The organism is Herbiconiux sp. 320_LB (genome assembly GCF_059691755.1).
Window position 1 is genome coordinate 737,433 of sequence record NZ_JCAWAD010000001.1, and the last position, 55,761, is coordinate 793,193.

General features: G+C 67.6%; 55 protein-coding genes (2 of these 55 running past the window's edge). 27 read left to right on the plus strand and 28 right to left on the minus strand.

Translation table 11 applies throughout. The annotated features are described in order from the left end of the window. The 3 genes from AC59HU_RS03350 to AC59HU_RS03360 form a co-directional block, all read left to right on the plus strand. On the plus strand, positions 1 to 591 hold the 3' portion of the coding sequence (locus AC59HU_RS03350) for a DeoR/GlpR family DNA-binding transcription regulator (protein ID WP_497221913.1). Its footprint begins 222 nt before the window's first position; the window shows 591 of its 813 coding nt (coding positions 223–813); its start codon lies beyond the left edge, outside the window; it ends in the stop codon at positions 589 to 591. A gap of 193 nt (positions 592 to 784) precedes the next feature. After that, positions 785 to 1,855 carry an LLM class flavin-dependent oxidoreductase gene (locus AC59HU_RS03355; protein ID WP_497221914.1) on the plus strand — a complete coding sequence of 357 codons (1,071 nt, stop codon included), beginning with the start codon at positions 785 to 787 and terminating at the stop codon, positions 1,853 to 1,855. Further along, positions 1,848 to 2,558 (plus strand): NADPH-dependent F420 reductase, encoded by a 711-nt coding sequence (locus AC59HU_RS03360; protein ID WP_497221915.1) that lies wholly within the window; start codon positions 1,848 to 1,850, stop codon positions 2,556 to 2,558. The genes AC59HU_RS03355 and AC59HU_RS03360 overlap by 8 nt, the downstream gene beginning before the upstream one ends. 35 nt (positions 2,559 to 2,593) lie before the next feature. Here the strand turns inward: AC59HU_RS03360 and AC59HU_RS03365 are convergent, their stop codons facing one another. Further along, a complete protein-coding gene (locus AC59HU_RS03365) occupies positions 2,594 to 3,682 on the minus strand; it encodes a Fic family protein (protein ID WP_497221916.1) in 1,089 nt (362 codons plus the stop codon). A 346-nt stretch (positions 3,683 to 4,028) separates the two neighbouring features. Between AC59HU_RS03365 and sigJ the strand changes: the two genes are divergently transcribed. The 3 genes from sigJ to AC59HU_RS03380 all read left to right on the plus strand — a co-directional run bounded on the left by sigJ (position 4,029) and on the right by AC59HU_RS03380 (position 6,411). After that, entirely contained in the window at positions 4,029 to 5,054 is a 1,026-nt protein-coding gene (sigJ, locus tag AC59HU_RS03370) for an RNA polymerase sigma factor SigJ (protein WP_497221917.1), read from the plus strand. A 163-nt stretch (positions 5,055 to 5,217) separates the two neighbouring features. Further along, the gene (locus tag AC59HU_RS03375) at positions 5,218 to 5,994 is read left to right on the plus strand and encodes an SDR family oxidoreductase (protein WP_497221918.1); all 777 of its coding nucleotides are present in this window, start codon (positions 5,218 to 5,220) and stop codon (positions 5,992 to 5,994) included. A 66-nt stretch (positions 5,995 to 6,060) separates the two neighbouring features. Beyond that, entirely contained in the window at positions 6,061 to 6,411 is a 351-nt protein-coding gene (locus tag AC59HU_RS03380) for an SdpI family protein (RefSeq protein WP_497221919.1), read from the plus strand. 171 nt (positions 6,412 to 6,582) lie between these two features. Here AC59HU_RS03380 and AC59HU_RS03385 read toward each other — a convergent pair whose 3' ends face one another. From AC59HU_RS03385 to AC59HU_RS03395, 3 genes are all read right to left on the minus strand, one after another. Further along, complete coding sequence (locus tag AC59HU_RS03385; protein WP_497221920.1) at positions 6,583 to 7,176, minus strand: TetR/AcrR family transcriptional regulator; 594 nt, start codon at positions 7,174 to 7,176, stop codon at positions 6,583 to 6,585. A 5-nt stretch (positions 7,177 to 7,181) separates the two neighbouring features. Further along, positions 7,182 to 7,733 carry a hypothetical protein gene (locus AC59HU_RS03390; protein WP_497221921.1) on the minus strand — a complete coding sequence of 184 codons (552 nt, stop codon included), beginning with the start codon at positions 7,731 to 7,733 and terminating at the stop codon, positions 7,182 to 7,184. Between the two features lie 68 nt (positions 7,734 to 7,801). Further along, a complete protein-coding gene (locus AC59HU_RS03395; RefSeq protein ID WP_497221922.1) occupies positions 7,802 to 8,671 on the minus strand; it encodes an oxidoreductase in 870 nt (289 codons plus the stop codon). A gap of 107 nt (positions 8,672 to 8,778) precedes the next feature. Between AC59HU_RS03395 and AC59HU_RS03400 the strand changes: the two genes are divergently transcribed. Together AC59HU_RS03400 and AC59HU_RS03405 are read left to right on the plus strand one after the other, a co-directional pair. Continuing rightward, positions 8,779 to 9,207, plus strand: a complete 429-nt coding sequence (locus tag AC59HU_RS03400) for a winged helix-turn-helix transcriptional regulator (protein ID WP_497221923.1) — start codon at positions 8,779 to 8,781, stop codon at positions 9,205 to 9,207. 179 nt (positions 9,208 to 9,386) lie between these two features. Then, the gene (locus AC59HU_RS03405) at positions 9,387 to 9,965 is read left to right on the plus strand and encodes a GNAT family N-acetyltransferase (protein ID WP_497221924.1); all 579 of its coding nucleotides are present in this window, start codon (positions 9,387 to 9,389) and stop codon (positions 9,963 to 9,965) included. Between the two features lie 42 nt (positions 9,966 to 10,007). Here the strand turns inward: AC59HU_RS03405 and AC59HU_RS03410 are convergent, their stop codons facing one another. Then, entirely contained in the window at positions 10,008 to 11,513 is a 1,506-nt protein-coding gene (locus AC59HU_RS03410) for a LuxR C-terminal-related transcriptional regulator (RefSeq protein ID WP_497221925.1), read from the minus strand. Between the two features lie 48 nt (positions 11,514 to 11,561). Here AC59HU_RS03410 and AC59HU_RS03415 point away from each other — a divergent pair, with 48 nt between their 5' ends. After that, complete coding sequence (locus tag AC59HU_RS03415; protein ID WP_497221926.1) at positions 11,562 to 12,056, plus strand: hypothetical protein; 495 nt, start codon at positions 11,562 to 11,564, stop codon at positions 12,054 to 12,056. A gap of 122 nt (positions 12,057 to 12,178) precedes the next feature. After that, positions 12,179 to 13,963, plus strand: coding sequence for a DUF4832 domain-containing protein (locus AC59HU_RS03420; RefSeq protein WP_497221927.1), 1,785 nt, complete (start codon positions 12,179 to 12,181; stop codon positions 13,961 to 13,963). A 198-nt stretch (positions 13,964 to 14,161) separates the two neighbouring features. On the opposite strand, the gene AC59HU_RS03425 is transcribed toward AC59HU_RS03420, so the two are convergent. After that, a complete protein-coding gene (locus AC59HU_RS03425; RefSeq protein WP_497221928.1) occupies positions 14,162 to 14,494 on the minus strand; it encodes a hypothetical protein in 333 nt (110 codons plus the stop codon). 154 nt (positions 14,495 to 14,648) lie between these two features. Between AC59HU_RS03425 and AC59HU_RS03430 the strand changes: the two genes are divergently transcribed. Beyond that, a complete protein-coding gene (locus tag AC59HU_RS03430) occupies positions 14,649 to 14,858 on the plus strand; it encodes a hypothetical protein (RefSeq protein WP_497221929.1) in 210 nt (69 codons plus the stop codon). 69 nt (positions 14,859 to 14,927) lie between these two features. Here AC59HU_RS03430 and AC59HU_RS03435 read toward each other — a convergent pair whose 3' ends face one another. Beyond that, positions 14,928 to 15,245 (minus strand): XRE family transcriptional regulator, encoded by a 318-nt coding sequence (locus AC59HU_RS03435; protein WP_497221930.1) that lies wholly within the window; start codon positions 15,243 to 15,245, stop codon positions 14,928 to 14,930. 260 nt (positions 15,246 to 15,505) lie between these two features. On the opposite strand from AC59HU_RS03435, the gene proA reads away from it, so the two are divergent. Then, the gene (proA, locus tag AC59HU_RS03440; RefSeq protein ID WP_497221931.1) at positions 15,506 to 22,144 is read left to right on the plus strand and encodes an anti-phage protein ProA; all 6,639 of its coding nucleotides are present in this window, start codon (positions 15,506 to 15,508) and stop codon (positions 22,142 to 22,144) included. Positions 22,145 to 22,302: 158 nt separating this feature from the next. On the opposite strand, the gene AC59HU_RS03445 is transcribed toward proA, so the two are convergent. The 3 genes from AC59HU_RS03445 to AC59HU_RS03455 all read right to left on the minus strand — a co-directional run bounded on the left by AC59HU_RS03445 (position 22,303) and on the right by AC59HU_RS03455 (position 25,104). Continuing rightward, positions 22,303 to 23,364 (minus strand): Ltp family lipoprotein, encoded by a 1,062-nt coding sequence (locus tag AC59HU_RS03445; RefSeq protein ID WP_497221932.1) that lies wholly within the window; start codon positions 23,362 to 23,364, stop codon positions 22,303 to 22,305. A gap of 147 nt (positions 23,365 to 23,511) precedes the next feature. Next, on the minus strand, positions 23,512 to 23,985 hold the full coding sequence (locus tag AC59HU_RS03450; protein ID WP_497221933.1) for a hypothetical protein: 474 nt from the start codon (positions 23,983 to 23,985) through the stop codon (positions 23,512 to 23,514). Between the two features lie 12 nt (positions 23,986 to 23,997). Continuing rightward, positions 23,998 to 25,104, minus strand: a complete 1,107-nt coding sequence (locus tag AC59HU_RS03455; RefSeq protein WP_497221934.1) for a type I restriction endonuclease — start codon at positions 25,102 to 25,104, stop codon at positions 23,998 to 24,000. 292 nt (positions 25,105 to 25,396) lie between these two features. On the opposite strand from AC59HU_RS03455, the gene AC59HU_RS03460 reads away from it, so the two are divergent. Next, positions 25,397 to 26,299, plus strand: a complete 903-nt coding sequence (locus AC59HU_RS03460) for an SRA domain-containing endonuclease (protein WP_497221935.1) — start codon at positions 25,397 to 25,399, stop codon at positions 26,297 to 26,299. An 11-nt stretch (positions 26,300 to 26,310) separates the two neighbouring features. Here the strand turns inward: AC59HU_RS03460 and AC59HU_RS03465 are convergent, their stop codons facing one another. Beyond that, complete coding sequence (locus tag AC59HU_RS03465) at positions 26,311 to 26,700, minus strand: (deoxy)nucleoside triphosphate pyrophosphohydrolase (protein ID WP_497221936.1); 390 nt, start codon at positions 26,698 to 26,700, stop codon at positions 26,311 to 26,313. A 499-nt stretch (positions 26,701 to 27,199) separates the two neighbouring features. Between AC59HU_RS03465 and AC59HU_RS03470 the strand changes: the two genes are divergently transcribed. After that, positions 27,200 to 27,349 (plus strand): hypothetical protein, encoded by a 150-nt coding sequence (locus AC59HU_RS03470; protein WP_497221937.1) that lies wholly within the window; start codon positions 27,200 to 27,202, stop codon positions 27,347 to 27,349. Here the strand turns inward: AC59HU_RS03470 and AC59HU_RS03475 are convergent, their stop codons facing one another. Continuing rightward, positions 27,350 to 29,155 carry a DNA/RNA helicase domain-containing protein gene (locus AC59HU_RS03475; RefSeq protein WP_497221938.1) on the minus strand — a complete coding sequence of 602 codons (1,806 nt, stop codon included), beginning with the start codon at positions 29,153 to 29,155 and terminating at the stop codon, positions 27,350 to 27,352. It abuts the gene before it with no gap. Then, positions 29,142 to 29,462, minus strand: a complete 321-nt coding sequence (locus tag AC59HU_RS03480) for a nucleotide pyrophosphohydrolase (protein WP_497221939.1) — start codon at positions 29,460 to 29,462, stop codon at positions 29,142 to 29,144. Before AC59HU_RS03480 ends, AC59HU_RS03475 begins: the two co-directional genes overlap by 14 nt. Before the next feature lie 192 nt (positions 29,463 to 29,654). On the opposite strand from AC59HU_RS03480, the gene AC59HU_RS03485 reads away from it, so the two are divergent. The 3 genes from AC59HU_RS03485 to AC59HU_RS03495 all read left to right on the plus strand — a co-directional run bounded on the left by AC59HU_RS03485 (position 29,655) and on the right by AC59HU_RS03495 (position 31,698). Further along, positions 29,655 to 30,662 carry a G5 domain-containing protein gene (locus tag AC59HU_RS03485; RefSeq protein ID WP_497221940.1) on the plus strand — a complete coding sequence of 336 codons (1,008 nt, stop codon included), beginning with the start codon at positions 29,655 to 29,657 and terminating at the stop codon, positions 30,660 to 30,662. A gap of 154 nt (positions 30,663 to 30,816) precedes the next feature. Continuing rightward, positions 30,817 to 31,389: a hypothetical protein gene (locus AC59HU_RS03490; protein ID WP_497221941.1), complete on the plus strand. Its 573-nt coding sequence runs from the start codon at positions 30,817 to 30,819 to the stop codon at positions 31,387 to 31,389. Between the two features lie 21 nt (positions 31,390 to 31,410). After that, on the plus strand, positions 31,411 to 31,698 hold the full coding sequence (locus AC59HU_RS03495) for an immunity protein CdiI family protein (protein WP_497221942.1): 288 nt from the start codon (positions 31,411 to 31,413) through the stop codon (positions 31,696 to 31,698). Between the two features lie 101 nt (positions 31,699 to 31,799). Here AC59HU_RS03495 and AC59HU_RS03500 read toward each other — a convergent pair whose 3' ends face one another. From AC59HU_RS03500 to AC59HU_RS03515, 4 genes are all read right to left on the minus strand, one after another. Beyond that, the gene (locus tag AC59HU_RS03500) at positions 31,800 to 32,252 is read right to left on the minus strand and encodes a hypothetical protein (RefSeq protein ID WP_497221943.1); all 453 of its coding nucleotides are present in this window, start codon (positions 32,250 to 32,252) and stop codon (positions 31,800 to 31,802) included. 106 nt (positions 32,253 to 32,358) lie between these two features. Continuing rightward, the gene (locus AC59HU_RS03505) at positions 32,359 to 32,673 is read right to left on the minus strand and encodes an excalibur calcium-binding domain-containing protein (protein ID WP_497221944.1); all 315 of its coding nucleotides are present in this window, start codon (positions 32,671 to 32,673) and stop codon (positions 32,359 to 32,361) included. Next, complete coding sequence (locus AC59HU_RS03510; protein ID WP_497221945.1) at positions 32,571 to 34,982, minus strand: hypothetical protein; 2,412 nt, start codon at positions 34,980 to 34,982, stop codon at positions 32,571 to 32,573. Before AC59HU_RS03510 ends, AC59HU_RS03505 begins: the two co-directional genes overlap by 103 nt. Positions 34,983 to 35,487: 505 nt before the next feature. Next, positions 35,488 to 36,219, minus strand: a complete 732-nt coding sequence (locus AC59HU_RS03515; protein ID WP_497221946.1) for an SDR family oxidoreductase — start codon at positions 36,217 to 36,219, stop codon at positions 35,488 to 35,490. A 159-nt stretch (positions 36,220 to 36,378) separates the two neighbouring features. Here AC59HU_RS03515 and AC59HU_RS03520 point away from each other — a divergent pair, with 159 nt between their 5' ends. Beyond that, positions 36,379 to 36,798, plus strand: a complete 420-nt coding sequence (locus AC59HU_RS03520) for a MerR family transcriptional regulator (protein WP_497221947.1) — start codon at positions 36,379 to 36,381, stop codon at positions 36,796 to 36,798. Between the two features lie 55 nt (positions 36,799 to 36,853). Here AC59HU_RS03520 and AC59HU_RS03525 read toward each other — a convergent pair whose 3' ends face one another. The 3 genes from AC59HU_RS03525 to AC59HU_RS03535 form a co-directional block, all read right to left on the minus strand. Next, positions 36,854 to 37,306 carry a hypothetical protein gene (locus tag AC59HU_RS03525; RefSeq protein WP_497221948.1) on the minus strand — a complete coding sequence of 151 codons (453 nt, stop codon included), beginning with the start codon at positions 37,304 to 37,306 and terminating at the stop codon, positions 36,854 to 36,856. 129 nt (positions 37,307 to 37,435) lie between these two features. After that, positions 37,436 to 37,891: a hypothetical protein gene (locus AC59HU_RS03530; RefSeq protein ID WP_497221949.1), complete on the minus strand. Its 456-nt coding sequence runs from the start codon at positions 37,889 to 37,891 to the stop codon at positions 37,436 to 37,438. Positions 37,892 to 38,005: 114 nt separating this feature from the next. Beyond that, entirely contained in the window at positions 38,006 to 38,536 is a 531-nt protein-coding gene (locus AC59HU_RS03535; RefSeq protein WP_497221950.1) for a hypothetical protein, read from the minus strand. A gap of 365 nt (positions 38,537 to 38,901) precedes the next feature. Here AC59HU_RS03535 and AC59HU_RS03540 point away from each other — a divergent pair, with 365 nt between their 5' ends. The 5 genes from AC59HU_RS03540 (at position 38,902) to AC59HU_RS03560 (ending at position 43,022) form a co-directional block, all read left to right on the plus strand. Beyond that, complete coding sequence (locus tag AC59HU_RS03540; RefSeq protein WP_497221951.1) at positions 38,902 to 39,879, plus strand: ABC transporter ATP-binding protein; 978 nt, start codon at positions 38,902 to 38,904, stop codon at positions 39,877 to 39,879. After that, complete coding sequence (locus tag AC59HU_RS03545) at positions 39,876 to 41,276, plus strand: ABC transporter permease (RefSeq protein ID WP_497221952.1); 1,401 nt, start codon at positions 39,876 to 39,878, stop codon at positions 41,274 to 41,276. Before AC59HU_RS03540 ends, AC59HU_RS03545 begins: the two co-directional genes overlap by 4 nt. Positions 41,277 to 41,344: 68 nt before the next feature. Next, positions 41,345 to 41,911 carry a hypothetical protein gene (locus tag AC59HU_RS03550; protein ID WP_497221953.1) on the plus strand — a complete coding sequence of 189 codons (567 nt, stop codon included), beginning with the start codon at positions 41,345 to 41,347 and terminating at the stop codon, positions 41,909 to 41,911. Between the two features lie 44 nt (positions 41,912 to 41,955). After that, positions 41,956 to 42,450: a hypothetical protein gene (locus AC59HU_RS03555; RefSeq protein WP_497221954.1), complete on the plus strand. Its 495-nt coding sequence runs from the start codon at positions 41,956 to 41,958 to the stop codon at positions 42,448 to 42,450. 26 nt (positions 42,451 to 42,476) lie between these two features. Next, positions 42,477 to 43,022: a hypothetical protein gene (locus AC59HU_RS03560; RefSeq protein ID WP_497221955.1), complete on the plus strand. Its 546-nt coding sequence runs from the start codon at positions 42,477 to 42,479 to the stop codon at positions 43,020 to 43,022. 255 nt (positions 43,023 to 43,277) lie between these two features. On the opposite strand, the gene AC59HU_RS03565 is transcribed toward AC59HU_RS03560, so the two are convergent. Next, positions 43,278 to 44,324, minus strand: coding sequence for a methionine synthase (locus AC59HU_RS03565; RefSeq protein WP_497221956.1), 1,047 nt, complete (start codon positions 44,322 to 44,324; stop codon positions 43,278 to 43,280). Further along, positions 44,321 to 45,352 carry a putative oxygenase MesX gene (locus AC59HU_RS03570; protein ID WP_497221957.1) on the minus strand — a complete coding sequence of 344 codons (1,032 nt, stop codon included), beginning with the start codon at positions 45,350 to 45,352 and terminating at the stop codon, positions 44,321 to 44,323. Before AC59HU_RS03570 ends, AC59HU_RS03565 begins: the two co-directional genes overlap by 4 nt. Before the next feature lie 266 nt (positions 45,353 to 45,618). Between AC59HU_RS03570 and AC59HU_RS03575 the strand changes: the two genes are divergently transcribed. Genes AC59HU_RS03575 through AC59HU_RS03585 form a run of 3 tightly spaced genes read left to right on the plus strand, consistent with a single transcriptional unit; the run spans position 45,619 to position 49,195 of the window. Next, positions 45,619 to 46,569: a DUF808 domain-containing protein gene (locus tag AC59HU_RS03575; RefSeq protein ID WP_497221958.1), complete on the plus strand. Its 951-nt coding sequence runs from the start codon at positions 45,619 to 45,621 to the stop codon at positions 46,567 to 46,569. A gap of 17 nt (positions 46,570 to 46,586) precedes the next feature. After that, complete coding sequence (locus AC59HU_RS03580; protein ID WP_497221959.1) at positions 46,587 to 47,438, plus strand: DUF429 domain-containing protein; 852 nt, start codon at positions 46,587 to 46,589, stop codon at positions 47,436 to 47,438. 47 nt (positions 47,439 to 47,485) lie between these two features. Beyond that, positions 47,486 to 49,195: an MFS transporter gene (locus AC59HU_RS03585; protein ID WP_497221960.1), complete on the plus strand. Its 1,710-nt coding sequence runs from the start codon at positions 47,486 to 47,488 to the stop codon at positions 49,193 to 49,195. A gap of 64 nt (positions 49,196 to 49,259) precedes the next feature. Here AC59HU_RS03585 and AC59HU_RS03590 read toward each other — a convergent pair whose 3' ends face one another. Beyond that, on the minus strand, positions 49,260 to 49,844 hold the full coding sequence (locus tag AC59HU_RS03590; protein ID WP_497221961.1) for a TetR/AcrR family transcriptional regulator: 585 nt from the start codon (positions 49,842 to 49,844) through the stop codon (positions 49,260 to 49,262). 95 nt (positions 49,845 to 49,939) lie between these two features. Between AC59HU_RS03590 and AC59HU_RS03595 the strand changes: the two genes are divergently transcribed. Next, positions 49,940 to 50,821, plus strand: coding sequence for an SDR family oxidoreductase (locus AC59HU_RS03595; RefSeq protein ID WP_497221962.1), 882 nt, complete (start codon positions 49,940 to 49,942; stop codon positions 50,819 to 50,821). 220 nt (positions 50,822 to 51,041) lie between these two features. Here the strand turns inward: AC59HU_RS03595 and AC59HU_RS03600 are convergent, their stop codons facing one another. The 5 genes from AC59HU_RS03600 to AC59HU_RS03620 form a co-directional block, all read right to left on the minus strand. Further along, positions 51,042 to 51,845 (minus strand): IclR family transcriptional regulator, encoded by an 804-nt coding sequence (locus tag AC59HU_RS03600; RefSeq protein ID WP_497221963.1) that lies wholly within the window; start codon positions 51,843 to 51,845, stop codon positions 51,042 to 51,044. 78 nt (positions 51,846 to 51,923) lie between these two features. Next, on the minus strand, positions 51,924 to 52,859 hold the full coding sequence (locus AC59HU_RS03605; RefSeq protein ID WP_497221964.1) for an ABC transporter permease: 936 nt from the start codon (positions 52,857 to 52,859) through the stop codon (positions 51,924 to 51,926). Continuing rightward, on the minus strand, positions 52,856 to 53,986 hold the full coding sequence (locus AC59HU_RS03610) for a putative B6 ABC transporter permease subunit 2 (RefSeq protein ID WP_497221965.1): 1,131 nt from the start codon (positions 53,984 to 53,986) through the stop codon (positions 52,856 to 52,858). The genes AC59HU_RS03605 and AC59HU_RS03610 overlap by 4 nt, the downstream gene beginning before the upstream one ends. Continuing rightward, positions 53,986 to 55,581 carry a putative B6 ABC transporter ATP-binding protein gene (locus AC59HU_RS03615; protein ID WP_497221966.1) on the minus strand — a complete coding sequence of 532 codons (1,596 nt, stop codon included), beginning with the start codon at positions 55,579 to 55,581 and terminating at the stop codon, positions 53,986 to 53,988. The genes AC59HU_RS03610 and AC59HU_RS03615 overlap by 1 nt, the downstream gene beginning before the upstream one ends. Positions 55,582 to 55,676: 95 nt before the next feature. Continuing rightward, positions 55,677 to 55,761, minus strand: the final stretch of a protein-coding gene (locus tag AC59HU_RS03620) for a putative B6 ABC transporter substrate-binding protein (RefSeq protein WP_497221967.1). The gene runs 1,019 nt beyond the window's last position; the window shows 85 of its 1,104 coding nt (coding positions 1,020–1,104); its start codon lies off the right edge, out of view — the gene reads right to left on this strand; it ends in the stop codon at positions 55,677 to 55,679.

Genomic DNA, 55,761 nt, shown 5'->3' on the forward strand with positions numbered 1-55,761 from the left:
TCGCGGCTGGAGAAGTCGACCCTCGACCTCCTCGAGAAGGATGCGATGGCCCGCGAGGCCGCGCGACTCGTGCACGACGGCATGACCGTCTTCCTCGACGCCGGCACGACGATCCAGGCGATGCGCCCCTACCTCGACGGCGTCTCCGACCTCACGGTCGTCTCGAACGACCTGGCCGTGGTCAGCTCGTTCCTCGACCACCCCACGGTCGACATCATCGCGCTCGGCGGCCGGGTCGAGAAGGCGAACCAGTCGACGGTGGGGCGCCTGGCCGCGCTGACCCTGCGCGAGCTGTCGGTCGACATCGCGTTCCTGTCCTCGAGCTCGTGGGATCTGCAGCGCGGCATCACGACCCCGGCCGAGTCGAAGATCGAGCTGAAGAAGGCGGCCCTCGCGGTGGCCACGGAGTCGGTGCTCGTCGCCGGGTCGTCGAAATACGGCACCTTCGGCCGGTACCGGATCTTCGGGCTCGACGAGGTCGACGTGGTCGTGACGGATGCGGCGCTCAGCGATGCGGCGGCGGCCGGGATCCGCGAGTTCGGTGCGGCCCTGGTGCTGGCCGAGCCCGACGAGCGGCTCGCCGCGGGTTAGACGGCGCGGGCTGCACGGCACGGCGGCCGAGGCGCGGGCTAGACGCTGCGGCGACCGGGGCGCGGGTCACGACGCCCGGGAATGTTGCGTACGCATGGATCGTTGATACCCACAGCGCTCGAGCGAGGCACCGGCATCCGCCGCGACACCCCCGGCACGAACGCACCGTGAGCAGCATCCCCAGGAGCCCACCGTGACCGCACGCCCGATCGAATTCGGACTCAACTCCTTCGGCGACGTCCCCACCGATGCCGGCCGCACCCTCTCCGACCCCGAGACGGTCCGCCTGGTCGTCGAGGAGGCCAAGCACGCCGAGCGGGTCGGCCTCGACGTCTTCAGCCTGGGCGAGCACTACCGCGAAGGCTACGTCGACTCGGCCACCCCGGTGCTGCTCGCCGGCATCGCGACCGCGACCGAGCGCATCCGTCTGGGCAGTGCCGTCACCGTGCTCAGCACCAACGACCCGGTGCGGCTCTACAACGAGTTCTCGACGCTCGACGCCCTGTCGAACGGGCGGGCGCAGCTGGTGCTGGGGCGGGCATCCCAGACCCAGTCGTTCCCACTGTTCGGCTACGACCTCGCCGACTACGAGACGTTGTTCGAGGAGAAGCTCGAGCTGTTCATGAAGCTGCAGCGAGAGATGCCGACGACCTGGCAGGGCACCGTGCGGTCGCCGCTGGTGAACCAGACCCTGCATCCGACCATGCGGCCCGGCGGCATCCCCACCTGGATCGGCGTCGGCGGCAGCCCCGACTCCGTCATCCGCGCCGCCCGCTACGGACTGCCCCTCATGCTCGCGATCATCGGCGGCGAGCCGCGGCGCTTCGCCGGCCACGTCGAGCTGTTCCGCCGGGCGCTCGAGCAGTTCGGCCAGCCGATGCAGCCGGTCGGCCAGCACGCGCTCGGCCTGATCGCCGACACGGATGAGGAGGCCGCCGAGCTGTGGTGGCGCTCGTGGGAGCCGATGGTCGCCCAGATGGGCCGCGAGCGCGGCTTCTACCCGCCGACCCGCGAGCGCTACGAGCTCGAGCTGGCCACGGGGGCGCTGTTCGTGGGCTCGCCGGAAACGGTCGCGCAGAAGATCGTGCGTATGCGCCACGAGCTGCAGATCGACCGTTTCGATCTGAAGTACGACATCGGCGGCCTGCCCGTCGACGCCCGCGCCCGCACGATCGAGCTGTTCGGCACGGTGGTGGCGCCGCGGGTGCGCGAGCTGCTGGCGACCGAGAACTCCGAAGACCAGATGGATGAGGACCATGACTGACCAGACCAACTCTCTTCCCGTAATCGGCATCCTGGGTGCCGGCAAGGTGGGCACGGTGCTGAGCCGCCTGTTCCTCGCCGCCGGCTACCGCGTCCTGATCGCCGGATCCGGCAGCCCCACCAAGATCGCCCTCATCATCGACGTGCTCGCCCCCGGGGCCGTGGCGACGACCGCCGAGGAGGTCGCCCGCGACGCCGACGTGGTCATCCTCGCGCTCCCGCTCGGCAAGTACCGCTCGATCCTGGCCGACCTGCTCGAGGGCAAGCTCGTCGTGGATGCGATGAACTACTGGTGGGAGATCGACGGCATCCGCGACGACCTGAACGACCCGCGCCTGTCGACCAGCGAGCTCATCCAGCAGTTCCTCCCCGCCTCCCGCGTGGTCAAGGCCTACAACCACATGGGCTATCACGACCTCGACGAGGGCCCGGCCGCCGCGGGTGCCCCCGACCGCAAGGCCATCGGCATCGCCGGCGACGACGACGCCGATCTGGATGCGGTGGCCCGCCTGGTGGATGCGTCCGGCTTCGACCCGGTGCGCGTCGGCACCCTCCGCGACAGCATCAACCTCCAGCCCGGCAGCCCCCTCTTCGGAGCCAACCTCCCGGCCCCCGGAGTCGCCGCAGCGGCGCAGGACTTCTGGTCCACCCCTCGCGGCCTAGAGGTCACCGCCGCCCGAGCCGCCGCCCCCGTCACCTCCTGACCCCAGCGTCGGTCCGTGGGCACGCCGGTGGCCGACTAGTCCCGGAGGATCGCGGGAAGCATTCCGAGCGCGTCCAACCGCCTCACGAGGTGAACGGTGAGGTCGTTCGGCCCGAACGACGGGCGGTAGTACCGTGATCCCTCGCGAGTGGGCACGAGCAGACGTCGGTCGATCAGCCGTCTCAGGCTGAGGCTCCTGCTGCTCGGTGAACCGGGAAGGATATCCGCGACATCGGCCGCTTTGATCTCGCCGAGGAGAACGGCACGGGCCACTACGGAGGCCTCCGCGGGCGTGAGGTCGCCGACCGACTTCATGTGGTCGAGCGCCGGACCGATCAACTCGTCGGTCACGAAGTCGAAGTGCTGGAGTCGTTCGAGTCGCTGGAGGTCGAGCCGCATCCCGCCCACGAAGAACGTGCACCAATCGACGACTCCGGCGTCGCTCAGATCGTCGGCAGCCGCCAGGGTGTCGTAATAGCCGAGCCGATCCGACCCGAAGACCGCGGTCGGGTTGACTGTGCGCAGCCCGACCGCGCTCACAAAACCATGCCGCCGCAACATGAAGTAGCTGATCAGCCGAGAGACCCGCCCGTTTCCGTTCTGGAAGGGATGCAACCAGAGGAATCTGTGATGCGCGATCGCAGCATGGATCAACTGCTGGTGGGCGGGAACGTCACGGTTCGCGAACTCCAGGAAGTCGTCCATCTCGGGCATCAGGAGGACATGGCTCGGCGGAGTGTGATCCGCGTGAGTGATGCCGACGTTCACCCTGCGATATTCGCCCGGCGTGGGGTCGCCCTCGCGCTCGAGTCCACGAACAGTCGACCCGTGAAGGCTGCGGATCAGGACATGGGTGAGCGGCGTGGCTTCGTCGAGACCGTCGAGGAACTCCATGGCCTCCCGGATGTTGCTGATCTCGCGGAACCGGTCAGGCGTGCTCTCGCCATCCGGCCGCGCGGCTTGAAGACCTCGGACGGCATCGGTGATCGTCGTGCGATTTCCTTCGATGCGCGCGGATGCGATGCTCGTCAGCAGCTGGAACAGGGCGTGGAGCTCGACGAGGATCGACTCGGGAGTCGTTCCTCGACCCATCTGACCGCGGAGGCGCTCGAGTTCGAACGACACGCGAACCAGTTCGGAGTCGAACTGGATGTCGGGGATGGTGATTCTTGTCACGACTGCTCCGATTATTTGCGACGGACGACATGACTATTTTAGCGAGTACGCCTTCGATCGCCGTCATCACGGCGAAGTAATCACTGATGCCTGAGCATTTATTTGTGAACTACAGATCTCCGAATTGCGGTCGCAACAGGAGGCATTGACGGTTTTTCGAGCCCAGGCAGTCGCTCCGAGGGACTGCGCGAACCGTCTGCGCAGTCCTTCCGCGCGAGATATCGTGGCTGGGGCCGGCTGTTTCGCCGACGACATTGGTGTTTCGGCGCACGCCCCGGGTGAGGAAGGACGAGTCGTGAGCGAGCAGGGGGTCGCGCCGGGGCGGCGGGACGACGTGGCGCTCGGCGAGCGCGGGCGACTGCTGGGGATCACGTTCCGCCTGCTCGGCACCACCGCCGACGCCGAAGACGCCGTGCAGGAGACGTACGCCCGCTGGTTTCAGTTGAGCGGCGCCGAGCGCGGCGGCATCCGCTCGCCCCAGGCCTGGCTCACCCGCGTCGCCAGCAACATCTGCCTCGACCTGCTCGGCTCGGCCCGCCACCGCCGCGAGCAGTACGTGGGCGAGTGGCTGCCCGAACCGCTGGGCGCCGGCGCCGGGCCGTACGCCGACGGCGCACTGCACTACGGCCTCGCCGCCTCCGCCTCCGCTGCCGCCATCGCCTCCGCCTCCGCCGCGCACGCGGGCACCGACCCGCTCGACCACGTCACCCGCGACGAAGACGTGACCATGGCCCTGCTCGTCGTGCTCGAGTCGCTCTCCCCCGCCGAACGCGTGGCGTTCGTGCTGCACGACGTCTTCGCCGTGCCCTTCGACGAGATCGCCGAGATCGTCGGCCGCACACCCCAGGCCGCCCGCAAGCTCGCCTCGACCGCCCGCACCCACATCATCGAGCGCCGCCGCCGCGAGGCCCCGGTCGAGCGGCACACCGCCGTCGTCAAGGAGTTCTGGGCCGCCTGCGGCACCGGCGACGTCACGCAGCTCCTCCGCCTGCTCGACCCCGACGTGGTCATGCGCGTCGACGGCGGCGGCAAGGTGCGGGCGGCGCTCCGCCCCATCCTCGGGGCCGACCGCGTCGCCCGCTTCATCCTGGGCATCCTCTCGAAGCCGGGCGACGAGCGCGCCGCCTTCGAGACCGTCGGCGGCCGCACCGCGATCGTGCTGCGCGACGGCGGGGGGATGCGCGAGGGCGGCGGGATGCGCGAGGGCGGCGACTCGGATGCGCCGGTCGTCGGCGTGGCCATGTTCGACGTGCGAGACGACCAGGTCGTCGACGTCTGGTTCGTGCGCACCCCCGACAAGCTCGGCACCTTCAACCGCTGACCGCTCACCGCAGGCCGGTCCCGGGACCGCGACCGCGACCGGGACCACGCCCGGTGCCCATCACCCGCCCCTCCCGACCACCCCGAGTCACATTCCGCTCCCCTCTTTCGTCTGACTGAGTGAGGCCGTGAACAAGGCACGCCCCACACTCGAAAGGCAGCACATGAAGATCGCCGTAGCCGGAGGCACCGGAACCGCCGGCCACCACGTCGTCACCACCGCCCGCGCCCGAGGCCACGAGGTCGTCGTCCTGACCCGCTCGACCGGCGTCGACCTCACGACCGGCACCGGCACCGGCACCGGCAGCGGCACCGGCCTCGCACAAGCGCTCGCCGGGGTCGACGTGGTGGTGGATGCGGCCTCCACCGCCACCCAATCCGCCAAGGCCTCGCGCGCCTTCTTCGGCACGGTCACCGACACCCTGCTGGCGGCCGAGAAGGATGCGGGGGTCGCCCACCACATCGCCCTCTCGATCGTCGGCAGCGACCGGGCCCCCTTCGGCTACTACGCCGGCAAGGCCCTGCAGGAGCAGCGGGTCGAGGCGGGCCCGATCCCCTGGACCGTCCTCCGCGCCACCCAGTTCCACGAGTTCGCCCGCCAGATCTTCGGCCAGTTCAGACTCGGCCCGATAGCCCTCGTGCCGAAGATGTTCTCGCAGCCGGTCGCGGCGCGCGAGGTCGGCGAGCGCCTGGTCGACCTGGCCGAGAGCGGCCCCTCCGGCCACGCGCCCGACCTGGCCGGGCCCGAGCTGCTGCGGATGCGCGACATGGTCCGCGCGTACGCCGCCGCCACCGGAACCCCCGCCCGCCTCATCGAACTCCCCCTCCCCGGTGGCTTCGGAAAGGCCCTCCGCGACGGCACGATCACCGCGGCCCCGCCCGCCGACCGTGGCGTGCAGACGTTCGCGCAGTGGCTCGAGGAGGTGCGCCGGTCGCTTTAACAACCGGGAGGTCGAAGGAGTCGCGCCGCTCGGAGCAACTAGTTAGTACGGGTGAAGAATAGAGCTATGGACACGCAAGATCCCCTGGCAGGCCTCGCGATCACCGGCTGGATAGCCGCAGCCCTGCTCCTCCTCATCGTCATGATCTGCGTCGCCGCGAAACGGGGGTCGCTCTCGCTGAACCACACGATCGGGCTCCGAGTTCCCGCGCTCATGCGCGACGAGAGTTCGTGGCGCGTCGGTCACGCGGCGGCCCTCGTTCCGGCACTCATCTCGTTAGTCGTGGCGATCATCTTCGACCTGATCGGGATAGCGTCCACACTCGCCTACTGGGGCGCCATCGCGACGCTGATCGCCGGACTCGTCTGGATCGTCATCAGCGCTTCGAGAGCCGCCAGGTCCACGGACGGCACGTAGCCGCGTGCGGCACCGACTCCCCGACCGCACCCGACCGGGACACAGCGGCCGGCGAGGAGCGGCACGCGAGCCGGCCGCCGACCGGTGACGCCGACACGAGCCGCATCCCCGCGAACTCGCCTCATCGCGGTCACGCGAACCCGCGATTCTCGCCGCCACGCGATCCGGCAGTCAGGCCTCCGGATGCGCCAGCTCGTCCAGGTGCCGACCGAGTGTCCCGAGCATGACGGCCGCGGCGCCCGGGTCCCCGCTCCACAACCCGTGCATCGCGATCCCGTCGAGCAGGGCGTGGAGCCGCCGCACCTCGTAGTCGCGGTCGCGCCCGGCGTCGAGCTGCCCAGCTTCGGCGAGCACCGCGACCGCCCTCTGACACGCCCGGTCGACGCCGGCGCTGAGCGCGACCGCGGCCGGCCGCAGGTCCGCATCCGTCAGCGCCAGCAACCCCAACTGCACCTGCGCGACGAGTTCGGTGCGGCGCACGTCGTCCAGCGGCAGCAGCTCGGCCAGCATCGCGTCCACGAAGGCCCGCCCCGTGAGATCGAGCGCCGCGATCCGGGCGATCGCCCGCGCCTGGATCAGCTCGAGGCAGTACACCCGCAGGGCATGCTGGGTCGGGAACACCCGCCGCAGCGACGCCGGCGCCAGCCCCGCCTCCGCCGCGACCCCGCGCACCGAGAGCCCGGCGATCCCCTCGCGCTCGACGACCCGCAGCGCCGCCGCGGCGATCTCGGCGGTGCGCTCCTCGGCGTCGATCCTGCGTGGCACGCCGGTTACTGTACCGCCGCCGAGCGGTCGACGCCCGGCTTCTTGGGCCAGATCGTGTAGCCGACCGCCCACAGCAGCTCGGCGCAGAAGACGATCCCGAGGATCCCGAACATCCCCGAGAGCGCCGAGGTGCGCTCGGAGTCGCCGACGAGCAGGATGATCCCCCCGAGAATCGCGGCGGCGATCCCGACGGCGACGCCGGTCAGCAGCACGTCGCGCCAGCACTTCGCGGTGTACCGCGCCCCTTCGAGCCGCTCGGGAGCAGGGCCGCCGTCGAACCGGTGTCGGAACCGCACGTCGGCCCATCCGACCATCCGCTTGCCGTAGGCGACCGACACCCCGATGTAGATGGCGGCGAGCCCGTGCTGCCAGGATGCGGTGCCTCCCCCCAGCAAATCGACCAGCACGAAGGCGAGCAGCACCGCGTCGAGCACGGGCGCGAGCACCAGTAGCGGCGCCCCCAGCCGCGGGCGCCGCAGCACGTACCGCGCGGCAAGCCCGCCCAGGATGGCGACCCAGAACGCGATCTCGCAGGCGATGATGACGGTGAGAATCATGCGGGCTCCTTCAATACTGACGAGCCTTACGGCCTTTGAGTACGAGTGTACTCAAAAAACCCACCCGCTCATCGACCGATTGCATCCAACTCGGCGACATCCGCCGGCGACAGCGCGACCCCCGCCCCGGCGATGTTCTCCCGAAGGTGGTTCACCGACGACGTGCCGGGAATCAGGAGGACGTTCGGCGACCGCTGGAGCAGCCACGCCAGCGCGACGGCCATCGACCGCACCCCGAGCCGCTCCGCGACGGCCGACAGGGCCGACGACTGCAGCGGCGTGAACCCGCCCAGCGGGAAGAACGGGATGTACGCCACCCCCTCGCTGGCCAGCCGGTCGAGCAGCTCGTCGTCCTGCCGCGCGGCGAGGTTGTACCCGTTCTGCACCGAGACGATCGGCGCGATGGCCTGCGCCTCCGCGACCTGCTCGGCGGTCGCGTTGCTCACGCCCAGGTGCCGGATGACCCCCTGCCCTTGCAGCTCGACCAGCGTCTCGAAGGCGAGCCCGATCCGCTCGGGAACCGGCCCGTTCGCATCCCCCAGCCTCAGGTGCACGAGATCGAGCGCGTCGACGCCGAGCGTCTCGAGGTTGTCGTCGATCTGCCGCCGCAGCTCGTCCGGCGTGCGAGCGCTCGGCCAACCGCCGTCGGCATCCCGGCGCCCGCCGACCTTGGTGGCGACGAGGAGGTCGCGGCCGTACGGGTGCAGCGCCTCGCGGATCAGCTCGTTCACCACCCGCGGCCCGTAGGTCTCGGCGGTGTCGATGTGCGTGATGCCGCGGTCGACGGCCTCGCGCAGCACGGCGAGCGCCTCGTCGCGATCCTTCGGCGGACCAATCACCCACGGGCCGGCGAGCTGCATGGCGCCGTAGCCGAAGCGGGAGACGGTGGTGTCGCCGAGGGTCCAGGTGCCGCCGGGGAGGTCGGATGCGGAGTTCATGTGCGCCTTTCTGAGCAGGTGGAGCAGGAGTCGCTCTCCACCCTGCAGTAGGCGCTACCCATAAGGTAGTAGTTACCGAGAAGTGCGTTGATACCCGAGGGAGCCCGATGGCCACCATGACCGCGGCCGAGAAGAAGGCCGAAGCGAAGTCCCAGTACAACGCCTTCCTGGCCGCATGCCCCAGCCAGAAGCTGCTCGCGCAGGTGTCGGGCAAGTGGGTGACCCTGGTCATGTCGGCCCTCGGCAGCGGCCCCGAGTGCACCGGCGACCCCCGCCCCCTGCGCTACTCCGAGCTGGCCCGGGTGCTCGCCGGGGTCAGTCCCAAAATGCTCAGCCAGACGCTCAAGTCGCTCGAGCGCGACGGCCTCGTCGAGCGCACCGCCACGGCGACCGTCCCCGTCACCGTCTCCTACGAGCTCACCACCCTCGGCCTCTCGCTCCATACCACCGTGCGTCAGCTCAAGCTCTGGTCGGAGTCGCACCGCGACGAGGTCGCCGCCCACCAGTCCGAGTTCGACGCCCGGCCGACGCGCTAGCGCGCGGCCTGGTCGCCCCGTCGCGAGAAGAGCGGATGCGCGGGGTCGCGCCCGCGTTCGGCCGCCGGCCCCGTCACCTTTCGCCCTTCGCCCTTCGCTCAGCGCAGCGGATGAACGGGGTTGCGCCCGAAAACCGAACTCCCCTTCACCGCTCCCGACCCGCTGGCTATCCTGACCGCATGACCTTCACGGGCACGGTGCGCCGCGCGACCCCGGCCGATGCCGGGCTCCTGGCCGTCCTGCTGCACGACTTCAACACCGAGTTCGACGCCGCGACGCCGGGCCCGACCGTGCTGGCCGCCCGCCTGACGCGACTGCTGGGTCACGCCGCGCCATCCGACTCGTCGGCTCCGCCCACCTCACCGGCCTCGCCGAGCTCATCCGCCCTGCCGGGCCCATCCACCCAGCCAGCCCCGCCCGCCCCGATCGCCGCCGGTGCCACGACCGCCCTCCTCGCCGAGCAGCCCAGAGGCGGCGTGATCGGCCTGGCCCTCGTCACCTGGCACACATCCGTCTGGCACGACGGCCCGGTCGCCCTGCTCGACGAGCTCTACGTCGTCCCCGAGCACCGCGGATCCGGAGCCGGCTCGGCCCTGATCACCGCCCTCCTGTCCGACGCCGCGCAGAGCAACGCCGGCGCCATCGAGCTCGGAGTCGACGAGCCCGACGTCGACGCCCTCCGCTTCTACCGCCGCCACGGCTTCACCGAGACCTCCTCCGAGGGCGACCGCTCGTTCTATATCTCGCGCGAGCTCTAGTACGCGACCGGGCCGCGACCGCGAGATGCACGTGCGCGAACCCTAGGGGGCGGTCGCGGCCGGGGGCTCGATCGCGCGACTGATCTCGCGACGGGTGCGGAGGTCGAGGCGGATCAGGATGTTCGCCACGTGGAAGTCGATCGTCTTGCGCGAGAGATGCAGCAGCTCGCCGATCTCGGTGCTGGTGTAGCCGCGCGCGACGAGCTGCGCGACGGCGCGTTGCTGCGCGGTCAGGGCCGCCATCGGGTCGTGCAGTCGAGTGCGGGCGAGCTCGTCGCTCGTGGAACGGATGATGCTCGTGCACAGCGCCGCAAAGGCGTTCGCACCCAGGGCGAGCAGTTCGGTGCGCGCATCCTCGTAGTGGGTGAGTCCCTCGACGGGGTCGTCCAGCAGTGAGACGTGGGTGCCGGCGAGGATGCGCACCCAGGTGCGCCCGAGAGGGTCGTAGTCGTCGTCGAGTAGGGCTAGGGCGCGCTGGGTGTGGTCGGATGCATCCTGCAGCTCGCCGTCGAGCCGCGCGATGATCGCGGCGTGGGCCCACCAGTAGGCCTGGTCGCGCGCCCCGGCGACGGCGCCCCAGGCGGTGTGGCGCGCGCGGTAGTCGCTCATCCGCTCGAGGTGCCAGAGCGCCAGACAGCTGAGGGCGTGCCACTCGTGTGTGTCGAAGACCGAGCGGTGCCCCTGGTGCTCGAGGTCGTCGAGCGCGTGCTGCAGGTCGGGCCAATTGTTGCGGCCGATCGCCGAGATGATCCTCGTGTGGGAGACCAGCACCGACGTGATGACGGTGCGCGGAACCGCCGCATCCGCCGCGTGCCCCAGCTCGCGAGCGGCGGAGAACCGTCCGTCGAGGGCGGCGAGCACGGCACGCAGCGCCGAGGCGGTGCCGACCGACGAGGGCACGGAACTGCGTTCGGCCAGTTCGGTCAGGGCGTCGGAGAGGTGCCGGGCGTCGTCCCACCGAGCCTGGCGGATGCGCACCAGAGCGAGCTCGGCCCGCACCCAGGTCGCCAGGCCGCTCCGGTCTCTCGGGATGAGCTCCACGGCACGAGCGAGCGCGACCGCCGCCGGGCCGAGCTCGCGGCGGCCGTTCAACACACTCCCCAGTGCCAGGAGCGCGTACCCGTACTCCTGGCCGAGCGATCGTCGGGATCGCGGAGTCTGCAGCGCCGTCTCGAGTGCCACCAGCGCCGGAGGGCGCAGCTCGGTCGCCCGGCCGGTGTGATGCTCGATGAGGGCGGCGGCCCCCAGCCGGTCGAACTCGAGGCCGCGAAGGAGCCGTGAGAAGTCGCCGTCCTGAAGATTCACTCGCTCGGCGGCGGGCACCAGGTCGCCGACGAGCCGGCTCAGTTCGGCGGCGTCGCTCCAGAGCCCCTGGTGCGTCGACTCGACCATGATGTCGCCCGCGACTCCGCCGACCGCAGCCACCCGCTGTGGCTGCGCCGCGGTGGATGCGGAGCCCATCACGGCGGCTGCGGCACCCGTCACCACCGAGACGGCTCCGCGGATGTCCCCGGCCATGGCCGCCCGGGAGGCGTCGACGAGGTCCAAGACGGGTCCGTCGAGTTCGGACAGCAGTGGCTCGTAGCCCGTGAGCCGATGCAGCTGCCGGGTCCGGTGGGCGGTCTGCATTGCTCGCGCGATCAAGGCGGCACGCTGCGCCGGATCGGTGGCAGCTGCGGCCCGGTCGAGAGCCCCGGTCACCACGTCGACCCCGGCATCCTGGGCGCCAGCATCCCGGACGCCGGCATTCTGGGCACCAGCCTCCTGGGCACCAGCATCCTGGGCGCCAGCATTCTGGGCACCGGCATCCCGGTTGCCAGCGTCCTGGGCACCAGCATCCCGGTCACCAGCCTCCTGGGCACCACGAACCTGGTTCGAGCGAGCACTCGTCATGAGCCGTCCACGGCCGACGCGATGGTGCCGAGCCCGGTACGCATCATGCCCCTCGTCCCTCACGTGCCGAGAACCGGCACCCGGCCCCACCCGGCCCGGCCCCGCCCCGCCCGGCTCACCACCACCCATCCTCCCAACAGGCCGCGCCGTTCCACAACCGCCGAGCACCCCTTCGGCACCTCGCGCCGGATTCGCTAGTAATCGATCCCAGTGTGCTCGAGCGGCCGCGCTGCCAAACTGCTCCGCGTGCCCTGGGCGCGGAGCTTTGCTGACGAAGGCCATGCATCCGCGGCGCACTGGGCTGACTTCGAGGGGGAACCATGAATCGTGCCGAAAACGAAGGCACCGCACCACCGAGCGCACACGCAGCGGCCGGACGACGACGACGCCGAATCGCCGGGGTCACGAAACGAGGTCTCGCCGCCCGTGCCGCGCTGGCGGCACTCCTGGCCGTCGGCCTGACCGTGCCCGCGCTCTCGGCGTCCGCCACCACCACCGCCGGCGCCGCCGCTACCGCCGCCTCCACCTCCACCGGCACCCTGACAACCGAGGCACCCCCAGCGGTCCCGGCCCCGCACTCCACCTCCGCCGAACACCAGTACACCCCCACCCCCGACGCCGAGTTCGCCAACCCCGAGCGTGGCTTCAACAAGGTCATCAACGACTTCATCGACGTGAAGCCGTTCCAACTGAAGGCCGAGATCGAGCGCGGCAACTCGTTCGTGCACGCCGGCGTCGACCTCTCCCCTTATCTCACCAGCGACCTCGACCAGGCGTTCCTCGACAAGCTCGACACGTCGTTCGCGCTGCTGCGCGAGCACGGCCTGAAGGCGTTCATGCACTTCAGCTACAGCCAGAACCTCGACCCGAAGACGCCGGGGCTGACGACGAGCTGCCCCGACGTGTCCGTGGTCCCGAAGGGCGTCCCGGCCGATGCCGACGCCGACCTGGAGTGGATCCTGAAGCACCTGGCGTCGCTGAAGCCGGTGCTCGCGAAGAACACCGACGTCATCATGGGGCTCGACGCCGGCTTCATCGGCGAGTGGGGTGAGTGGCACTGCTCGCCCCACCTCCTTCTCGAGCCCGAGACCAAGAAGAAGGTCCTCGACGCCATCCTCGACGCCTTCCCGGCCGAACGGCAGGTCGCGATCCGTCACCCCTACGACATCATCGACCCCACCCTGGTGCCGGACTGGACGAGCGCCGACAGCCGCGTCACCGACTACCAGTCCTGCTACGCGTCGCGGTATCCGGATGACGACGGCACCTGGGTGGAGGGCGTCGACACGGGCGAGGCGACGAACGAAGAGATCGTCGCCCTCAAGGCGAAGATCGGCGAACTCGGCGAGAACCACATGATCGGCGGCGTGGCCTGCAAGCCGAGCGTGCGCACGAGCTGCGCCGTGGCCGTGACCGGCCCGACCCCGGAGGAGCAGGCCGAGCCGGCCGTACCCAACCTGTACGACAGCGCCCCCGAACTCGCGAAGATGCACTTCACCTACCTCGACGGCTTCTTCGATCCGGATGCGCTGGACCAGTACGCGCCCTGCCGCCACGAGATGATGATGAAGCTCGGCTATCGCCTCGAACTGAGGCACGCCAGCCTGCCCGCCACGCTGGTGCCGGGCGAGCGCACGCCGATCTCCATCACGCTCGGAAACGTCGGCTGGGCCTCGATCATCAACGAACGCCCCGCGTTCCTGGTCCTCCGAGGCGACGACCACACCTACCAGCTGCCGTTGGCGGCAGACCCCCGCTCGTGGAAGTCGGGCCAGGAAGCGACGATCGAGCAGGAGATCGAGATCCCCGCCGAACTCGCTCCGGGCCACTACACGCTGGCGCTCTGGCTGCCTGACAAGTACGAGTCGCTGCGCGGCAACCCGGCCTACTCGGTGCGCTTCGCGAACGAGAACGTGTGGGACGAGAAGGCGGGCGACAACGTGCTCGCCCAGGTCGAGGTGCCGGCCAAGGAGGTCAAGCCCGCGCTGGCGGCGACCGGTGTGGGCACAGTGCTGCCCCTCGCCTGGTCGCTGGCTGGCGGTGCCGGCGCGGTGAGCATCGTCGGCATGGCGCTGCTCCTCCGCCTCCGTCGTCGTCGGGTCTGAGCGGGTTTCGGCACGCCGGTCGGGGTGGAAGGCTTATCCGCTTGGAGCCACAGTCCCCCGCCCGCTGTGCGGGCTCCCGCCAGGCCCGCTGCCTGTGGCTCCAACCGGACAACCCTTCCACCCCGCCCTCGACTTCGTCGCCGGAGGGGGGTGCCCCTCTGCTTTGTCGGTGGTGTCGGGTCTGCGCCCTCCGTCTCGCTAGGTGATCCGGATGCGGTGCAGCACGTCACCCGCGCCCGTCGCCACCTCGAGTGCCCGCACCCCATCCCGTACCGGCCCGGTGAACCCCACGATCACCTCCTCGGGCAACACCATCCCGCCCGAGGTCGTGGCCACCCACTCGTACCCCCGCCCGCCGTCGTCGCGGAGCGAGAGCTCGAGCCCGGTGAGCTCCTTTCCCACGCCTTCGCCCAGCCCCACCATCCGAACGACGACTTGCTCGGGCCACAGCTCGACGAATGAGAACACGTACCGTTCCCCGCCCGGCAACTCCCCCACCCGGTCGACGACGATCAGTATCGGCTTGTCCATGGTTCGGTGTCCTTTCGTGTGATCAGACCCCGCATTTTCTCCTCCGCGACGAACCATAGCCGCCCATTCCAGACGTGTCCCAGCGCGCAAGCACGGGACGCCCATTCCGCGGGCAGCCTCCACCTCGGCCCCGATCGCGAGTAGCGTCACCCTCATGACAAGCAGAGCCGGGCGCCTGGCGCTCATCATCATCGGTGTCGTCGCTCTGCTGATCGGCATCGTCTTCGCCGGCCAGGGCGCGAACCTCATCCCCGGCAGCTCGATGACGGGAGACCGCACCTGGCTCTGGATCGGCCTGGTGCTCGCGGTCGTCGGCGTCGTTCTGATCGTCATCGGGTCTCGACGGCGGCGGATCGACCGCTGACACGACGCGGACCTGCACACCCGCCTCATCGGCGGCGAACAGGGCCGAGACGGCCGCCTCAGATCACCATCAGCTGGCGAGCGTGAAGCTGCGGTCGCCGAAGTCAGCGACCACTCGAACATGTCCTCCGAGTGCCGCGATGTAGTTCTTGATGGTGTCCAACTCGAATGACTCCAGCTGTCCGCGCTCGATCGCAGACACGCGACGCTGCGACACCCCCATCGTCTTGCTGAGCTCCGATTGCGTCAGAGCAGCCTGCTTGCGCAGCGCCACGAGCTGGTAGGCGAGCACCTCTGCCTCAGCGGCGCCGCGTGCGGCGGCGACGCGCTCCGGATCACGGTCGAGCTTCGCTTGTGTCTGTTCCCAACTGACCGGCTTCTCAACCATGGTCCTCACCTCTCCCGACACTTCCATCGACCATGCGATTCCTCCCGACGAGCAGCAACTTCAGCAACGAGCATGCTCGGATGGAGAGGCAGGTCCGTCTGAGCATTTTGTACTCATCGATTGGCGCGCAGCCGAGTCGAGACGCCACCAGCGTCGTCAGCTGTAGCGGAGACATCCGCCGAAGCTATGCTCGACACACGCAGTGACGACGTGCCCGTGCGCTGCGAGTTCGTTCGCCGTACAGCGCCGGGAGTTACTCGATGGAGTCCAGCAAGAATCGCGAGCTCGTCGCTCGCGCCCTCGAGATCACCATCTCCGGGCTGCAGCCGTTCGTCGAAGACGTGTTGCGGCCGCGACTCAACGCCGGAGTCCCCTGGACAGCCGTACTCGAACTGAAGGACACGCAGAAGGGGATCGTCGGCAAGGAGTATTCGCCTGACGACCTCTCCGTGCTGCTTCGCGTGCTGACCGAGAACCTAGGCGAGCGCCTTCAGTACCCGTTCGCCGAGAGGCTCTCCCGTCGCGGGCAGAACTACGCGCAAGAGCTTCGCGAGGTGCGCAACGCCTGGGCCCACCACCGCGAGTTCACTACCCTCGACACAACCAGGGCGCTCCAGACGGTCGAGCTGCTGCTCACCGCGATCGGGGATGCGAGCGGCGCTCAGCAGATCCGAGACCTCAGCGACCAGGCGGGCCAGGCAGCGCCAGAGGCAATCGCACCACCGGAAGCAGTCGCAGCACCAGCGGCTGTCCCAACCGACGAGCACGATCTGCCGCTAGATGTGCCGGCAGCGGCACCAGAGCTCGTTCAAGCCCCCGAGCACACCGCCCCCGACACTCGACCCACCACCCTCACCCTTGAACTCACGACCGCCGGCATCGTCAGCTACGCCCTGGCGAACGCCCGCCTCTCGGCACTCGAGTCCGTGACCATCACGAACCCTGGCGCGATGCTCCGGGGCGCATCGCTCGAAATCGAGGCCACCGACGCCTTCGGCTCCCTGGGAGCCCCGAGCACCACCCTCATCGACCTCGCCGAGCACGCGACGGTCACGCTCTCCGAGCTCAGCCTCTTCCTCGACCCGGCGAAGATGCTCGCCGTCGACGAACAGCGTCCCGGCCGCATCACCGCGCGCTTGACTGACGCCGACGGGACGACGCTCGCCGAGGCCTCGTCCGATGTCGACGTCCTGGCAGCGTCGCAGTGGCGCACCGACCCTGTCCAGCTCGCCCTGGAGCTTCTGCCCGCCTACGTGCAGCCCAACGCAGCATCCATCCAGCCCCTCCTCCGGGAGGCCGGCACACTTCTCGAGAAGCGCACCGGCGACCGCAGCATGACGGGCTACCAGCTCGAAGACCCGAAGCGAGTGGATGCCACGGTCGAGGCGATCTACGAGACCATGCGTTCGCGGCGCATCCGGTACGCCGAGCCTCCCGCCAGTTGGTCGAGCACCGGCCAGAAGGTGCGTACCCCGGCCGAGGTGCTCGAGGGTCAGGTCGGCACGTGCCTCGACACGACGGTCGTTCTCGCCGCAGCTCTCGAGCAGGCAGGCATCAATTCGACCCTGTGGATCTTCGACGGCCACGCGTTCCTCGGGTACTGGCGTCAGAACAGCGAGATGGGCTCTGTGGTCGACGCGGAACCCGCCGATCTGCTCAACCGCGTCGCGCTGGGCCAGATCGTGCTCATCGAGACCACCGCCGTCACCGACTCCCGAGCCGGCGACTTCGACGCCGCCAAGCGGGCAGCACTCCCGCGCGTCGAGGGCGCGGCGAGCACCTTCATCGGCGTGGTCGACGTGGGCGCAGCACGTTCGGCGAGCATCTTCCCGCTCCCTTCTCGTTCCGTCGATGCCGACGGCACCGTCGTGGTCACCGAGTACCGGGTCGCGGCGAGAGTCGCCTTGCGCGACGGCCGGGAGATCGCCCCGACCACCGCCGACAACAGCACGAAGGTCGCCGCCCCGGCACGGGTCGCGCAATGGAAGAACTCGCTCCTCGATCTGAGTCTCCGCAACCGCCTGATCAACTTCACCGACCGCGCCGGCTACTCCCTGGCCGTGCCGAGTGGCGCCCTCGCGCACCTCGAAGACCAGATCAACTCGGGCATCCAGCTGTCGCTGCGGCCGTCGAACGCGGTCGGTGCCGTCGATCGCGAACGCAAGATCCAGTTCGGCCGCGATCTCCCCGACGACACCCGCGCGCAGTTGCTCGCCGACCGCAGGGAGGCGTTCATCGACATCACCGAGGAGTCGTACGCCACCAAGCTCCGCTACCTCGCCTACAAGGCGAAGACGATCGTGGAAGAGACGGGCGCGAACAACCTCTATCTCGCATTCGGGATGCTGCACTGGACGTTCAACGACCGCGAACTCCGTTCTCCGCTCATCCTGGTTCCCGTGACGCTGACGACGGCCAACCGCGGGTCGCTCTATCGCCTTACGCTCGACGAGTCCGGCGCATCCACACCTAACTACTGCCTGCTCGAGAAGCTCTCGCAGGCCTACGATCTCAAGATCCCCGGTCTTGCCGATCCGGATCAGGATGGCGCGGGCATCGACCTGCAGGCCGCCTTCACCGCCACCCGCCAGGCCATGCTCGATGCGCACCTCCCGTTCCGGGTCGAGGACACCGTCAGTCTGGGCATCCTCCAGTTCGCGAAGTTCCGGCTCTGGAAAGATCTCGACGAAAACTGGGAATCGCTCGCCGGCAACCCGCTCGTGAAACACCTGATCGAGACGCCCACGGCGGCATTCGTCGACCCCGTGCCGGCCGCGACGGCCGAGAACGCCGTCGACCTCGACACGCTGAGCGCCCAATGCCCGGTTCCCGCCGACTCCTCGCAGCTGGAAGCGGTCGCCGAGGCCGCGCACGGGCGAACCTTCGTGCTCGAGGGCCCTCCCGGGACGGGAAAGTCACAGACCATCACGAACCTTCTGGCGAAGGCCCTCACCGATGGCAAACGCGTGCTGTTCGTGGCCGAGAAGCGTGCCGCCCTCAGCGTCGTGCAGCGGCGGCTCGAAGAGATCGGTCTCGGCCCGTTCTCCCTCGATCTGCACGACAAGGGCGCTCGGCCGGCCGTGGTGCGCGCGCAGATCAAGTCTGCTCTCGAACACCGCGTCACGACCGACGGGGCCGCTCTCAGCACGAACCTCGAGATCGCGAACTCCAACCGCCGCAGCCTGTCGCGGTACGCCGACCGCCTCCACGAGAGCAACCCGGCGGGACTGTCGCTCTACTCTGCGCGCACGGGCGAGTTGGCGGCCGACGCGTTCGTGCCGGAACTGCCGGTGCCGGCCGCACTGATCGCGGGTGGTTCGCCCGACGACTTCGACTCGATCCGGACGGCCCTTCGCGACCTCCCCGAGACAGCCGACTATGCGCGGCCGCAGCGGGTGAATTCGTGGGGGTTCGTCGTCGACAGGCCGGAGGCGCCTATCGATCCGGTCGTCACGCACGCGGCGGCACAGGAACTTGACCGCGCACTTGCAGCCACCCTCGACGCGGGAGTCCCGTTCGAGTTCCTCGCGCTCGCGCACTCCCCCGAACAGCTCGCCGACTGGTCGCGCATCGACGGCTACCAGCGCGAGGCTCCCACGACGATCGATGCGGCCGGAGACCAGACGGGACCGAGCCCCTGGAACCAGGCCGCCACGTCCGTGATCGAACAGCTCGCCGCTCTCGTTCAGACGCCACCGGTCTGGCTGCAGCAAGCGACTCCGGATGCGGTCGCTCTCGACCTGGCCGACATCCACGCCGAGGCTATTGCCGCCGATCAGTCGGGCTTCTTCGGCCGCAAGAAGCGGCGGCGCGCGATCGTGGCGAGGCTGGCACCGGTGCTGCGGTCGCCGGACGCCGTCGATCTCAAGCAGCTCTCGACCTTAACCGGACAGATCTCCGAGTGGGCCGGGTACCTGCACACGCTCCGGGCCACCGCTCAGCAGCTCGAGGGCGTGCGCATCGCCGCCGACTGGAACCCCCTGCGACCGGATGATGCCGAGTCGGTGAGCAGCCAGATCGCCTGGCTCCGCTGGGTCGGATCGACGATCGGCGTGCGGCCCGGAGAAGACGTCGGTGCCTTCACCGCCGAGTGCCGTCGCCGGTACGAGACGACCGCGCCTGACGCCAACCGCTCTGCTTCGATGGCCTCTCTCGCAACAGCGTGGGCAGGTCTGATCGCTGCGGCGCGCACGACGGCGAGCGACCTAGCGTCTTGGGCTGCGTCGGCACAGACATCGGCTCCGACACAGACGCTGACCCCGACGCAGTCACAGACGCCGGCATGCCCCGGCTTCTTCTCCACCTGGGCGGCGACTCGCGCCGGCCGAAACCTCGACTCACCGACACCCGTCACCCTGGAACGCTGGCTCGCATTCTCGCGAGCCCTCGAGCCCCTGCGGCGCCGAGGCTTGTCCGACGCAGTGCAGGCCCTCCTCACCGGTGCGCTCTCGGCTGACGACGCCCGCCTGTCGTTCGAGAAGGGACTCGCCGCGGCATCCGTCGCCGAGCGCGAGCAGAACACCGGCCTCGTCGACTTCGACCCCACCGCCCACAACCGCTCCATCGAACGCTTCACCACGAGTGCACTCGCGATTCGGGCCGAGCTGCCGAACGCCATCCCTGCTCACGTCCTGAGCTTGCGGCGCTTCGACTCGTCCGCGCCTGCCGGGCAGGTCGGTCTGCTGCGCCGTCAGCTCGAGCGTCAGCGGGGTGGGATGAGCGTGCGCACCCTGCTGGACACGTTCGGCGAGCTGATCACGCAGATCCTGCCCATCACACTGATGTCGCCCGAGTCTGTCGCGCGCTTCTTCCCCGCGAAGCCTGGCCTGTTCGACATCGTGGTGTTCGACGAGGCCTCGCAGATCAGGGTGGCGGATGCGGTGGGCGCGATGGGCAGGGCGGCCTCGGTGGTCGTGGTGGGCGACAGCAAGCAGATGCCTCCGACGAGCTTCGGAGAGACGGCGATCGACGCTGACGAGGAGGTCGAACTCCTGACTGAGGCGGTGCCCGACGAGGAGTCGATCCTCTCGGAGTGCGTGCAGTCGCAGGTGCCGAGCAAATGGCTCTCCTGGCACTACCGCAGTCAGGACGAGTCGCTCATCTCGTTCAGCAATCACCACTACTACGAAAGCCGGCTGTCGTCGTTCCCGGCGCCGCTGCGGTCGGCCGAGCGCTCGTCGCTGGACGGCTACGGGGTCTCGATGGTGCGGGTGAACGGCACCTTCAACCGCTCGGGCAAGGGCAAGGAGCTGCGCACGAACCGCATCGAGGCCGAGGCGATCGTGGCCGAGATCCGGCGCCGGTTCGACGCGGCCTCGGCTGTGCAGCCGGATGTCGGGGCAGCCGACTTCGAAGCTCCCTCCCTGGGAGTCGTGACGTTCAACGCCCAACAGCGCGACTTCATCGAGAACTTACTTCGCGACACCGGCGACGAGCGAATTCTGAATGCCCTCGACCACGACAGCGAGGGACTGTTCGTGAAGAACCTCGAGAACGTGCAGGGCGACGAGCGCGACGCCATCCTGTTCTCGATCGCGTTCAGCGTGAACGAGAAGGGTTTCCTCCCGCTCAACTTTGGCCCGCTGCAGCGTGCCGGTGGTGAGCGCCGCCTCAACGTGGCGGTCACGCGGGCGCGCCGTCAGGTGCTGTTGTTCGCGAGCTTCGACCCGTCGGAACTCCGCGCCGAGCAGACCAGCTCGGTCGGAGTGAAGCACCTGAAGTCGTACCTGGAGATGGCGGCCAGCGGGTCGGAAGCCCTCGAGGCCGACCCCCGCCGCACGGCGATCTTCGACCGCCACCGAGACGACATCGCTGCAGAACTGCGGATGCGCGGCCTCGCGGTGAAAACGGACGTCGGCCTCTCCGACTTCCGTGTCGACCTGAGTATCGCCCCGGCCGACACCCCTGACCGCCCTGTGCTGGCGGTGTTGCTCGACGGCGACTCGTGGAGATCCCGCCGAACGGTGTCCGACCGCGACGGCCTCCCGATCGAGGTCCTGAAGAACCTGATGCACTGGCCTGCGGTGGAGCGCGTGTGGCTGCCGGAGTGGTTGCACGGCCGCGAGGCGGTGCTCGACCGCCTCGAACTGGCGATCGCCGACGTGCAGGCGGCCGCCGGCAACGGCGATCAGCTCGCCCGCGTCGACTCGATGGTCGAGCAGGCGCTCGGGGACGATGCGGAGATTGACACTCCCGCCTCGACTGCAGCAGCGTTCGCACTCCCCGGAGAAGCGCCAATCTGCGGCGACGACCTCGCCGCAGCGGATGCTCCCAACCTCTTCAAGAACCTGGCGAGCGCACCTACCGCTCAGCGCTCCGTCATCGACGACCTCATCGAGCCCTACATCCCGTGGATCCCGCGAAGGGTCGGTTCGATCGCCGTCCTAGACGCGCTCCCCCGTCTCGACGCCGCCCGAGCGGTGGAGGCCGTCATCCGCGAGATCGTGGCGACGGAAGGCCCAGTGCACCTGGTGAGGCTGGCGAAGCTCGTGGCGGCGGCGTTCGACCTCAACAAAGTCGCCCAATCCCGAGCGATAGCCATCCTGAACTTCGTGCCGCCCGAGATGAAGGCCCGCTCAACCGAGCCCTTCGCCTGGCCGACCGACCTCGACCCCGCAACGTGGCGCCGAGCGCGCGACTCGCAGCGGGGCGAAGCCCGCCCCCTCGATCACGTCTCACTCGTCGAGATCGCAAACGCAATGTCAATCGTCTCGGAAGCCTCGGCAGGTCTTGCGGAGCCCGACCTGAAGCGCGAGGCACTATCAGTCTTCGGTGGCAAACGCATGACGGAGGCGATCGGTACCCGCCTCGACGCCGCTCTCGTCTGGGGCCTCGAAAACGGTCGCTTGCACCGCACGGACTTGGGTATCATCCGGTCAGCGAGTCTGAACTGGAGCTAGACCGTCGCAAAACACCCCGCCGCTCCCGGATTTGGAAAGAGTGAATCTGCGGTCGCCGCGGTCAGAGACCAGTCGAACTTGGCTATCGAGCGCTGCGACAGACCCATGATCGCGGCGGATGATGCAACCCAAGCATCAAGCGGTCGCTTCGTCGGCTCCTATTGATAGGTGTCCCTCACGGCGGCGGCTGCTTGGTCCTCAGTGAAGCCATCGAACAAGAGCTGGCTTGCCAGTCCGGACTGGGAGAAGGATCCATTTGCGAGGTATGACTCGGCTTTTTTGGCCGCCTGCTCAGCCCAATCAGCACGGACGTTGGCTACCGCGCGCTCTGATTCCTGTTGAGTAAATCCTTCTGAGACGAGCTGGCCGAGCAGGCCTCTTCTAGAGAAAGCGATATGCGCGAGGTAGTCACCGGCCTTTTTCGCGGCCTGTTCGTCCCAAGCTGCGCCCACGTTCGCCGCGGCAAATTCCGCATCTTCGACGGCGAAGCCCTCCGACGCCAGCTGATTGACTAGGCCCCTCTTGGAGAAGGCGGTGTACCGGAGGTAGTCCCGCGCCTTTGCGAGCGCATTGCGCTGACCAGGTGAGATGTCTGACGTGAGGGGGGCAACAGTCTTATCAGTGACGGCTGAGTCAACCGGGGTAGCCGATCGCTGCGAGCTGGCGAAGACCGAAGTCTTTGGCGGGAGTTCCGGCAGGGGCCCGAGTGAGCTCTTGATGAACTCCGGCTGCTCGGTAAGGCTTCTGAGTAGCTCTGACAGCCCAGCGTCATCGATGGAATTGATTTGAAAGCGGGGCACACCGTGCAGTCCATTAGGAATGTATTGGCTGTCTACCCCCGGCAGAAGTACAAGTCGCACCTTTCTGAGAAAAGCATCTCGATTCGCGGAGTAGATACTGCGGAGCGAGTCAGCCTCCGCCGCGGCGCCACCTCCCGTACTGGGATTGCCGCCGCCATCCCACGCTAGCCGCCAGCTGTCAGACACCACGACGAGCACAACGTCACACTCCGTGATGCGGTTCGGGCCCCAACGAGTCCAGTCAACAGGATCAGTTAGGTGATAAAGATCGACGTCAGCATCGATCCCGTTGTTTCGAAGCACCGTCGCCAAGTCGAAGACTGAGTTCCTACGAGCTTCAATCTCCGGCGGTGACCAGTCCGGGTCGACGTGCGCCCAGGAGATGAACGCTGAAGGATGACGTCGTTGAGAGTCAGACACACTTCATTTTGACTGGTCCGGCATGAAGATGCCGGGGCTTAGCGTCGGAGCGTCGGCCATGCAACGTGCACTGGATCTCGTGAGGCAGTGACGAGCCCTTTCGGATGCATCTCATCGACAGCGTCAGCGAACTCCGCGGAGACTGACTCAGAATGCTCCGGCACCTGGCTCAAGGGCCGGAAGAGAACTCCGCGAACGATTTAGTTGCTGTATCTCAACCCACAGCTCTTCGCGCAGCCCCATGAGTTCGATGACATAACCGTCAGGTCGCTGAGCACTTCGCTCGAGGTAACGGTTGCACGCCAACTTCATCGAGGCGAGGGCTTCCTGCAGATCCCTAGAGCGCCCAACGGACCGGCGAGCGATGTCTATCTCACCGCGAACCGTCACGACGCTCCTCGCGACGCGTCCGAAATCGTCTGTGGAATAGGCATCACGAATAGGCACTGGGGCATCAACCGCGATGAACGCCCGACGTTCGTAAATCTGCCGGATCAACGCCCCTACGGCCTGATCCTCCAACCGCCGGAAGGTCACCAGGTAGGTGCCGCCGGCGATGAGCCCAGTGAGGGCGGCGCCGATGGCAACCACCACCAGGTCTGGCCCGAACGAGTCCCACATCCCGACGAGCGCCTATGCAGAGTGCAGGCGAACGGCAGCCCGGATGGCCTCCGCGTGCTCGTAGATCTCATCGAGGGATTCGATGGGAATCTTGGTCTCGGCCTTCTCTGCGTCAAAGACCCCGAGGTACTTCTGCTTCTTGCCGTTGAACCAGAGACGCGCGATCGGTTTGCGATTGTTGTCGTCCAGAAGCACTGCGAAATACGACTTCGCATCCCGATGGACAACTCTCTGCGGCTTTACCTCGGCGCATGCAATCGCCTTAACGATCTGGTATCCCTCGAGCTCTTCGAGGGTGGTCTCGATCTCATCGGCATTGTGTTCAAGATCTTGATCTGCCACGGGCTGACTCTGGACCGCGAATCCACCTCCATCGACGGCCGCTGACGGTGCGGAGAGTGTAGTCGCGCCGAGCGCGGTCTTGAGTCGTTCGTTCACTCGCTCATTGAGAAATTGCCGGGCAGCTTTACCCACCAAGGTGGTGAATTGCGTACGCACCTTCTGCGTGTAGGCCCCGTCGTAGACCCGAGAGGTGAAGAATTTGATCCACTCGTCCGACGGCTCCCGGAACTGCGCTGCGATTTCTCGCTTGAGCGCCCCCACGTACTTCAGCTCCTCTGCAGCACTGATGACCGAGTCGAGATCGAACACGTCCTTCGTGAGCTTCTTCAGCTCCGGGATGAGCGTCTCGTCGATGTCTGAAAGGTCAAGCACGAGGAACGGCTTCTCGTCCATTCGGTTCGGAGCGTCCAGGTCGGTATAGAAGTTGTAGACCTGCCCGTTCGTCAGAACGGCGATGCGAGCGTTCGTGACCGCAAAGTACCGGAACAACTGCGAAGCATGCTCGAGCTTCAGCTGACTCGTCGCCGTCTTGCATTCGATGAGGATCTGGACTTCGCCCTCGCGCATGATCGCGTAGTCGATCTTCTCGCCGCGCTTCAAACCTAGATCGGCGGTGAACTCGGGCACGACCTCCAGTGGATTGAAGACGTCGTACCCGAGGATCGTTGAGATGAACGGCATGATGAACGCGTTCTTCGTGGCTTCTTCAGTCTGGATCGCATCGCGCTGGTTCTGCACCTTCGCAGCAAGCGCGACAAGACGTTCTTCGAACTCCATAGTTCTCCCCCGGGGTCAATTAGCTCGACGCTACAGGACAAGTGTCGAAGCGGCGTTCCGCGCCGTACCCCTAGTTCGCGTGTCGTCCGAGACCCGTGCCGGTCTCGATCATTCGCTGGCGCGCCCGGCGACGGGCTACTTCGCAGAACTCGGCGGCGCCCCGCTTGTCGTCCAAAGTTCCGCCGTGAGGATTGACCCCTGTGGAGATGGGCGGACAGTATTCTAAGCGTCCGATCGATAGCAGTTTGAGTAGTCGATACTCACTGGCGATAGTCTGACCACAGGGGGCACGGTGGATTGGAAAACAGGCGTCGGCGAGGTGATGACTAGGCGCGCAGTCCATGCGCTCTACGGGGGCCAACAGCAACAAGGCATTTCAACGCCTGCGAACTCGGACGACATTCTCGTGTTCACAGACCCTGCGAAGGGCGCTAGGTACGGCTATGACCTTCACGAGGGCGCCCGTGAAGACGGAATATACGCCTACACCGGCGAAGGGCGCCTCCGGGACCAGACATTGACACGCGGGAACCTCGCGCTGCTGAACTCGGTTCCGCTCGGAAAGACGATTCGCCTCTTTCGCACGGACAAGACTCTCGCCACTTACGTCGGTTCGTTCACACTTGACGATCCGCCATATATTCGGCAGGCCATCCCCGATGAGTCTGGAGCAATCCGCGAGGGCATCATTTTCAACCTCGTACCGATCGAAGCAGAGATTGAACGGCTTCCAACCGTGGGTCGCCACCAGGTTCTTCAACTTGAGACAAGTGAGTGGAAGGCGCCGCTCTTCGATCCATACGCGCTCAATACATCGCCCGGCATCGCGAGCACGGCGTCGAGGGTTGAATTCGAGCTGCAAGCTGCTTTCGGCGAGTGGCGACAAGCCAAAGGGCATAATCTGCAGCGACTTAAGATTCCCATCGGTGGGAATTTCGTCGAACCAGATCTTTTCGATGCAACAACGTCCGAACTTTTTGAGGCCAAAAAATCAGCGGCTCGCAAATACGTACGGACCGCAATCGGGCAAGTGCTCGACTACGCCCACAACGCGAATCTCCTCAAATTACGAGCACGGCCGGCGATTTTGCTACCAAGCAGGCCCGCACCCGACCTTCTAGAGCTTTGCGCAAGACTCTCAATCAGCGTCTACGCGCGCGATGGTTCGCAGTTCGCTCAGCTCGCCACGAAGTAGCTCCTCGCCTGTCACCATTCTGAAATCTTGCGGACCATCGGAAGATCGGGCGTGGCCCAGTCCAGCTCCATTACGTCCGCAGGGCTGAGCCAAGCTAGGGCGTCGTGATCAGCGCTACTCGACGGCGCGTTTGAGGTCAGTTTCACCTCGTAACAAGCAAGATCAATCGATAACGACCCCACCAGCGTCGATGAACGGTCAAGCAGATTTCCGACCACAACATCAACTGCGAGTTCCTCTGAGACTTCTCGCCGTAGCGCTTCCCGCGGATCCTCTCCGGACTCAACCTTCCCGCCGGGAAACTCCCATTTGCCAGCTGCTGATTTACCTGGCGAGCGCCGGCACGCCAGGATGCGGCCGTCTTTCATGAAGACAGCGGCTACTACTTCGAGATCAGTCACGATGTCTAGCGTTGCGTAGTCAGAGCGAAGACACCACAACCCGTCTCAAGCACCTCGCGTGCTAGACCAAATCGGCCCGAAGCCAGAGGGCATCAGCACAGTCTTCTGAGCAAGCCTTCAGTGGCATTATCCGAAGTGCTTTCGGCACCCGAATCCCGCAATTTCGGCACCGCCGAAGGTCCCCCGCTGCATAACCACGATGAACCAGCAAATCACTCCAACCAGCTTCGGGCCCATCAGCACGGTATTGCTCGGCCTCGTAGAGCGACTTTGCCAAGTCCTTCGAATCAGACTTGGGGTCCGGATCGTTGACCCAACCGGATAGCAGATGAATCAGAGCTTCCTCGGCGCACAGACCATCATGGTGCGCACGTCGCTTGAACTCAGTGGCGAGATACGTCGGAACACGTACGGAAGAGAAGAGCGAAGGTGTCATACCACCTATCTTAAGCGGTGGATGTACACCCTGCAAGTGGCGCACCTCTGACAGCATTGGTCAATGCCTAATCAGCCCAAGACGCCGCACAAGTCTTTCCGGATTCCTCCCGAGCTCTACTCGGCGGCGCAGGCGAAGGCTGCACGGCAGGGGCGCACGTTGACCGATGTGGTGAAGGAGCTGCTTCAGGCCTACGTCGATTCGGTCGACTGACTAAGCAGGGACTTTCGCGACAAACTGACTCAGATGGTTTCGAAGCGCTGCGTCGTGCACGTAAACGTAGGTGCCGCGCATACCTCGCGTGAGCAGCACCGCGTAGACGTTCTGGATGTACCAAAGCAGGTCGTCGTCGGAGTAGACCCGGCCGAGGGCCCTGTTCGCCTCTTTGCCCTTCTTGTCGAAGTACGAGGCACGGTCGACGACAATGCGGCCGGTTGCCGTGTCGAAGCGGAGGTCGGGGCCGATGATCACGCCGGCGTAGTTGAGGTCGTAGCCCTGTACGGTGTGGATCGAACCGACCTCGTCGAGAGAACCTGGCGACGCGATCCAGTCGGTCTGAGTGCTGTTCCAGCGCATCCGGAAGTCGCCGATCTCGATGTCGTGGCCCGGCTTGTCGCCCTTCGTCCTCCACTCCCAGGCGTAGCCCGCGACCAGGCGCGAGAGGCCGACCTCGCGGTCTCGGCGCACGATTTCGGCACGCATCTCGGAGACGTCGTCGAACATCCGGAAGTCGTAGTCGCCGAAGTCCGGGACGGACGCGGTGGACAATGGTCCCGACGCCGGGTCGGCACCGAGCATCCGCCTCACATGGCCGACGTAGTCGGAACCCGCGCGCACCCTCATCTGCGAGAGGAGGGGGTGGTGATGGTCGGTTGACTTCGCATCGGCTACAAGCCGCTGCAGAGTCTCGATCGGGATGTCGGCCGGCTTCACGCTCTGGGCGGGGTCGACCAGGAATATTTGGTGGGCGGTTTTGGCCATGATCCAGTCGAGCTGCGTCTTCGAGGTGTCGTCATGGCCGAAGAGCCTCGTTGTGATCTCGCGGAACTTTGTGTTCAGCTTCGCCGCCGGCTGATTTGCGCGCTGGTTCAAGCGATGCGTCTCGTCGACGATGAGCAGGTCGAAGTCGGTCGCCGACTCCCCCACGTCGAATGCGGTCAGGACCATCGACGGATCGAGACCGGGGGTCTTGCGGAAGACCTTCTGCACCGATTTGCGGAGCGACTGCTGCGGGATAACGAAGCCGATGCGCAGGTCGCGGAGGAGCATCCGGTGCTCGTCAGTGAAGAACTCGGAGAAGAGGGAGTCGCCGTCGTCGTCGAGGGCGTCGAGGGGTGTGGATGCGCGGATGTCGGCCAGCAGCTTGAGCAGGTAAATCGCGACCACTGTCTTGCCGGTACCGGGATCGCCCTGGATGACCGTGGTGCTGCGCTCGCTGCTGCGGAGGTCGTCGAAAAGGCTCCTCACCACGCCCTCGACGGCGAAGGCCTGATCGTCGGTGAGCGACTTGAACGGGCTCAACTTGAACAGGTCGCTGTTGATGATCTCGGGAATGGTTCGAGTGAAGACACCGTCCAGCTTCAGGCGGTCGAAGATGTCGTCGAAACGCTCCTGGTAGAACGCGCGGTTGTAGTAGTCGGCGTTTACGATTCCGTCGTTGCGGTTCAGTACCTCGAAGGCGCCGTCTCCGCTGAGCATCTCGATCAGGAACGACTCGAGGTCGAGGCACGCTGACTTGTTGAAGGTCTCGTCGAGGATGACGCGCAGGTTGGTGAGTCGACTGCGTTCGATGCTTGCGAGATGCTGGCGCATGCGCGTGGCCACGTTGAGAGATTCGCCGACGTAGATCCCGCGGCGGGCCGGCTCGGCGCTTCGCCTGGGCGTTCGGCCGGGGTTCGCCTTGTCCTCGTCGAGGATGTAGACGACGGGCCAGTTCGAAACGCGCTTGTCTCCGCTCTGCGCCCAGATGCCGACCTCCGTCTTGTCGAATGGGAGGCGGACGATCTCAGAGTTGGTCATACTTCGTCGAGGTTCCGCGCGCCTTGTCTACGGGGTACTTCTCGCGGGTTTTCGCGAGCTTCGTGCGGATGAGGTCTTCGGAGTTCGTGCCGAGGCGTGCTGCCAGGAGGTAGCAATAGGTGAGGACGTCTGCGAGCTCGTCCTGGACTCGGGACTCGTCCGCATCCGGTGACCACTGGAAGAGCTCGAGCAGTTCGGCGGCCTCGATCGAGATGCTCTTCGCCAGGTTCTCGGGGGTGTGGAACTGGGCCCAATCCCGCTCGGACACGAATGCGGCTAGGTCGTCGTGGACGGAAGGGGTGGCCATTTCGACAGGCTAGCAGCGGGCTGATCTGTGCGTCCCTGGCACGGCGGTCGGCCCGACGATTGCGCCCTGAAGTGGGGGCATCGGTCGATCGTCGACAGCTGTAGCCTTCTCGTCTGGGGGAATCACGGTCTGTTCCATTGAGTTCGTGGCGCGTTCCTCGACCCGCATAGAAACGATCCGATTGAGACGATGATGACGCCTTCCACCCCGCCCGCCGGCTGGTATCCGGACCCCAACAACGCTGGCCAGCAACGCTACTGGGACGGAGCTGCGTGGACCCAGTTCTCGACGGAGCAGGGACCAGCCGCGTCAGCCGTGTCAGCGCCGCTCTCATCAGCCGGTGGATCCGCCGAGGGCTCGGGCAAATGGCGCCCGACCCTCAGCACCTGGATCACAGCCGCGATCGCACTGCTCGTCTCCATCATCGGCATCGGGACGAACGGCTTCGGAGGCTTCCTCGTCGGCATATCACTCTTCGGTCTCGGTGCCGGCATCTGGACGGTCGCTCGCCTCCGTCCCAGTTGGCTCAATCTGCCGCGCACTCGCCGAGCCGGATGGGTGACCGTCGGGGTGTCTGCTGCGGTCCTGCTTCTCGGCGCAGCCATCGCACCTCATCCGCAACCGATCAGTCAGGCCCAGAGCGTCAAGGCCGACACGTCGATCGCGGCGCCAGCGACGACGAGTCAGACACCCGAGCCCACAGCCGTACCGAAGAAGACTGAGACTCCGACGCCGAGCCCAACCCCCGTCAAGACCGTTCAGCTCGCCGAGACCTCCGAGCAGGTGGCGTTCGGGCAGTCCAGCTACGAAGACCCGAATGTCGACGCCGGCACCAACGTGGTCGTCACGGCCGGGACGCCCGGGACGAAAGTGTCGAAGTGGGAGATCACTCTTATCGACGGCGTCGAAGCGTCCCGCACTCTGGTCTCCGAGACTGTGACTGTCGCCCCTGTCGACGAAGTCACGGCCATCGGCACCCACCAGGCACCACCTCCCCCGGCTGCTGCACCCGAGCCGGCACCGGATGCGGGGGGAAATTGCGACCCCAACTACGCCGGCAAGTGCGTGCCCATCGCATCTGACGTGGACTGCGCGGGTGGCAGCGGTAATGGCCCGGCCTATGTGTCGGGGCCGGTGCAGGTCGTGGGCAGCGACATCTACGACCTCGACCGCGACGGCGACGGGATCGGCTGCGAGTAACGCTCGCCCAGTGTTCTTTGATCCGAGGTTCGGGTAGCGCCGAACCTCGCGGCTTAGCCGCGCACCGTCACCAGAGAACCCGCTCATTGCTGAGGATTCCTCGCAGGCGTAGCGTTGAAGCAACGGGCGGTAGGTCACGACGCAAGGAGTGATCGTGGACACCAGAAGAATCACCATCGCAATCGTTGGGCTGGCCGTGGCGGGTATCACCACCATCGGTATGGCACCCGCCGCTCAGGCGGAAGGCATGGACCCGCTGTCGACAGCGCAAGTTGTGAGTGTGAACGGCTCCTCGGACCTTGATCCGGGGACAATCGCTCTCTGTAATGCGGGCTTCGGAGATGTCAGCGTCAAAAGCTACGAGTCCGCGGAACTGGGGCACATCGATCTCTTCTGCGGGGACTCGGCGAGCGGGTACGTGCACATTCGGGAGCAGCACGAAGACGACTGGCAGACGCAACTCGATGGTTTGGGTGGCGGCACCAATTGGGACGATTGGATGGAGTACCAGGTCTCCTCCGCCGTGATGACGCCGGCTAGCGGCTACCCGATCTACATCGGCAACGACAAGGCCTGCTACACGGCACCCATTGTCATCGTCGACTCTCGTGGCAACGCCGTGGACACCTACTACCCGACTGTGATCGTCTCGATGAACAACAAGAAGGTCATCACTGCCATACCGACGACTGCCAAAGTGGCCAACAACTGCGTGAACGCAAACTAGTGGCGACGGAAGGGATTGATGGTGCGAGAGATCATCGTTTCAGTCGACTACGGCCAGGGCTGGCCACTGTCGGACATCATGTGGAAGCCCGAAGACAAGCCCGACTGGCCCGCGATCCTCTCCCCCGAGCTGATCGAACGACTTGACGCTTGGGGTGATTTCTTCGACAAACACGCCGATCCCGGGACGTCACTGTTCGGCTCGGAGGAGCTGCGCAGGTGGTTCGACCTCGAGGGCGTGCGCCTTCGCGACGCGCTCGAAGCAGAGGCCGGGCATCTGTATACGTTCCGCTTGCGCCTCTGGTTCTGACGGGCGCAATAGCCCGCGGCCACGGACCGCGACTGGGTGCTCGAAGGCAAGGCGACGGCCGCAGCTCCGCGATCTTCGGGGTTCGCGCAGAACCTCCTGGTCTAGGAGCCTGATCTGCTGGGGTTTGGCGCCCCAGCTCGTCGACCGCAAGTGGCGGTCGCTACGAACGCCGTGATGGCGATAGCGACGCCCATACCCACGATGGTCCATGGGTTCTCGAGGTTCGAGGGGCCCGAGTAGAAGAGGAGAAGGGCGACGTAGCCTCCCAGACCTGAGCCCAGACCGATGAGCAGGTTGCGGTGGCCAGCGCGAAGCCTCAGCCGACGATCGAAGAGCGCCACCGCGCCAACGGCGAAGAGCCCGGCAACGAAACCGCACCCCACGCCGACAAAGCCCGTGACCAAAGAGCTGGCGAGGACCAATGGGAAGTAGACATCCCCGACCGGAAGCTGCGCTTGATAGACGACGCTGCTCAGCGCTCCGAGAATGCCGCCGGCCGCCCCACCGATCGCCACCGCGGCGACCCACAGGCGCAGGAATCGTTGCCAGGTCATGGGGACAGGGTAGAGGCCCTCGGACCAGATGGCAGCCCTTAGTGGACTTTTGCTCAGTTTAACGATGATCAAGACAAGGCAGGTCCTCGCCGGTCGCGTCGAGGACCTACTCGCAGGCGATCCCGTCGCCGTCGCGATCTATCTCCGACGAGTAGCGCGGCTCGCCGGCGTAGGTCGGGTCCATGCCAGCGGCTCGCGCGGCGGCGCAGTTCAGGGAGTGCCCTCTGCGGGAGCGGGCTCTAGTTAGGGTCAATTCCTTTGACGGCCGCCGCCGCCCGGGCAGCGTCACCCCCGTAGCCGAGATGATCGGCAGACGAGTCAATGCCCTGCCGATCTCGCCTGCTCCGGTGTCCTTGACGAGTCGCTTCCCTCCATTAGCCCGCCGAACGTCGGCTTGCGGCGATTGGGAATACCCGCCCACATTCGACTGAACTCGCTCTCGTACCGCCGGGACAAGCGCAGGAACTCGTTCGGCTCGGCAAACTTGGCACCGGCGATTATGTACTGAGGAACTCCAATTGGAGGCAGGTCAGTCCAGTCGTAATTAGACGGGCGAGTCTGTACGTGCATCGTGTCTCGGGGACCGATTAATACATGTTTGCTCCGACCCCACTCATCGGAAGACATCCCGGATCTCCAGATGGTTACTCGAATCAATCCGAGACTTTCGAGATCGCGGACAGCCCGACCTACCGCCTCAATCGCAGATTCCATCCGAGCGATCTCCGGTGAATTCCGCCGATAGTGAGCGAAGTCATTGCGTACCTGGGGAACGTTCGCATCCACTAGCGATTGGTTGACTAACTTCAACGTGGCGACGATTCTTTCCTGGCTGCCGCTGGTCAAATCCAGGAAGGGAATGCTGTGCAGAAACGGAAACGACTTCAGATCGGTCTTCCCGTGATAGTCCGGGAGCGCTTTCGCCTCCCTCTCAAAATCGGCCGGGGCGTCACGAACCCCGCCGAGGTGCTTGCCGAGAATTCCGAAGCCTCGCACCAGTTGGTGCAGTGAAAGTTGCGCTGACGTGAAGTCGAAGACCTCGGATTCGTTCTTCGACTCGGCGTGAATATGTTGCAACAGGGCCAGTCCACACGCCCGGTCGCCCTCATCGTCATACCTAAAGGGATACTTCGCAGAAACATGGTCATTCAGAAGTGCCCAGGTTGCAAAGGCGAGCGAGTCGGCAAGAAGGCCTTCGAGCTCTCGGAAGTAGTCGGTGGCGAGGTGGGCAAGTGCGTCGAAATCGACTACTCCCGCTACGACAGCGGACCGGGTTCGATTCCCAAGGGCATGATGCCTCGCCCAGAACCGCTCGGAGAGATCCTCCCTCGGGGGCACATCGAATCCGAGTTTCCAGAGTAGGGCCTGCACTATTTGCTCGTCGTCCATGCCGTCCGCGTCCAAAATCCCAACATATTCACAAGCCGCAATGACGTTGCTTCGACGAGCCAGGACCAGCTGACGGAGGGCTTCATCGGGAGCAGAACTTCGAACAAACTCTTCGAGGCGCTCAGCAGTGTCTTCACCTTCGGTGTGCCGAAGTTGCCACTCCAGCTCGCTGATTTCTTCGACTTTCTCGCCGTACAGCTTCGTGATTAAGTTCCGTTCACGAAGAGCCGAGAAGCCCGCATCGTCGCCCACGAATCGCACACCAAGGTTTCCTAATTCCGGTCGAAGGCGGAATGCGCCGGAGTGCACCTCTCCGTAGATAACGGGCTTCCGCACGTCGCCGATCGGAATTTGAATGGTGCCATTCGAGACGAGCAGATCAAGCGCACTGATCAGATCTGACTCTTTGGTCAAAAAAGCGAGTTGCATCATTTGCGCTCGACTTAGGACCGCAACGGTATCGGACGCTTTCGTGACTTCGAGAAACGAGCCAACCCTGGCGCGCAGCGAGGCGCTGCCTCCATCAAAAAGTCTTTCAATGAGTGCGCGAAGCTCCGCGTCAGACAGGCAGTCCCCGACGAGTGCCACGACCGTCCCGGCTCGATGATCGGAGTAAACCGCGGAAATTAGGCCGGTTATGTGTTCTGCGAACCCCCACCAGTCCGCTCCGTCGGAGTCCGCGTCCAACAAATCGTGAACCTTCGAACGAAGCTTGTTGACCGGGGCTTCGTATGAGGTCGTCAAATGGATGGGGTGGAGGCGGCCACACTGCAAATCCGAACAGTGATAGGCGGGGACACGACGAGAGAACCGAACCGAACGACCACTCTCGCTGACAAGCAAGCCAAATGGCCCAGTTACTAGAGATCCGTACTGGAACACGCCAGGCGAGACATCCGACAGCAGCTGAGAGGTCTCGGTCACGGTGAGAACGTCCTTGGGCTCGTCATGGCGCTTGGCAAACGCGTCGTAGAATTCCCGGCCGTACGTGAACGGGAAACGAATCTGGCCGGCGTCGAGTTGAGCGTTGACTGCATTCTTGAGACGCTCGGGAACAATGTTCTCGATGTCGAGAAATAAGTTGGCGTTTCCGATGGACAAAGCGGTCATTAGATGCGCCTCTTTCGCCGGCACGTTTTCCTTGCGGATAAGACGATCCTTCATTGCAACACCAGCTTCGGAAAGCTGAAGAGCCGCGTTCAGCTCGCTTGGCACTTGGTAATCATCCGCGATGATGCAATCGGCCAGAATCTCGATCAGGTCGCAGACCTTCACAAAGCTGCTCTGCCATTCGCGATCCGAATATTTCGCGTCCAGCTCCTTGGCTGACAATCCAGTCATTTGTTGTACCCCCACCTGAGACCCTAGAGCTGAGGAGCCGGAGTAAACACCCCTCATTCGGGGCGGAAGCCTGCTCTCGTTCCGGGTCAGGTCCTAACCGCGTTCTAACAAATTCATCGCCCCAGCGATGTATTTGCCCGCACTGATGAACAGCCCGACATGAGCTCTAAATTAGAGGCACTTCGCGACGAGGACACTGCCTACCCGGTGCGATCGCTTTGCGCCCTGGAGGACGTCGAGGAATCGGAGCGTCGCACGAGGCAGCCGCGCAGTAGGCAACATGCGTCAGCAAGGGTCGTGACGTACGGCAATTCGATTTCAGAAAAATTGAGGTCGAACGATGAGGCCTGTCAGCGGAGCAGTCTCGCCTCTAGGTTTCTCCCAAGCGCGCCACCCACCGATAGCAATAGCTCCGATAGATTGCGACCGTCCTGATCTCACGTTGAGCTACACTGACCCGCCGCTGACCGGCACGAACTACGGCCGGCGGCGGGCATTGCATTTATCAGGCGCGGGGCGCGAGTGCCTCGGCGTAGAACTCCAAGGGGTCCTTCGACAGCGACGCCTTCACCAGCCGCGACCAGTCGTCGGCCAGCACCTCGATCGCGCCCGACTCGACGCCGTCGAGGGAGGCGGCCGCCACCGAGCGCGGGGTGATCTTCGGGATGTCGTAGCCGGCCATCATGTCGGTGTCGGCCGCGCCGAGGTGCACGCCCTGCACGAGGGTTCCCTGGCCGGCGAGCTCGAGGCGCACGCCGTTGGTCATGGCCCACTCGGCGGCCTTCGCGACGGCGTAGCCGTTGGCGCCGTTGGTCGAGAACCAGGAGAGGGCCGAGTTGATGTTGACGATCGCTCCCCCGGCGTTGGCCGCCAGGATGGGGGCGAAGGCGCGGATCACACCGAGCGTTCCCCAGAAGTGGGTGTCGAGCTCGCGGCGCGCGCCGGTGAGGTCGTCGGCTCCGAGGAGGTTGGCGCCGGTGGTGATGCCGGCGTTGTTGATGAGGAGGGTGACGTCGGTGGCGTGGGCGGCCGCATCCGTCACCGACTCGTCGTCGAGAAGGTCGAGGCGCAGCAGCTCGACGCGCGGGTCGGTGAACTCGTCGGCCGGGAGCGCCTCGGGGCGACGCACCGCCGCGTAGACCTTGGCGGCGCCGCGCTCGAGCAGCTCGTCGACGAAGCTGCGGCCGATGCCGCGGTTGGCTCCGGTGACCAGGGCGACGGATCCTGCGATGTTCATGGGTGTCCTTTCACGCGGGGCGGTAGCGGGTGCTCTCGCCATCCGTCGTCTACGCTAAGACTTCACGTTGACGTCAAGGGCAAGTCGAGTGGCACGCCAAGGGCGAACAGGGCTCACCCGCGGTGGCGGGCTCGACCCGGCAGAGAGAACGGATGCACGATGAGCGACATGCGGATCGGCGAGCTCGCCGAGCGGGCCGGGGTCAGCACGCGGGCGCTGCGCTACTACGAGGAGCAGGGCATCCTGCACTCGGAGCGCACGCCGAGCGGCCAGCGGGTCTACGGTGAGGCGGACGTGGATCGGGTGCGGCTCATCCAGCACCTGTTCTCGGCGGGGCTCGCGAGTCGCACGATCGCGATCGTCCTGCCGTGCGTCGACAGCGGTCACGCGCCCGCCGAGCTGCTCGGCAGCCTCCACGCCGAGCGCGATCGCATCACGGGCGTGATCGCCGACCTCGAGGAGGCGCGGCGGCGGCTCGACGAGGTCATCGAGCTGACCGAGCACTCGACCCCGGAGCAGTGCGACCGGGTGCGGGACGGTGCCGGGCGCACCGCATCGATTCTGGAGTCGGTCGCCTAGAGGCACGTAGCCGCGGCCTCTGCCGCTGCCGCTGCCGCTGCCGCTGCACCTTCGGTCAAGGCAGCGAGCGTTGCTTCCCGGGCTCGTTTCCGGGGAGCGGAGCACGGCCGGGCCTGTTCTTCCAGACGCTGGCCGCAGAGGCGGCTCCGGCGGCGAGCGCACCCGCCACGCCCACAAAGGCGAAGGGCGCGATGATCCCGCTGAGCGCCTGGAAGACGAGCACGATCGTCGTGCCGAGTGCGGCGCAGAGGGCTCCGACGAGCAGGGACTGCCTGGCCGGGGACTTCGGCATGGGGGCTGTGTGCGCGATCAGGAAGACCACGAGACCGACGAACGCCATCCCGAGGCCGGCCAGGATCGCGATGACGAGAGCGACGAGGATGGTGAAGCCCCAGAAACCGTAGCTGCCGGTGTTCGTGACCGTCAGCGCCACCAAGGAACCGACGAAGACGACACCTCCGGCAACGAGTGCCCCCGTGCCGATGAAGTAACCGAGGATCTTCGTCATCGACTCGCTGTGCGGCGAGCGCGAGGTGGGGCCGGGCGTGCTCTCAGTCGGTCCTGCAGCCATGCGATTCCCCCACGGTCGGCTCGTGAGTGCTCAGGCTAGCGAAAAGCCCCTTCTCGTTCGAGCCGTCTATAGCGGAGCGGAACCCCGGCGACGGACGAGCCAGGTGGCGAGTGCGGCTCCCAGGCTGCCGGCGAGCGCTCCCGCCAGTATCGGGACGAAAAGCAGGGACTCCGCCGTCTGAGCGAGCACGAGAAGCGCGATGCTCACGCCAATCGCGGTATACAGAGCTCCGACCAGCAGAGCGAGACCGATCGGCGAGCGGGGGCTCGGGATCGCGTACGAGAGCGCGAACACGGCGAGTCCGATCACTGCCATCCCGACGACCGCGCCGATCGCGATAACGAGGCTGGTCAAGAGCGGGTACAGCCAGAGGCTGAGGCTGCCTTCCTTCAGGAAAAACATCACCTGGGAGGCGATGAAGGCTCCGGCTCCGGCGGCGAGCGCCGCAGCACCCACGTAATAAGGAGCGATGGCCGTCAGCTCTCTGCGGTGCCGTCGCGCGGTCGCAGGTGATGCATCCAAGGTCGCCCCCGATCGACGGGTGAAGGTTCAGGTTAGCGGGACATGTGTGTGCGGCCTGCTGACCCAGCCGCGGCGCCGGCCTTCGCCAGGGCGTCGGCCTCGGCGCCGCCTCGGTCAGAGCTGCGGTCGCGGCGCGAGAAAGTCCTCATCCGAGAGCGTTTCTCCGGGGTGCTTCACCCCTCCGGGGCGGTTGTTCCAGACACTGCGGGCTGCGCCGACTCCTGCGGCGAGCGCGCCGACCAGCCCCGACCACACGAAGAACGCCAGGACCCCCGTGGTCACCTGGACAACCAGCAGGATTGCCACGCCGATCCCGGCGCAGAGCCCGCCGACGAGAAGAGCTTGTCGCCTCGGAGTCCGCGGGACAGCAGGACCCTTTCGTACGAATAGGAGCACCGCAAGACCAACCACCAGCATCCCGAGCGTGGCCGTGATGCCCATGACGACGCTGAACAACAGGGCGAACCCCCAAAAGCTCAGACTGCCCCCGGTCAGGATGAGCATGGTGACCTGTGACGCCACGAACACTGCCGCCCCCGCCACCAAAGCCCCACTCGCCACGAAGTAGCTCGTGATCCGCGGCGGCGCACCGCTCGCAGCACTCGCCCCCGAGCCCCTCTCGACTCCCCGTACTTCTTCGTCCACGCCATCCCCCAAGGTCAGCCAGCGAACCCCCAGGCTAGCGAACAGGCGCACCCGTCCGAACCGAGGGCCGAAGGCACGAGGCGGGCGCGGGGTGGGTTTCCCCGGCGAGTGCGTGGCTGGGTCTGGCAGCGGTCGCGAAGCGAACGCCGGATGCACTCGCCGGGGAAACCCACCCCGCGCCCGCCGACCCCCGAGCAACCCCACCCCCAAGCAACCCGACCCACGAGCAAACGACCCACGAGCAACCTGACCCTGCACCCAGGAACGCGTCATACCTCAGGACCATTTCGACCCCCGGAACCCCAGACCAGGATGGTCCCGGAGGCCGATCCGGCAACAGCTGCCCCGTCAATAGCGTGAGAGCCATGAGCACTTCCGCACCCACCACCCTCCAGACCCGCGCCGTCGTCGCGCGCCAGATCACCAAAGTCTTCGGCTCGGCCGAGTCTCCCGTGCATGCCTTGCGAGGCGTCGACCTCGACGTCGGGGCGGGGTCGGTCACCGCCATCATGGGCCCGAGCGGCTCGGGCAAGTCGACGCTGCTGCAGGTGCTCGCCGGGCTCGACACCCCGACGTCGGGGCAGGTCTGGCTCGCCGAGCAGGAGATCACCGGGATGCGCGACGAACCGCTCACGCTGCTTCGACGACAGCGGATGGGGTTCGTGTTCCAGGCCTTCAACCTGCTGCCGGCGCTGTCGGCCGACGAGAACATCCGGTTGCCGTTCCTGCTCGCCGGGTCGCGGCCGAGCGCCGACGACGAGGCGTGGATCGGCGCCGTCGTCACCCGCCTCGGCCTCCGCGAGCGCCTCAGCCACCGCCCGCACCAGCTCTCGGGCGGGCAGCAGCAGCGCGTCGCGATCGCCCGCGCCCTCGTCACCCGGCCCGACGTGATCTTCGCCGACGAGCCCTCGGGTGCGCTCGACAGCGCGTCCGGTGACGAGGTGCTCGGGCTGCTGCGCTCGGCGTCGACCGAGTACGGGCAGACCGTCGTGCTGATCACCCACGACCCGCGGGCCGCGAGCGTGGCCGACCGCGTCATCCTGATGAGCGACGGCGCCGTGATCGACGACTTCGCCGGCGGCTCTGCCGAGCAGATCAGTGCCCGGGTGAACGGGCGGATGAACGGGCACGGGCCCGCGCACATCGCCGGGACGTCGGGGGCGCAGGCGGGCGGGGCCGCTGTGGGGTATTCGGCCGACGACCGCGCTGGGCGCATCCAGACCGCCGGTCATTCGGTCGGTGCGGACACCAGGGGTCAGACCAGCCACGGCGTCAGCTCCATCCACGTGCCCGGCCAGACCCCGGGCCCCGTCGGTTCGACGAACCAGGCGGTGGCCGAATGAGGCTCTGGGCCCTGCGCGAACTGCGCGAGACCGCCGGCCGGTACGCCGCCGGGGTCGCGGTGGTGGCCGTGGTCGCCGCGTTCGCGGTACTGCTGCTCGAGACCATCGAGGTGTTCGTGCGGATGCTGTCGACGACCGGGCTGCAGGACGCGGCTCCGGTGCGCGCGGCCCTGACCTCGGTGGGGCTGGTGTTCCTCGGGATCGCGGTGCTGACCGCGGCGATCGTCATCTCCGGAACCTTCGCGACCGTCTACGCCGGGCGCCGGCGCGACATCGCGTTGCTCCGGCTGGTGGGGGCGACCTCGAAGCAGATCCGGCGGGCGTCGCGCATCGACGGACTCGCCGTGGGTGCCGCGGGTGCGGTCGCGGGGATCGCCGTGGGCATCCTGGTCTCAGGGGCGGCCATCGACATCCTGAACGCCGCCTTCGGTGCGGGGCTGGAGTTCGTGTGGACACCGCAGCTCGTCATCGTGCCGCTCGTCGTGTGCCTCGCCGTCTCGACGCTCGCCGCCTCGAGCGGGGCGAAGGTCGTCGCGCGGGTCTCCCCCGCCGAAGGCGCCCGCAGCGACGCCGGGAGCACGCAGCTTCCCGCGGCGGCCGCCGGCGGGCGCGCGATCGCGGGGATCGTGCTGGCCGTCCTGGGTGCCGGGTTCCTGGCGCTCGGGGTGATCGCCGGGCTGGTGTCGCCGTTCGGGTTGCTGATCGCGTTCCCGGGCGGGGTGCTGTCGATCGTGGGGATCATCCTCGGTGCCCCCGCCTTCACCGCGCCGATCGTCGGTGGCGTGACGCGGATGCTCCGCGGGCGCGGCGCCGATCTGCTCGCCGGTGCGAACCTGCGGGCGAACCCCGTGCGCACGGCGCGCACGGTGGTTTCGGTGCTGATCGGGGTGACGCTCGTGACAATGTTCACCGTCGCCGGCGAGATGTACCTCGCGCAGACCCGCGCCTACTTCGGCGACGCCGTCGAGCTCGAGCAGGTCTCGCAGTTCATCACCGTGATGCTCATCGTGGTCTACGTGCTCACCGCGTTCTCGGTGCTGGTCGCGGCGATCGGGCTCGGCAGCAACCTCTCGCTCTCGGTGCTGCAACGGCAGCGCGAGATCGCGGTGCTGCGCTCGGTCGGCCTGACCGCGCGGCAGGCCCGGCGGATGGTGCTGGTCGAGAGCGTCGTCGTCGCGGGCGTCGGGGCGGTGCTCGGGCTGCTGCTCGGCATCCTCTACGGCTTCGTCGGGGCGAACGCGACCTTCGGCGTGCAGGGCTTCAGTGGTCCGGTGCTCTCGCCGTGGTTCGTCGTGGCGGTGCTCGGTGGTGCGATCGCCTTCTCGATCCTCGCCTCCCTCCTCCCCGGCCGCCGAGCCAGCCGCGTCCACCCCGCCGAGGCTCTCCGCGAAAGCTGATGCGAACCGCTACCGAGTCGTGACCTTCCGCGCCCCTGCCACCGGGGGCGCGGATGTCAGAATCAGGCATGGTCTTGGGGGACGTGTTCTGGCAGGTGTTGTGGCGCCCGGGTGGCCCGCTGCGTACTGCCGCCACCGTCGTCGGCATCGCGGTCGGCCTGCTCGTCGGCGGCCCACTCGTGCTCTTCAGCGTGACCGCGGCCGTGGTCGCCGGCTGGCATGCCGCCTTCCCGCCGCAGCCGGTGTGGGCCGACCGCGCGGCCGACGCCACGTGCACGGTCGAGTGGACGGCCACCGGGATCGCCGCGGTGATCCACCTCCCACTCGAACCGGTGCCACGGGAGTCGACGCCAGAGCCGCTCGGAGTGACCGACGTGCAATTCGTCGGCGGCTCCAACGCTGTCGGTTTCCACATCGACGACGCCGGCATCCGTGTTTCCGGTGGCGAGCTGGTCGTGCCCGTCCAGGCGCTCGACCCCGATCAAGACTTCTCGGTGACCGCCCTTGCGGTGACGGGTCGGGACGGTGGCGACAAACACATACAGACGTTCCGGCTCGGCATGACAGCCACGGCAGGCGCAACCTCCTGCGAGATCGGCGCCTCGTCCTCCGTGCTGGATAGGGCGGCCCCGTGAACGGCCGGTCGTTGCGTCGCCTGGGTGTTCGAGTCGGATGCTCGGTGATCGCCGTGGGAGTCGCGCTCGCCTTAGCGGGCTGCACCCCGCCGATCCACGGAGCCGTCGGCATCACCGTCACCCTCGACGGTGAGATCCATGCGCTCCTCGAGCCGTGCGGGAACCTGCTGGCGGGCGCGCTGCTCCAGATCAACGATGCCCAGGGCCTCGACACAGGCGAGCATGTCCGCTGGACGATCGCGGACAATGACAGCAGCTCCGGTGACGCGGCTGCGATCGTGATCCCCCCGCTCGACGAAACCGTCGTCTATGAGCTCTCTGCGTGGGCGGACCCACCGGTCGACGGCTACTTCTCCGCCACGAACTACCTGCAGTCCGTGCAGTTCACGGTCGCCGACCTCGCCGGCCTGCCGGTCGGAACAGTGCGCTGGCAGTACTGGTGGGGAAGGGAAGCCGTGACGGAAGGAACCCCTGAGCAGTTCCATGAAGCCGCCTGCGATCCCTCATTCCCCACGTCGACACTCGCTCCCACCCCGTGACCCCGAATCGGATGCCAGAATCGGGCGTGGCCACTCGACGCGAGCGCATCGCTCACCTCTGGCGCCCGGGCGGGCCGCTCTGGAACGTCGGGATCGTCCTGGGCGTCTTCGGAGTCGTGACGGTGGCCCTCCCGCTCGTTCTCGTAGTCGCCTACAGCGCCACACGGGAGCCGCCGCCGACGAACTCGATCTACGTCGACACCTCCGCCGAGGCGACCTGCACCCTCAAGCCGGAGATCCGCGGAAGCACCACGACCGTCGAGCTCCCCCTCCGCGAGACCGATTGGGGTGCGGCCGCCCAGAACGACCTGATCATCACCGACGTCACCGCCGTCCGAAGCACCAACGCGACGATCTCGACGAAGTCCTTCACCGGAGCCGCATCATTGGGCACCCTCCGCTTCGACGTCCGCCCGTTGAACCCCGACCTCCCCTACTCGATCGACGGCATCCGGATCGAGGTCACCCGCGACGACAAGCAGCGTGGCGACCTTCTCCGCCTAGCCCTCAAGTCGACCGCCACCACCTGCGACGCAGGCCTAGGCCACGCCTTCACCGGCAGTGCAGACTGATCCGTCCCGCACGCCTGCCGCGACGCCGCTGCCGAAGGCGGGACGCCGCTGCCGAAGGCATGAGGCGGACGCGGGGTGGGTTTCCCCGGCGAGTGCGTGGCTGGGTCTGGCAGCGGTCGCGCAGCGAACGCCGGATGCACTCGCCGGGGAAACCCACCCCGCGTCCGCCGACCCACGAGCATCCACATCCTCAGCGCAAAGAGGCCCGGCCGCACGAGACGACCGGGCCACAAAGACAGCACAGAAGCGCGAGACCTACCCCGCGAGCTCCGCCCGCAACAGCGCCGCACCAGCACCGAGCGCCGCGAGCTTCCCCTGCGCCACCCCCCGCGGCAGCGGCGCCATGCCGCAGTTTGTCGAGGGGTACAGGTTCTCGGCGTCGACGAACTGCAGGGCCGACCGGAGTGTGTCGGCGACCTCCTCCGGGGTCTCGATCGTGTCGGTGGCGACGTCGATCGCCCCGACCATGACCTTCTTGCCCCGGATGAGCTCGATCAGGTCGAGCGGCACGTGCGAGTTGTGGCACTCGAGCGAGACGATGTCGATGTCCGACGCCTGCAGCTTCGGGAAGAAGGCCTCGTACTGGCGCCAGTCCGAACCGAGGGTCTGCTTCCAGTCGGTGTTCGCCTTGATGCCGTAGCCGTAGCAGACGTGCACCGCCGTCTCGACGGTGAGGCCCTCGATCGCGCGCTCGAGCGTCGCGACGCCCCAGTCGTTGACCTCGTCGAAGAAGACGTTGAAGGAGGGCTCGTCGAACTGGATGATGTCGACCCCCGCATCCTGCAGCTCGCGCGCTTCGGCGTTGAGGATGGTCGCGAACTCCCAGGCCAGCTTCTCGCGGCTTCCGTAGTGCGCGTCGTAGAGGGTGTCGACCATCGTCATCGGCCCGGGCAGCGCCCACTTGATCGGCTGGTCGGTCTGCGAGCGCAGGAACCGGGCGTCGTCGACGAACACCGGGTTCTCGCGGGTCACCGCCCCGACCACGGTCGGCACCGAGGCGTCGTAGCGATCGCGGATGCGCACCGTCTCGCGGTTCTCGAAGTCGACCCCGCTCAGGTGCTCGATGAACGTGGTGACGAAGTGCTGACGGGTCTGCTCGCCGTCGCTGACGATGTCGATCCCGGCCCGCTGCTGATCGGCCAGCGACAGGCGCAGTGCGTCGTAGCGGCCCTCGGTCAACTCGTCGCCGTCGAGCTTCCAGGGCGACCAGAGCTTCTCGGGCTCGGCGAGCCACGACGGCTTCGGCAGGCTGCCGGCGGTCGAGGTGGGCAGGAGGGGGCGAGTGGATGACGGGGTGCTCACGAGCGACCTCCCTGCAGAGTCAGGTCCTGCGCCACGAACTCGGCGGAGAACTCGGCCGACCACCGCTCGAGGGTGCTCGCGTGCGGGGCGATGAAGTGCTCCTCGGCGAAGGCGCCCTGCTCGACCGCCAGGCGGCTGCGCTCCTCGCGGTCGTAGACGACCGAGGTGGAGGTGAACTCCGGATTCGTCAGGCTCGGCTGATACGACTCCCCCGCGGCGACGGTCGCGTTGTAGATCTCGGGGCGGTAGATCTTCTGGAAGGTCTCCATCGTGGCGATCGTCGCTGCGAGCTCGAGGTCGCTGTAGTCGGCGACCAGGTCGCCCAGGTGGTAGAACGCCAGCGGCGCCACGCTGCCCGGCGGCATGAAGAACCGCACCTGCAGGCCCATCCTGTCGAAGTAGGCATCCGTCAGCGAGTACGCGCTCTGCCGGTACTCGACCCCCAGCACCGGATGCTCGAACTCGGTGCGGTGATAGGTCTTGCTGCTCGAGACGCTCAAGCAGATGACCGGCGGCTTCGCGTAGCGCCCGGTGTAGGCGTCGGAGCGGAGGAAGGCCTTGAAGAGGTTGCCGTGCAGCACGCCGAAGTCGTCCGGCATGCCGGCCGGGAGCACGACGCTGAAGTCGTAGTCGCGCACGTAGGAGGAGAAGTTGTTGCCGACGATCCCGGCGACGCGCTCCCCCGAGCGGCGGTCGAGGATGGTGGTCTGCAGCACCTCGATCAGCGGGACGCCGTCGCGGAGCCCCTCGCCGTCGATGTCGACGGCGACCGAGACGATGTCGAGCTCGACCGCGTAGCGGTGCCCGTTCGCGAGGCCTTCCGAGCCGCGGGCGCCGGCGCCGGCGTCGTCCTGCGGTGCCAGGTGGTCGAGCCGGTCGTCGATCATCGCGAAGGTGGTGCGCAGGTTCTCCTGGCGCCGCTCGCCGCGGGCGAGGTTGGCGAAGTTGGTGGTGATCCGCGAGTTGGCGAGGGGGCGGTAGTCCTCGTCGAAGCGGGTGGTCGTGATCGCGAAGGTCAGCTCCGTCATCGACAACACCCGGCCCCGGTGGCGACGGCCTCGCGGCGGAGAAGGGTGGCGTTCGGCATGGCAGACATGGCAGGAGCTCCTCGGGATCGGACGGATCGACGGATCGTCGGGCGAATTCTGATCAGACTAGGCCAGCGTCGGGATGCCGGGCCGGGAGATGACTTCCCGTTACGGAGCGCCGCATCAGGCTAGGCTCCGAGGGCGCACTCGTCGCCCCTGCCCCCTGTGAGACATGCCACCGGCATGCCCTACCCGAGGAGATTCCCATGTCGGTCGGCCTGCTCGCCGTCGTCGATGACATCCTGACCGCCGCCCTCAAGGCGAGCGCGAAGACCGCCGGCGTCGTGATCGACGACGCCGCCGTGACGCCGCAGTACGTTCAGGGGCTCACGCCCGCCCGCGAACTGCCCGTGGTCTGGCGGATCGCGCTCGGCAGCCTGTTCAACAAGTTCGTGATCATCATCCCGCTCGCCCTGCTGCTGTCGGCGTTCGCGCCGTGGGTGCTGCCGTTCCTGCTGATCGCGGGCGGCACCTACCTCTGCTTCGAGGGGGCCGAGAAGGTGACCGAGTGGTTCGGGGTGGGGCATGGGGGCCACGATGGCGGCCACGGGGAGGCGAGCGTTGCGGGCGCCACGACCGGAGCCGCGGCCGACGGTGATGGCGCGGGCGACGGCGCGAAGAGCGAGCGCTCGCTGGTGTTCGGCGCCATCCGCACCGACCTCATCCTGAGCGCCGAGATCATGCTGATCGCGCTCGCGAACCTCGACCCCGACTTCGGCATCTGGATGACGCTGGCCGCCCTCGCACTGATCGGCCTCGGCATGACGGCGCTGGTCTACGGAGCCGTGGCCCTGCTGGTGAAGATCGACGACATCGGCCTGCGGCTGATGAAGAACCCCTCGCGCGGGGTGCGACGCACAGGAGCGCGGATCGTCGCCGCGATGCCCGGGGTGTTCCGGGTGATCAGCGTGATCGGCACGGTCGCGATGCTCTGGGTCGGAGGTCACCTCGTGATCGCGAACTTGGCCGAGACGTTCTGGCACGGGCCGTACGACCTCTTGCACGTGATCACGCACGCGCTCGAGGGGGCGGGGCCCGTCGTGACCTGGCTGGCCGACACGGCTTACTCGGCCGTCTTCGGCCTGGTGCTGGGGCTCCTGATCACCCTCGTCGTGCTCGGGATCGGCCGCCTCCGCGACGGTGGCCGCGGGCACTGACGGCGCCGGCTGATCGCATGCGCACCGCCGGAGTCGACCTGTCCGCCGAACCCAAGGGCACGGCGCTCGCGGTGATCGAGTGGCCCGACGTCGATCTCGACGACGGCACGAGCATCGACCCCGAGCTCGGCTCGAGCGCCACCGCCGACCGACGAACCGGCGCCTCCGCCCCCACGGCCACCCCCACCGCCACGCTCACCGAGCTGCACCTGGCCGTCGAAGACGCGCAGATCGTCCAGACGGCCCACACCGTCGACAAGCTGGGCATCGACTGCGCCCTGGGCTGGCCCGACGCCTTCGTGGCGTTCGTTTCGGCCCACGCCACGGGCATCCCGTCGTCGCGCGACGCGGAGACCATCGACGGCGGCATGGCCTGGCGCCGCACCCTCGCCTACCGCGAGACCGACCGCCGCGCCCGCGAGGTCACCGGGCGCTGGCCGCTCAGCGTCTCGACCGACCGCCTCGGCCTCACCGCCATGCGCTGCGCCGGGCTTCTGGCCCGGCTGCACGAGAGCGGGATCCCGGTCGACCGCTCGGGCTCCGGCCTCGTCGCCGAGGTCTACCCCGGCGCCTCCCTGCGCCTCTGGGGCTTCGACACCACGGGCTATCGAACGGATGCGGAGAGCCGGCGCCGACTGCTCGCCCGCCTGGTCGACGCGGCGCCCTGGCTCGATCTCGGTGGTCACGGCGAGCGGATGATCGCCTCCGGCGACGCCTTCGACGCCGTGATCGCGGCCCTGGCGAGCCGGAGCTCCGCGCTCGGACGGGCGACCGCTCCCGACGACGCGGTGCTCGACCAGGCGCGACGCGAGGGGTGGATCGCGCTGCCGACGGGAACGCTCGGCAACCTGATGCAGACAAGTCGCTAAGTAGCTAAGCTGTTTAGCGACTTACCCCCGACCCTCAGGAGCACACCGTGACAGATCGCAGACGCTGGATCGGACTCGTCTTCATCAGCATCGCGGTCGCCCTGATCATCGTCGACTCGACGATCGTCAACGTGGCGATCCCCTCGATCATCGACGACCTCGGGATCAGCTCGACCCAGGTGCAATGGGTGCAGGAGTCGTACACCCTCGTCTTCGCGGCCCTGCTGCTGGTCTTCGGCACCCTGGCCGACCGGTTCGGGCGCCGCCGCATGCTCGTGCTGGGTGTCATCGTGTTCGCCGGCGCGAGCATCCTCGCCGCCACCGCCCCGACGGGCGACCTGCTGATCGGGGCGCGGGTGGTGCAGGGCGTCGGCGGCGCGATGGTGCTGCCGACCACGCTCTCGCTGATCAACGCGACCTTCCGCGGTCGCGACCGGGCCATCGCCTTCGCCGTCTGGGGGTCGACGATCGGCGGGATGACCGCGGTCGGGCCGCTGCTCGGCGGCTGGCTGACCACCTACTTCTCGTGGCGCTGGGCGTTCGGCATCAACATCCCGCTGGGCATCGTCATCGTGATCGGCGTGCTGATCTTCGTGCAGGAGTCGCGGGCGCCCGGCGCGACGGCGGCGACCAACGCGACCCGGTCGGCCGGCGCGACCGACGCATCCGGGGCCGCCGCACCCGATGCCACCGCATCCGGGGCCGGCGCAGCCGCCGCCCCACCCCAGCGCATCGACGTCGTCGGCGCCGTGCTCTCGGTCATCACCTCCGCCTCGCTCGTCTTCGGCCTGATCGAAGGCCGCACCTACGGCTGGTGGCTCACCGACACCCCGCCCACGATCGGCGACTGGACCTGGCCGTTCGCGCTCTCCCCCATCCCGTTCGCCTTCGCGCTCACCCTGATCGCCGGGGTCGCGTTCGTCGTCTGGGGGCGCCGACGGATGCGCGCGGGCCGCAGCACGATGCTCGCGTTCGACCTCTTCCGCATCCCGAGCTTCCGCAACGGCAACCTCGCTGCGATGATCGTGTCGCTGGGCGAGTTCGGCATCATCCTCTCGCTGCCGCTGTGGCTACAGAACGTGCTCGGCTTCGACGCCCTGCAGACCGGGTTCATCCTCGTCGCACTCGCGGTCGGCTCGTTCGTCGCCTCGGGCTTCGCGGGCGCGTTCGGCAACCGGATCCCTCCGGTCGCGATCGTACGGGTCGGCCTCGCCGCCGAGATCGTCGGCATCGCCGGACTCGGCTTCATGATCGGCCCGGACACCGCCTGGGGCCTGCTGATCCCGTTCCTGTTCGTCTACGGCTTCGGGGTCGGGCTCGCGACCGCGCAGCTCACCGGAGTCGTGCTGAAAGACGTTCCGCTCGAGCAGAGCGGCCAGGCCTCCGGCACCCAGAGCACCGCCCGCCAGGTCGGCTCGGCGCTCGGGATCGCGATCCTCGGCACGGTGCTGTTCACCACGGCGGGCGCGCAGCTCGACTCGCGCCTGTCCGACGCGGGGGTTCCGGATGCGACCCGCCAGCAGCTGGTCTCGCAGGTCGTCGACAGCTCCGGCGCCGCGATCGCCGGGCTCGAGGCCAACCACGCGACGGCCTTGGTGGCGGATGACGCGAAGATCGCCTTCTCCGACGGCACCCGGTACTCGGCCTTCGCCGCGGCGGGCTTCCTGGTGATCGGCTTCGCGGCCACGCTCTCCCTCGGCGGGCGCGACCCGCGGAAGAAGCGCGAGGGCTCGGCCCGCCGGCAGAGCACCGCGTAGCGCAGCCCAGCCGGCGCTGCCCCGTCCAGCGCAGCTCCGCCGGCGCCGCCCCGCGCTGCCCCGCCTAGCGCAGCTCCGCCGCCGCCGCCCGCAGCTCGGCGAAGGCCGCCCGCGTGTAGGTGACCAGCTCACTCGGCGCATCCGGCCCCCGCTCGGGGTCGGACCAGCGCGCGAACCCGGTCTTGAAGGCGAGCACCCCCAGCTCGGCGGCGACCTGCGCCGCGGCCTCGCCCACCCCGCGCTCCTGCAGCGCCGACGCCATGGCCGCGGCCATGCCGATGCTCTTCATCGCGTTGCGGGTGCGAAGCTCGTCGTTGGCCTCGACGGCGGCCTGGATGCGCGGACCGAGCGCCCGGTTGAACTCGGTCATCTCACCCGACGCGCTGTCGAGCCCCGCCCCGACGGCCTCGAGGGGGCTGGCCGACTCCGGCGCCGACGCGATGCCCTCGGCGAGCAGCCGGCTCAGCAGCTCCTGCCCCGCGGCCAGGATCTCGCGCTTGTCGCTGAAGTGGCGGAAGAACGTGCTGCGCGTGAGCTCGGCCCGCTCGGCGATCTGGGCCACGGTCGTCTGGTCGAAGCCCTGTTCGGTGAACAGGTCGAGCGCGGCGACGACGAGTCGCTCGCGTCCGTCGGGCTTCCAGCGTGGCATGCGCCCAGTCTACGCGATGCGACAGGTGTCCCATCGGGTGTACGGTGATGGGACATCAGTCGCATCAGACTGCGTCATCCCTTCGGAGGTCCACCATGCACGTCTTCATCACCGGGGCCACCGGCCTCATCGGCTCGGCCGTCACCGCCGAGCTGATCGGCGCCGGCCACCGCGTCAGCGCCCTCACCCGCTCGGACTCCTCGCGCGCCAAGGCCGAGGCCGCGGGTGCCGAGGCCGTCGACGGCGCCCTCACCGACCTCGACGTCCTGCGCCGGAGCGCACAGGAGGCCGACGGCGTCATCCACCTCGCCTTCGGCAACGACTTCAGCTCGCCCGAGGCGCTCGCCCACAACATCGCCGAGGAGACCGCCGCCCTCACCACCCTGGGCGACGCCCTCCTCGGAACCGGCAAGCCGCTCGTCACCGTCTCGGGCACCCCCTGGGTTCCCGGCCGGGCCTCGACCGAGGCCGACCCACTGCCGACCGACGGGCCCGTCGGCGGGCGCGGACTCACGGTCGAGCGCATCCTGGCTCTCGGTTCAGACGGGGTGCGCACCTCGGCGATCCGCCTGCCGCGCACCGTGCACAACGAGGGCGAGGGCGGTTTCGCCGGGATCCTCACCCAGATCGCGCGGCAGACCGGCATCGCCGGCTACCCGGGCGACGGCAGCCAGCGGTGGCCCGCGGTGCACGCGCTCGATGCCGCGGTGCTGTTCCGGCTCGCGCTCGAGGGCGCGCCGGCCGGCACCGCCTGGCACGCCGTGGCGGATGAGGGCGACACCGTGCGCGACATCGTCACCGTGATCGGGCGGCGGCTCGGCCTTCCCGTCCAGGAGCGCCCGGTCGAGGAGTTCGGCCCCGTCGGCGAGATCTTCGCGACCGACCAGCCGGCCTCGAGCGCCCGCACCCGTGCCGAGCTGGGGTGGGAGCCCACCCACCCGAGCCTCCTCGCCGACCTCGAGACCCTCCAGCCGTAGGCCCCGCCCCGAGCGCCACCCCACCCCGAGCGCCACCCGTCGCTCGCCCCCTCGCCCACCCTGTCGCCGACCCGTCACTTCCTGTCGCTAAACCCGCTCCATAGCGACAACAAGTGACGGGTCGAGGGCATTCGGGGTCGGGCACGGCCCGGGCTGGCCAAGGGCGGGCGGGGCGGGGCGCGGGAAGGGGCTGGGCGGGCGGGGCGGGTGGGGTGGGAGGCTAGGCGCGGCGCTCGATCTCGCCGCGGAACTCCTTGGCCCCCGCGCGCACCGCGGCGGCGATGTCCTTCTTGTGGGCATCCGTCAGCCGGTAGTCGGGCGCCACGACGGTGAGCGCCCCCACCGAGATGCCGCTGGTGTGCACGCTGGCGGCACTCGCCCAGACACCGCGGTCGACCTCGCCGGCACTCTCGGCGTACCCGGTCTCACGCATCTCGTCGAGGTCGCGCTCGAGCTTCTTGCGCGCCGCCTTCGGCAGGGCAGAGCCCAGGCGGTTGAAGTACTGGGTGAGCTTCGCGGGCGGCAGCTCGCTGAGCAGCAGCTTCGCCGCGGCCCCGCCGTACAGCGGCATCAGCGCGCCGGGCTGGAACGAGATCGAGATCGGATGATCCGACTCCGCGATCGCGAGACACACCGCCGAGTCGTTGACCCGCCGGAGGTAGAGCGCAGTCTCCCCCGTCTCCTCGGCCATGCGGTTGAGGATCGGCTGCACCTGCGCCCGGAAGTCGATCATCGACTCCGCCGCCCGCGAGAGCCGCAGGATCTGCGGCGACAGCACGAAACGCCCCTTCTCCCGCTCCTCGATCAGGTCGAGCTCGCGCAGCAGCGAGATATAGCGGTAGGCGCTCGGCACCGAGATGTCGTGCTTCTCGAGCACGTTGTCGACCGTGAGCTCGGGGGTGTTCTCGCTGAATTCGAGCAGGATCTGCAGAGCGCGGCGCGCGCTGTCCACACCCTTCGTGCGCTGGGGCTCGGCGACCACGGCGACCTGGTCGTCGGCCGTCTCATCTGCGGAAAGACTCACGTCCGGCTCGGCATTCTCATCGGAGGCATTCATAGGAGGTCTCCCCGATTGTAAGCGTGGCGTGGACGACAGGCGTCGTCATCGGGCTCCGCGCGTGTACGGCGATCCGAGCGCCGGGGGCACCACGGAACTCCGGGCGAAGACGATCAGCATCACGATCACGATGAGGAACGGCAGCATCTTGATGATGTCGGCCGGGATCGTGAAGCCGATCACCTGCAGCGCCGGGCCGATCGCCACGGCGAGTCCGTAGATCAGCGAGGTGATCATCACCACGAGGATGCGGCCGCGGGAGAGCATCGTGATGACGATCGCGATGAAGCCGAGTCCGTTGGTCAGGAGCGGGCTGAAGGTGGCCGTCGTGATGAGCGACAGGTACGCCCCGCCGAGACCGGCGAGCGCGCCGCCGGCCAGCACCGCGATCGACCGGGTCTTCATCACACTGCCGCCCGCCGCGTCCAGCGACGACGGCTTCTGACCGGCCGACCGGGTCGACAGGCCCCAGTTCGTGCGGGAGAGGGCGAAGGCCAGTGCCAGCGCGATCAGCACGCAGACCCAGAAGATGCCCGACTGCTGGAAGATCGCGGGCCCGACGACCGGGATGTCCCCGAGGCCCGGGATGGCGAGCTTCGGCACCTGGCCGAGGCTGGCCGGCGACTTCGTGTAGTTCTGCAGGTAGAGCACGCTCGTGATGCCCTCGCCGATCAGGGTGATGGCGAGACCGATCACGATCTGGTTGAGCCCGAGCCAGACGTTGAGCACGAGCATGGCGAGGTTCGCGACCACGCCGCCGACCGCGCCGGCCAGCATCCCGATCCAGAAGTTGCCGGTGGTGAGGGTGACGACGAACGCGGTGTAGGCGCCGACGAGCATCACGCCCTCGATGCCGAGGTTGAGCACACCGGCCTGTTCGCCGATGGTCTCTCCGACCGAGGCGAGCAGGAGGGGCATCGCCTGGGCGATGACGGTGGTGATGAACACCGTGATGAAGGCTGCTGAGAGCATGTCGCTCATGCCGAGGTCCTCTCGGATTCCTTGCGGAAGGGCTGGAGCACGGTGCGGCGCAGGCCCTCGGGCAGATAGCTCTGCCCGAGCCGGCGCCGGTTGCCCAGGTACTCCGTGATGGTCATGAAGAGCAGGATGAGGCCGACGATCACGAGCAGGAAGTCGACGTTCACCCCGGCCTGCTGGGAGGCGAGCGTGCCGCCGGTGGCGAGCACCGCGTAGAAGGCCACGAACGGGATGGCGGCCACGGGCCGGAACCGGGCGAGGAAGACCAGCGGCATCACGGCGTCGCCGTAGCGCGGATCCCAGTCGGCCCGCTGGTAGGCGAACTGGCCGAGGATGTCGACCGATCCGGCGAGCGCGATCAGCCCGCTGGAGAGGGCGAACAGCAGGATGACCATCCAGGTGGAGTTGAGCCCGACGTGGCGCGCCGCCTTCGGGCTGGCCCCGAAGATGTCGACCCGGAGGCCGAACGAGGTGCGGCTCAGCACGTACTGCGCGACGATCGCGAGCACGATGGCGAGCACGAAGCCGATGTGGATCTCGGTGCCCGGGATGAACGGCAACAGGTAGTCGTCGCCGATCACGGCGGTCTGCGGGGTCGAGACCGCGGGGTCTTTGAAGATGCCCTTGATCAGGAGGTTCACCACGCCGACGGCGATGAAGCTCATCACCAGCGAGGTGATGATCTCGTTCGTGCCGTACCTCGCCTTCAGGATGGCGGGGATGAGCGACCACACCGCACCGACCAGCACCGCGACCACGAAGATGACGAGGGTGGCCAGGAAGGCCGGCAGCACGTCGTAGAGGGTCGGGCCGAGCCCGGAGGCGGTGACCGCGCCGAGCAGGTACTGCCCGTTGTAACCGAGGTTCCAGAGCTGGCCGCGGAACGCGACGATCAGGCCGATCGCCACGAGCAGCAGCGGTGCCATCAGCGAGAGGCTGCGCTGCCAGTTGGTGCCGGTGATCCCGTACTTCCAGACCCCGGCGAAGAACTCCAGGGGGCTGCTGCCGATGGCGAGCATGATGAGCCCGGAGACGATGAGCGCCAGGAGCACCGGCACCACCGATCGGACGAACCCCTGCGCGAATCGCTGGGCTGTGCTGGTCTCGTTCATCAGCCTGGTCTCGTTCATCAGTCGGTGCCTTCGATCGCGCCGGTCATGTAGTGGCCCACTTTCTCCGCGGTGCCCACCCCGTCGTTGACGACCCCGCCGACGAGCGAGCCGCGCGAGATCACCTCGATCCGATGGGAGAGCTCGATCAGCTCGTCGAGGTCGGTCGAGAGCAGCAGCACCGATCCGCCCTTCGCGGCGAAGTCGATCAGGATCTCGCGCACCAGGTGCACGGTCTTGAGGTCGAGCCCGTAGGTCGGTTTGTTGACGACGACGAGCTTGGCGCCGTTAGTGAGCTCGCGGGCGAGGAGGATCTTCTGGATGTTGCCGCCCGAGAGGGTGCCGGCCCGGGTCGCGGCCGAGGGCGTGCGGATGCCGTACTCCCCGATCAGGCGGGCGGCCTCGGTGTCGACGGCCTTCGGCTGGATGCGCCCCGACTTCCAGAACGGCCGCTGGCCGATGCGCTTGATCACCAGGTTGAGCGCGACCGACATCGAGCCGACGGTGCCCTCGTGCAGCCGGTCGTCGGTCACGTACCGCACGCCGAGCTGCTGGCGGCTGCGGACACCGGTCTTCGTGATGTCCTCGCCGTCGAAGAAGACGGTGCCGGATGCGGCCGTCCGCTGGCCGGCGACCACCTCGGAGAGCGCGCCCTGGCCGTGGCCGTCGATCCCGGCGATGCCGAGGATCTCGCCCTCGTGCACCGTGAGCGTGACCCCCTCGGCCTCGATGTCGCGACCGAGCCCGCGACTGGTGACGTCGCGCAGCTCGAGCCGCACCGGGCGGTCGTCGAAGTCGATGGCCCGCACCTCGCGGGTGGCCTCGGCGGCACCGGCCAGGTCGGAGGCCTCGTCGCCGACGACGGCCAGGTCGTCGCCGAACATCGCGGCGAGGATGGCGTCCTGCGCCTGCTGCTCCGAGTAGGAGGCGAGCTCCTCGACCCCGATGTGGCCGACGTTGCGGCCCCCGCGGAGGATGGTGACGCAATCGCCCATGGCGTAGGCCTCGCGCAGCTTGTGGGTGATCAGCACCACCGCCAGGCCCTGGGCCTTGACGCGGGCGATGCTCTCGCCGAGGTGCTCGATGGCCTGCGGGGTCAGCATGGAGGTGGGCTCGTCGAGCACGAGCAGCCGGCTGCCCTTCCACATCGCCTTCGCGATCTCGACCTGCTGCTGCTGGCCGAGCCCGAGGTCCGACGCCAGCGCGTGCGGGTCGATCCGCACGCCGAGCAGGTCGGCGAGCTCTTCGAGCCGCTGCTCGGCCCGCTTCTTGTCCTGCAGCACCCCGTTCTCGCCGAGCATGAGGTTCTCCAGCACCGTGAACGCGGGCACCAGGGTGGAGTGCTGGTGCACGACGCCGATGCCGTAGTCGACCGCCACCTTGGGCGAGGTGATCTCGACGATCTTCCCGTCGAACGAGACGGTGCCCGAGTCGGGCTGCTGCATGCCGGCCAGGATGCTGATCAGGGTCGACTTGCCGGCCCCGTTCTCGCCGAGCAGGCAGTGCACCTGACCGCTGACGATGTCCAGCGACACGTGGTCGTTGGCGATGACGCCGGGGAACGCCTTGGTGATGTCTCTCAGCGAGATGACCTCACTCGTGGTCGTTGTCGACACGGATGGCTCCTTTTCGGGCGGGAGGAGTGGGGGGGTGGGGCCGGGGTCGGGCGCGCGAGCGCGGCGACCCCGGCCCGCCGGGGACGGGCGAGGGGTCAGGCGCCCTTCTTGGCGGCGATCACCGCGGCGACCTCGGCCGAGCTGGTCGCGATCGTCGGCTTGATCGAGCCGTCGATGATG

What these genes read in the sequence shown, in the direction of transcription:
- AC59HU_RS03360 (WP_497221915.1), top strand. Translation starts at nt 1,848, where the DNA reads ATGACTGACCAGACCAACTCTCTTCCCGTAATCGGCATCCTGGGTGCC.
- AC59HU_RS03375 (WP_497221918.1), top strand. Translation starts at nt 5,218, where the DNA reads ATGAAGATCGCCGTAGCCGGAGGCACCGGAACCGCCGGCCACCACGTC.
- AC59HU_RS03380 (WP_497221919.1), top strand. Translation starts at nt 6,061, where the DNA reads ATGGACACGCAAGATCCCCTGGCAGGCCTCGCGATCACCGGCTGGATA.
- AC59HU_RS03390 (WP_497221921.1), bottom strand. Translation starts at nt 7,733, where the DNA reads ATGATTCTCACCGTCATCATCGCCTGCGAGATCGCGTTCTGGGTCGCC.
- AC59HU_RS03395 (WP_497221922.1), bottom strand. Translation starts at nt 8,671, where the DNA reads ATGAACTCCGCATCCGACCTCCCCGGCGGCACCTGGACCCTCGGCGAC.
- AC59HU_RS03400 (WP_497221923.1), top strand. Translation starts at nt 8,779, where the DNA reads ATGGCCACCATGACCGCGGCCGAGAAGAAGGCCGAAGCGAAGTCCCAG.
- AC59HU_RS03405 (WP_497221924.1), top strand. Translation starts at nt 9,387, where the DNA reads ATGACCTTCACGGGCACGGTGCGCCGCGCGACCCCGGCCGATGCCGGG.
- AC59HU_RS03415 (WP_497221926.1), top strand. Translation starts at nt 11,562, where the DNA reads ATGCAGCTGCCGGGTCCGGTGGGCGGTCTGCATTGCTCGCGCGATCAA.
- AC59HU_RS03420 (WP_497221927.1), top strand. Translation starts at nt 12,179, where the DNA reads ATGAATCGTGCCGAAAACGAAGGCACCGCACCACCGAGCGCACACGCA.
- AC59HU_RS03425 (WP_497221928.1), bottom strand. Translation starts at nt 14,494, where the DNA reads ATGGACAAGCCGATACTGATCGTCGTCGACCGGGTGGGGGAGTTGCCG.
- AC59HU_RS03430 (WP_497221929.1), top strand. Translation starts at nt 14,649, where the DNA reads ATGACAAGCAGAGCCGGGCGCCTGGCGCTCATCATCATCGGTGTCGTC.
- AC59HU_RS03435 (WP_497221930.1), bottom strand. Translation starts at nt 15,245, where the DNA reads ATGGTTGAGAAGCCGGTCAGTTGGGAACAGACACAAGCGAAGCTCGAC.
- proA (WP_497221931.1), top strand. Translation starts at nt 15,506, where the DNA reads ATGGAGTCCAGCAAGAATCGCGAGCTCGTCGCTCGCGCCCTCGAGATC.
- AC59HU_RS03450 (WP_497221933.1), bottom strand. Translation starts at nt 23,985, where the DNA reads ATGTGGGACTCGTTCGGGCCAGACCTGGTGGTGGTTGCCATCGGCGCC.
- AC59HU_RS03455 (WP_497221934.1), bottom strand. Translation starts at nt 25,104, where the DNA reads ATGGAGTTCGAAGAACGTCTTGTCGCGCTTGCTGCGAAGGTGCAGAAC.
- AC59HU_RS03470 (WP_497221937.1), top strand. Translation starts at nt 27,200, where the DNA reads ATGCCTAATCAGCCCAAGACGCCGCACAAGTCTTTCCGGATTCCTCCC.
- AC59HU_RS03475 (WP_497221938.1), bottom strand. Translation starts at nt 29,155, where the DNA reads ATGACCAACTCTGAGATCGTCCGCCTCCCATTCGACAAGACGGAGGTC.
- AC59HU_RS03480 (WP_497221939.1), bottom strand. Translation starts at nt 29,462, where the DNA reads ATGGCCACCCCTTCCGTCCACGACGACCTAGCCGCATTCGTGTCCGAG.
- AC59HU_RS03485 (WP_497221940.1), top strand. Translation starts at nt 29,655, where the DNA reads ATGACGCCTTCCACCCCGCCCGCCGGCTGGTATCCGGACCCCAACAAC.
- AC59HU_RS03500 (WP_497221943.1), bottom strand. Translation starts at nt 32,252, where the DNA reads ATGACCTGGCAACGATTCCTGCGCCTGTGGGTCGCCGCGGTGGCGATC.
- AC59HU_RS03510 (WP_497221945.1), bottom strand. Translation starts at nt 34,982, where the DNA reads ATGACTGGATTGTCAGCCAAGGAGCTGGACGCGAAATATTCGGATCGC.
- AC59HU_RS03515 (WP_497221946.1), bottom strand. Translation starts at nt 36,219, where the DNA reads ATGAACATCGCAGGATCCGTCGCCCTGGTCACCGGAGCCAACCGCGGC.
- AC59HU_RS03520 (WP_497221947.1), top strand. Translation starts at nt 36,379, where the DNA reads ATGAGCGACATGCGGATCGGCGAGCTCGCCGAGCGGGCCGGGGTCAGC.
- AC59HU_RS03525 (WP_497221948.1), bottom strand. Translation starts at nt 37,306, where the DNA reads ATGACGAAGATCCTCGGTTACTTCATCGGCACGGGGGCACTCGTTGCC.
- AC59HU_RS03540 (WP_497221951.1), top strand. Translation starts at nt 38,902, where the DNA reads ATGAGCACTTCCGCACCCACCACCCTCCAGACCCGCGCCGTCGTCGCG.
- AC59HU_RS03545 (WP_497221952.1), top strand. Translation starts at nt 39,876, where the DNA reads ATGAGGCTCTGGGCCCTGCGCGAACTGCGCGAGACCGCCGGCCGGTAC.
- AC59HU_RS03550 (WP_497221953.1), top strand. Translation starts at nt 41,345, where the DNA reads ATGGTCTTGGGGGACGTGTTCTGGCAGGTGTTGTGGCGCCCGGGTGGC.
- AC59HU_RS03570 (WP_497221957.1), bottom strand. Translation starts at nt 45,352, where the DNA reads ATGACGGAGCTGACCTTCGCGATCACGACCACCCGCTTCGACGAGGAC.
- AC59HU_RS03575 (WP_497221958.1), top strand. Translation starts at nt 45,619, where the DNA reads ATGTCGGTCGGCCTGCTCGCCGTCGTCGATGACATCCTGACCGCCGCC.
- AC59HU_RS03580 (WP_497221959.1), top strand. Translation starts at nt 46,587, where the DNA reads ATGCGCACCGCCGGAGTCGACCTGTCCGCCGAACCCAAGGGCACGGCG.
- AC59HU_RS03590 (WP_497221961.1), bottom strand. Translation starts at nt 49,844, where the DNA reads ATGCCACGCTGGAAGCCCGACGGACGCGAGCGACTCGTCGTCGCCGCG.
- AC59HU_RS03595 (WP_497221962.1), top strand. Translation starts at nt 49,940, where the DNA reads ATGCACGTCTTCATCACCGGGGCCACCGGCCTCATCGGCTCGGCCGTC.
- AC59HU_RS03605 (WP_497221964.1), bottom strand. Translation starts at nt 52,859, where the DNA reads ATGAGCGACATGCTCTCAGCAGCCTTCATCACGGTGTTCATCACCACC.
- AC59HU_RS03610 (WP_497221965.1), bottom strand. Translation starts at nt 53,986, where the DNA reads ATGAACGAGACCAGGCTGATGAACGAGACCAGCACAGCCCAGCGATTC.